Source organism: Actinokineospora terrae (assembly GCF_900111175.1).
Taxonomy (GTDB): Bacteria; Actinomycetota; Actinomycetes; order Mycobacteriales; family Pseudonocardiaceae; genus Actinokineospora; species Actinokineospora terrae.
This window is the reverse complement of record NZ_FOGI01000003.1, coordinates 1-57,671: the sequence shown is the minus strand read 5'-3', so window position 1 is coordinate 57,671 and position 57,671 is coordinate 1. Positions and strand designations below refer to the sequence as shown.

The 57,671-nt window shown below is 71.7% G+C and carries 52 protein-coding genes; 35 read left to right on the top strand and 17 right to left on the bottom strand.

Features of this window, described 5'->3' with window-relative positions; all coding sequences use genetic code 11:
• Positions 1-412: 412 nt before the first annotated feature.
• From BMY07_RS06320 to BMY07_RS06285, 8 genes are all read left to right on the top strand, one after another.
• Positions 413-850, top strand: coding sequence for an SRPBCC family protein (locus BMY07_RS06320; protein ID WP_092775533.1), 438 nt, complete (start codon positions 413-415; stop codon positions 848-850).
• Entirely contained in the window at positions 851-1,984 is a 1,134-nt protein-coding gene (locus tag BMY07_RS06315; protein ID WP_092775532.1) for an ArsA family ATPase, read from the top strand.
• Positions 1,985-2,012: 28 nt separating this feature from the next.
• Positions 2,013-2,375: a hypothetical protein gene (locus tag BMY07_RS06310; RefSeq protein WP_092775531.1), complete on the top strand. Its 363-nt coding sequence runs from the start codon at positions 2,013-2,015 to the stop codon at positions 2,373-2,375.
• Positions 2,356-3,231, top strand: coding sequence for an ROK family protein (locus BMY07_RS06305; RefSeq protein WP_092775530.1), 876 nt, complete (start codon positions 2,356-2,358; stop codon positions 3,229-3,231). The genes BMY07_RS06310 and BMY07_RS06305 overlap by 20 nt, the downstream gene beginning before the upstream one ends.
• Positions 3,232-3,536: 305 nt before the next feature.
• Entirely contained in the window at positions 3,537-4,022 is a 486-nt protein-coding gene (locus BMY07_RS06300) for a TspO/MBR family protein (RefSeq protein WP_092775529.1), read from the top strand.
• Between the two features lie 39 nt (positions 4,023-4,061).
• Positions 4,062-5,429, top strand: coding sequence for an amidase family protein (locus BMY07_RS06295; protein ID WP_092775528.1), 1,368 nt, complete (start codon positions 4,062-4,064; stop codon positions 5,427-5,429).
• Positions 5,426-6,256, top strand: a complete 831-nt coding sequence (locus tag BMY07_RS06290; RefSeq protein WP_143073383.1) for an aminoglycoside phosphotransferase family protein — start codon at positions 5,426-5,428, stop codon at positions 6,254-6,256. The genes BMY07_RS06295 and BMY07_RS06290 overlap by 4 nt, the downstream gene beginning before the upstream one ends.
• 214 nt (positions 6,257-6,470) lie before the next feature.
• Entirely contained in the window at positions 6,471-7,859 is a 1,389-nt protein-coding gene (locus BMY07_RS06285) for a class II 3-deoxy-7-phosphoheptulonate synthase (protein WP_092775526.1), read from the top strand.
• Positions 7,860-8,893: 1,034 nt separating this feature from the next.
• Here the strand turns inward: BMY07_RS06285 and BMY07_RS06280 are convergent.
• Positions 8,894-9,343, bottom strand: a complete 450-nt coding sequence (locus BMY07_RS06280; RefSeq protein ID WP_092775525.1) for a hypothetical protein — start codon at positions 9,341-9,343, stop codon at positions 8,894-8,896.
• A complete protein-coding gene (locus BMY07_RS06275; protein ID WP_245782237.1) occupies positions 9,340-10,110 on the bottom strand; it encodes an alpha/beta hydrolase in 771 nt (256 codons plus the stop codon). The genes BMY07_RS06280 and BMY07_RS06275 overlap by 4 nt, the downstream gene beginning before the upstream one ends.
• Before the next feature lie 178 nt (positions 10,111-10,288).
• Between BMY07_RS06275 and BMY07_RS06270 the strand changes: the two genes are divergently transcribed.
• Complete coding sequence (locus BMY07_RS06270; RefSeq protein WP_092775524.1) at positions 10,289-11,017, top strand: lysophospholipid acyltransferase family protein; 729 nt, start codon at positions 10,289-10,291, stop codon at positions 11,015-11,017.
• Positions 11,018-11,149: 132 nt separating this feature from the next.
• On the top strand, positions 11,150-12,307 hold the full coding sequence (locus tag BMY07_RS06265) for a hypothetical protein (RefSeq protein ID WP_092775523.1): 1,158 nt from the start codon (positions 11,150-11,152) through the stop codon (positions 12,305-12,307).
• Positions 12,308-12,313: 6 nt separating this feature from the next.
• On the opposite strand, the gene BMY07_RS06260 is transcribed toward BMY07_RS06265, so the two are convergent.
• A complete protein-coding gene (locus BMY07_RS06260) occupies positions 12,314-13,405 on the bottom strand; it encodes a hypothetical protein (protein ID WP_092775522.1) in 1,092 nt (363 codons plus the stop codon).
• A gap of 43 nt (positions 13,406-13,448) precedes the next feature.
• Between BMY07_RS06260 and BMY07_RS06255 the strand changes: the two genes are divergently transcribed.
• On the top strand, positions 13,449-13,952 hold the full coding sequence (locus BMY07_RS06255; protein WP_092775521.1) for a polyadenylate-specific 3'-exoribonuclease AS: 504 nt from the start codon (positions 13,449-13,451) through the stop codon (positions 13,950-13,952).
• Positions 13,953-14,052: 100 nt separating this feature from the next.
• Positions 14,053-15,078, top strand: a complete 1,026-nt coding sequence (locus tag BMY07_RS06250) for a 6-phosphofructokinase (protein WP_092775520.1) — start codon at positions 14,053-14,055, stop codon at positions 15,076-15,078.
• A 555-nt stretch (positions 15,079-15,633) separates the two neighbouring features.
• Here the strand turns inward: BMY07_RS06250 and BMY07_RS06245 are convergent.
• Positions 15,634-17,775 carry a Stk1 family PASTA domain-containing Ser/Thr kinase gene (locus BMY07_RS06245; protein WP_245782236.1) on the bottom strand — a complete coding sequence of 714 codons (2,142 nt, stop codon included), beginning with the start codon at positions 17,773-17,775 and terminating at the stop codon, positions 15,634-15,636.
• A 145-nt stretch (positions 17,776-17,920) separates the two neighbouring features.
• On the opposite strand from BMY07_RS06245, the gene BMY07_RS06240 reads away from it, so the two are divergent.
• Positions 17,921-18,289, top strand: a complete 369-nt coding sequence (locus BMY07_RS06240; protein ID WP_218150614.1) for an Rv2175c family DNA-binding protein — start codon at positions 17,921-17,923, stop codon at positions 18,287-18,289.
• Here the strand turns inward: BMY07_RS06240 and BMY07_RS06235 are convergent.
• The 4 genes from BMY07_RS06235 to BMY07_RS06220 all read right to left on the bottom strand — a co-directional run bounded on the left by BMY07_RS06235 (position 18,283) and on the right by BMY07_RS06220 (position 23,270).
• Positions 18,283-19,179 (bottom strand): phytoene/squalene synthase family protein, encoded by an 897-nt coding sequence (locus BMY07_RS06235; RefSeq protein ID WP_092775517.1) that lies wholly within the window; start codon positions 19,177-19,179, stop codon positions 18,283-18,285. The genes BMY07_RS06240 and BMY07_RS06235 overlap by 7 nt on opposite strands.
• Positions 19,158-20,576 carry a hypothetical protein gene (locus BMY07_RS06230; protein ID WP_143073381.1) on the bottom strand — a complete coding sequence of 473 codons (1,419 nt, stop codon included), beginning with the start codon at positions 20,574-20,576 and terminating at the stop codon, positions 19,158-19,160. The genes BMY07_RS06235 and BMY07_RS06230 overlap by 22 nt, the downstream gene beginning before the upstream one ends.
• A gap of 76 nt (positions 20,577-20,652) precedes the next feature.
• A complete protein-coding gene (gene crtI / locus BMY07_RS06225; RefSeq protein WP_092775515.1) occupies positions 20,653-22,191 on the bottom strand; it encodes a phytoene desaturase family protein in 1,539 nt (512 codons plus the stop codon).
• A 2-nt stretch (positions 22,192-22,193) separates the two neighbouring features.
• Positions 22,194-23,270, bottom strand: a complete 1,077-nt coding sequence (locus BMY07_RS06220; protein ID WP_092776030.1) for a polyprenyl synthetase family protein — start codon at positions 23,268-23,270, stop codon at positions 22,194-22,196.
• 156 nt (positions 23,271-23,426) lie between these two features.
• On the opposite strand from BMY07_RS06220, the gene metF reads away from it, so the two are divergent.
• Positions 23,427-24,308, top strand: coding sequence for a methylenetetrahydrofolate reductase [NAD(P)H] (gene metF / locus BMY07_RS06215; RefSeq protein WP_092775514.1), 882 nt, complete (start codon positions 23,427-23,429; stop codon positions 24,306-24,308).
• Between the two features lie 11 nt (positions 24,309-24,319).
• On the opposite strand, the gene BMY07_RS06210 is transcribed toward metF, so the two are convergent.
• A complete protein-coding gene (locus tag BMY07_RS06210; RefSeq protein ID WP_092775513.1) occupies positions 24,320-25,021 on the bottom strand; it encodes an LppM family (lipo)protein in 702 nt (233 codons plus the stop codon).
• Positions 25,022-25,084: 63 nt separating this feature from the next.
• Here BMY07_RS06210 and BMY07_RS06205 point away from each other — a divergent pair, with 63 nt between their 5' ends.
• Positions 25,085-26,752 (top strand): DUF885 domain-containing protein, encoded by a 1,668-nt coding sequence (locus BMY07_RS06205; protein WP_092776027.1) that lies wholly within the window; start codon positions 25,085-25,087, stop codon positions 26,750-26,752.
• Here the strand turns inward: BMY07_RS06205 and BMY07_RS06200 are convergent.
• Together BMY07_RS06200 and BMY07_RS06195 are read right to left on the bottom strand one after the other, a co-directional pair.
• On the bottom strand, positions 26,749-27,318 hold the full coding sequence (locus BMY07_RS06200) for a GNAT family N-acetyltransferase (RefSeq protein ID WP_092775512.1): 570 nt from the start codon (positions 27,316-27,318) through the stop codon (positions 26,749-26,751). The genes BMY07_RS06205 and BMY07_RS06200 overlap by 4 nt on opposite strands.
• Entirely contained in the window at positions 27,315-27,824 is a 510-nt protein-coding gene (locus BMY07_RS06195; RefSeq protein ID WP_092775511.1) for a YbaK/EbsC family protein, read from the bottom strand. Before BMY07_RS06195 ends, BMY07_RS06200 begins: the two co-directional genes overlap by 4 nt.
• 231 nt (positions 27,825-28,055) lie before the next feature.
• On the opposite strand from BMY07_RS06195, the gene BMY07_RS06190 reads away from it, so the two are divergent.
• The 7 genes from BMY07_RS06190 to BMY07_RS34165 all read left to right on the top strand — a co-directional run bounded on the left by BMY07_RS06190 (position 28,056) and on the right by BMY07_RS34165 (position 32,223).
• On the top strand, positions 28,056-28,466 hold the full coding sequence (locus tag BMY07_RS06190; RefSeq protein WP_092775510.1) for an SAV_6107 family HEPN domain-containing protein: 411 nt from the start codon (positions 28,056-28,058) through the stop codon (positions 28,464-28,466).
• Positions 28,463-29,221, top strand: a complete 759-nt coding sequence (locus tag BMY07_RS06185) for a maleylpyruvate isomerase family mycothiol-dependent enzyme (protein ID WP_092775509.1) — start codon at positions 28,463-28,465, stop codon at positions 29,219-29,221. The genes BMY07_RS06190 and BMY07_RS06185 overlap by 4 nt, the downstream gene beginning before the upstream one ends.
• 118 nt (positions 29,222-29,339) lie before the next feature.
• Positions 29,340-30,044: a VOC family protein gene (locus BMY07_RS06180; protein ID WP_143073380.1), complete on the top strand. Its 705-nt coding sequence runs from the start codon at positions 29,340-29,342 to the stop codon at positions 30,042-30,044.
• A 66-nt stretch (positions 30,045-30,110) separates the two neighbouring features.
• Positions 30,111-30,611, top strand: coding sequence for a SigE family RNA polymerase sigma factor (locus tag BMY07_RS06175; protein WP_092775507.1), 501 nt, complete (start codon positions 30,111-30,113; stop codon positions 30,609-30,611).
• Positions 30,612-30,623: 12 nt separating this feature from the next.
• Positions 30,624-31,193, top strand: coding sequence for an META domain-containing protein (locus tag BMY07_RS06170; RefSeq protein WP_092775506.1), 570 nt, complete (start codon positions 30,624-30,626; stop codon positions 31,191-31,193).
• A 43-nt stretch (positions 31,194-31,236) separates the two neighbouring features.
• Positions 31,237-31,965: a VOC family protein gene (locus tag BMY07_RS06165; RefSeq protein ID WP_092775505.1), complete on the top strand. Its 729-nt coding sequence runs from the start codon at positions 31,237-31,239 to the stop codon at positions 31,963-31,965.
• A gap of 114 nt (positions 31,966-32,079) precedes the next feature.
• On the top strand, positions 32,080-32,223 hold the full coding sequence (locus tag BMY07_RS34165; RefSeq protein ID WP_177215471.1) for a hypothetical protein: 144 nt from the start codon (positions 32,080-32,082) through the stop codon (positions 32,221-32,223).
• 318 nt (positions 32,224-32,541) lie between these two features.
• On the opposite strand, the gene BMY07_RS06160 is transcribed toward BMY07_RS34165, so the two are convergent.
• Positions 32,542-37,185 (bottom strand): ATP-dependent helicase, encoded by a 4,644-nt coding sequence (locus tag BMY07_RS06160; protein ID WP_092776024.1) that lies wholly within the window; start codon positions 37,183-37,185, stop codon positions 32,542-32,544.
• A 281-nt stretch (positions 37,186-37,466) separates the two neighbouring features.
• Here BMY07_RS06160 and BMY07_RS06155 point away from each other — a divergent pair, with 281 nt between their 5' ends.
• The 9 genes from BMY07_RS06155 (at position 37,467) to BMY07_RS06115 (ending at position 47,947) form a co-directional block, all read left to right on the top strand.
• Complete coding sequence (locus BMY07_RS06155) at positions 37,467-39,389, top strand: Hsp70 family protein (RefSeq protein ID WP_092775504.1); 1,923 nt, start codon at positions 37,467-37,469, stop codon at positions 39,387-39,389.
• Positions 39,390-39,394: 5 nt separating this feature from the next.
• Positions 39,395-41,122: an Hsp70 family protein gene (locus BMY07_RS06150; RefSeq protein WP_092775503.1), complete on the top strand. Its 1,728-nt coding sequence runs from the start codon at positions 39,395-39,397 to the stop codon at positions 41,120-41,122.
• A gap of 149 nt (positions 41,123-41,271) precedes the next feature.
• Positions 41,272-41,466, top strand: a complete 195-nt coding sequence (locus BMY07_RS06145; RefSeq protein ID WP_092775502.1) for a DUF3046 domain-containing protein — start codon at positions 41,272-41,274, stop codon at positions 41,464-41,466.
• A gap of 185 nt (positions 41,467-41,651) precedes the next feature.
• Complete coding sequence (recA, locus tag BMY07_RS06140) at positions 41,652-42,692, top strand: recombinase RecA (RefSeq protein ID WP_092775501.1); 1,041 nt, start codon at positions 41,652-41,654, stop codon at positions 42,690-42,692.
• A gap of 611 nt (positions 42,693-43,303) precedes the next feature.
• The gene (locus BMY07_RS35210; RefSeq protein WP_245782271.1) at positions 43,304-43,774 is read left to right on the top strand and encodes a regulatory protein RecX; all 471 of its coding nucleotides are present in this window, start codon (positions 43,304-43,306) and stop codon (positions 43,772-43,774) included.
• 382 nt (positions 43,775-44,156) lie between these two features.
• Positions 44,157-44,438: a hypothetical protein gene (locus tag BMY07_RS06130; RefSeq protein WP_092776021.1), complete on the top strand. Its 282-nt coding sequence runs from the start codon at positions 44,157-44,159 to the stop codon at positions 44,436-44,438.
• A gap of 33 nt (positions 44,439-44,471) precedes the next feature.
• The gene (locus BMY07_RS06125) at positions 44,472-45,254 is read left to right on the top strand and encodes a hypothetical protein (RefSeq protein WP_092775499.1); all 783 of its coding nucleotides are present in this window, start codon (positions 44,472-44,474) and stop codon (positions 45,252-45,254) included.
• A gap of 22 nt (positions 45,255-45,276) precedes the next feature.
• Entirely contained in the window at positions 45,277-47,190 is a 1,914-nt protein-coding gene (locus BMY07_RS06120; RefSeq protein WP_092775498.1) for a fumarate reductase/succinate dehydrogenase flavoprotein subunit, read from the top strand.
• Between the two features lies 1 nt (position 47,191).
• Positions 47,192-47,947 (top strand): succinate dehydrogenase/fumarate reductase iron-sulfur subunit, encoded by a 756-nt coding sequence (locus BMY07_RS06115; protein WP_092775497.1) that lies wholly within the window; start codon positions 47,192-47,194, stop codon positions 47,945-47,947.
• 81 nt (positions 47,948-48,028) lie between these two features.
• Here the strand turns inward: BMY07_RS06115 and BMY07_RS06110 are convergent, their stop codons facing one another.
• The 4 genes from BMY07_RS06110 to BMY07_RS06095 form a co-directional block, all read right to left on the bottom strand.
• Entirely contained in the window at positions 48,029-48,910 is an 882-nt protein-coding gene (locus BMY07_RS06110; RefSeq protein WP_092775496.1) for an amino acid ABC transporter permease, read from the bottom strand.
• The gene (locus BMY07_RS06105) at positions 48,907-49,557 is read right to left on the bottom strand and encodes an amino acid ABC transporter permease (protein ID WP_092775495.1); all 651 of its coding nucleotides are present in this window, start codon (positions 49,555-49,557) and stop codon (positions 48,907-48,909) included. Before BMY07_RS06105 ends, BMY07_RS06110 begins: the two co-directional genes overlap by 4 nt.
• A gap of 72 nt (positions 49,558-49,629) precedes the next feature.
• A complete protein-coding gene (locus BMY07_RS06100; protein WP_092775494.1) occupies positions 49,630-50,514 on the bottom strand; it encodes a glutamate ABC transporter substrate-binding protein in 885 nt (294 codons plus the stop codon).
• Positions 50,515-50,577: 63 nt separating this feature from the next.
• Positions 50,578-51,306 carry an amino acid ABC transporter ATP-binding protein gene (locus BMY07_RS06095; protein ID WP_177215496.1) on the bottom strand — a complete coding sequence of 243 codons (729 nt, stop codon included), beginning with the start codon at positions 51,304-51,306 and terminating at the stop codon, positions 50,578-50,580.
• A 187-nt stretch (positions 51,307-51,493) separates the two neighbouring features.
• Here BMY07_RS06095 and BMY07_RS06090 point away from each other — a divergent pair, with 187 nt between their 5' ends.
• Together BMY07_RS06090 and BMY07_RS06085 are read left to right on the top strand one after the other, a co-directional pair.
• On the top strand, positions 51,494-52,171 hold the full coding sequence (locus BMY07_RS06090) for a response regulator transcription factor (RefSeq protein WP_092775492.1): 678 nt from the start codon (positions 51,494-51,496) through the stop codon (positions 52,169-52,171).
• Between the two features lie 22 nt (positions 52,172-52,193).
• Complete coding sequence (locus tag BMY07_RS06085; protein ID WP_092775491.1) at positions 52,194-53,600, top strand: sensor histidine kinase; 1,407 nt, start codon at positions 52,194-52,196, stop codon at positions 53,598-53,600.
• Here the strand turns inward: BMY07_RS06085 and BMY07_RS06080 are convergent.
• Complete coding sequence (locus BMY07_RS06080; RefSeq protein WP_092775490.1) at positions 53,597-54,538, bottom strand: TAXI family TRAP transporter solute-binding subunit; 942 nt, start codon at positions 54,536-54,538, stop codon at positions 53,597-53,599. The two genes, BMY07_RS06085 and BMY07_RS06080, sit on opposite strands and share 4 nt — an antisense overlap.
• 115 nt (positions 54,539-54,653) lie before the next feature.
• Between BMY07_RS06080 and miaB the strand changes: the two genes are divergently transcribed.
• Together miaB and BMY07_RS06070 are read left to right on the top strand one after the other, a co-directional pair.
• Entirely contained in the window at positions 54,654-56,117 is a 1,464-nt protein-coding gene (gene miaB / locus BMY07_RS06075; RefSeq protein ID WP_092775489.1) for a tRNA (N6-isopentenyl adenosine(37)-C2)-methylthiotransferase MiaB, read from the top strand.
• 160 nt (positions 56,118-56,277) lie between these two features.
• Positions 56,278-56,763, top strand: coding sequence for an Rv2732c family membrane protein (locus BMY07_RS06070; protein ID WP_092775488.1), 486 nt, complete (start codon positions 56,278-56,280; stop codon positions 56,761-56,763).
• Positions 56,764-57,671 lie beyond the last annotated feature (908 nt).

Sequence of the window (57,671 nt, the reverse complement as noted above, 5' to 3'; positions counted from 1 at the left end):
CGGCTTGGAACCGGTGGCTTCGAGTCGGCGATTGTTCGTGCTGGGTGGAGGCGGGCGCTGTCCTGTTTGAGTTCCATGGCTCCAGGGGGCGTCGGCCAGTGGATCCGTTGACCAGAGGGTCTACCTGGCTGGTGTTCGCCACGGGCACTTGTCCACATCCCCTTCAACCATTCACAGCCGCCTGTCGAGGGCTATTGACAAGTCGGCGGTGGCGATAGGTTCAGAGATGGGGCCCCGGGCCCGGGAGGGAGGGTCCCCGGGGCGGAGTTGATCTTGAGGGGCCGGTGGGGCTGAGCCTGGGGGAGTGGGGGGAGGGCGCCGGTGGTGGGGGTGTTCGTTGGGGTGAGGGGAAGGGTGGGGCTGCGGTGCGTTGGGGTAGGGCCGGGGTGGGGTACCGGGTAGCCTGCCGGGCATGGCCGATGAGTCCACGCAGTCGATTGTTGTCGAGGCGCCGCCGGAGAGGGTTATGGCGGTGATCGCGGACTTTCCGGCGTACCCGGAGTGGGCGAAGGCGTTCACCACGGCCGAGGTCGTGGCCGCGGGCGCTGATGGGCGGGCCGAGCAGGTCGCGTTCACGTTGGAGTCCGGGCCGTTCAAGGACACCTACACGTTGGCCTACCAGTGGTCCGCTGACGGGCTGGTGGTGGACTGGTCGCTGGTGAAGGGGCAGATGCAGCGGTCGCAGAAGGGGCGGTACGCGCTGACCCCGGACGGGGGGCGGACCACGGTCACCTACACCCTGTCCGTGCAGCTCGCGGTCCCGATGATCGGCCTGTTCCGGCGCAAGGCGGAGAAGATGATCATGGATACCGCGCTCAAGGAGCTCAAGCGCCGCGTCGAGCAGGGCTGAGTGCGGGTACTGCTGTTCACCGGGAAGGGCGGGGTCGGCAAGACCACCCTCGCCGCGGCCACCGCCGCCCTGCTCGCCGGGCGCGGGCAGCGGACGCTGGTGGTCTCCACCGACCCGGCGCATTCCCTCGCCGACGCGCTGGCCGTGCCGCTCGGGCCGCGACCCTCCCCAGTGGACACCGCGCTGCACGCCGCGCACATCGACGCCAGGACCCTGGTCGACCACTCGTGGCCCGCGTTGCGCGAGCACCTCGGCCGGTTCGCCGCCGGGCTGGGACTGGCCGCGTTGGACGCCGAGGAACTGACCGTCCTCCCCGGAGTCGACGAGATGCTCGCCCTCACCGAGGTGGCACGGCTCGCGCGCACCGGTGAGTGGGACGTGGTGGTCGTCGACTGCGGACCCACCGCGGAAACCCTGCGGCTGCTCGCCCTGCCCGAGGCCATCGCGGCCTACCTGGACCGCGCCCGCGTCCGCCTGGTCGCCGATCTGCGCGCTGTCGCCGCCATGGCCGCGGACCTCGCCGCGCACCTGGCCGACCTGCGGTCCCTGCTCACCGACCCCGCCACGACCGGCGTCCGGCTCGTGTTCACCCCGGAACGCCTGGTGGCCGCCGAGACCCGTCGCACCCTGGCCGCCCTCGCACTGCGCGACATCCACGTCGACGCCCTGATCGCGAACCGGCTCGTGCCGCGCGCCCGCCGGTGGCAGGGGCCCGCCGCGGCGTGGCTGCGGGCGCGCCGGTCCGAACAGGACGCTGTGCTGTCCGATCTGGACACGGGCTCGGTCCCGCTGCACCTGGTGGAACACCTGGCCCACGAACCCGTCGGCACCACCGCCCTGCTGGACCTCGCCACCCACCTCTACGGCGACAAAGACCCACTCACCATCCGCCCGCCCGGCCCACCGCTGCTGTCGATCACCCCCGATGGCCCGGACCACCTCCTCCGCCTCACCCTGCCCCTGCCGGAAACCGCCACCCTCGACCTGGCCCGCATCGGCGACGACCTGGCCATCACCATCGACGGCGTCCGCAGGCTGATAGCCCTCCCCGCCCTCCTCCACCCCCACACCATCACCGTCGCCGAATCCGACCCCACCGGCCTCCTCGTCCGCTTCGCCCCGGAGCACCCATGACCGCGTTGCACACTGGCTTGGTACTCCGATGAGCGAGCAGGAGCCCGGGACGCGGTTGGCGGAGGAGATTGCCTTGCTCCTTTCCCTTGCGGCGGAGCGGGTGGGGCCGTGGCTGGATCGGGTGGCGGGGGAGAGCAGCACTTCGCCGTGTGAGGCTTGTCCGGTATGCGCGGTGATCGCGTTGGTGCGGGGCGAGCCGAATGAGTTGGCGGCCAAGGGGGTTGAGCGGGTGGCCGATGTGGTGGCGTTGTTGCGGGCCGTGTTGGCGGATCGGTGGGAGCCGGGGGAGCCGCACATGCCGGGGTTCCGGCCGGAGCCGCCGACCAGCGGGCGGGTGCAGCGGATTCCGGTTCGTCGGGCGGGAGCAGACGGTGACGACGATCGGGGTTGATGTCGGCGGGACCAGCGTTCGCGCGGCAGCGGTGGACGAAGCGGGCACGGTGTTGGCCACGGCGCGCGGGTCCAGCCGGAAAGACGTGGACGACGAGATCTGCCGGGTGGTCGAGGAACTCCGGGCCGAGCACGCGGTGACCGCCGTGGGGCTCGCGGTCGCCGGGTTCGTCGCGTCCGACCGCAGGACCGTCATGTTCGCGCCGCACCTGCCGTGGCGGGGCATCGCGGTGGCCGATCGGCTGTCGGAGCGGATCGGGCTGCCGGTCGTCCTGGAGCACGACGCGAACGCCGCCGCGGTGGCCGAGCACCGGTTCGGCGGCCTGCGCGACGCCCGGGTCGGTCTCCTCATCGCGCTCGGGACCGGCATCGGCGCGGCCCTGCTGATCGACGGCGTGGTCTACCGGGGCGCGTTCGGCGTCGCCCCGGAACTCGGCCACCTGCGGCTGGTCCCCGATGGCCGGGAGTGTCCGTGCGGCAAGCGGGGGTGCTGGGAGCGGTACTGCTCGGGCACCGCCCTGGCCGCCACCGCGCGGGACATGGGCGCCGCCGAGTCGACCGGCCGCGAGGTCGCGCGGGCCGCCCGCGCCGGTGACCCGCTCGCCCTGGCCGCCGTGCACGAGATGGCCCACTGGCTCGGCGACGGACTCGCGCTGGTCGCCGACGTCTACGACCCGGAAGTGGTGGTCATCGGCGGCGGCGTCTCCGGGTCGGCCGACCTGTTCCTGGACAGGGCGGTCGACCGGTACCGCGAGGTGATGACCGGCGCCGGGCATCGGCCGGTGGCGCGAGTGGTGCGCGCGCAACGCGGGGACGAGGCGGGCATGGTCGGTGCGGCAGCACTGGCGGCAGGCTGACCGGGCGGGTTGGTCGGGCGGGTGGGCTGCGCGGATGGGCTGTGCAGGCGGGTTGGTCGGTGGGTTGGTCGGGCTGGCTGAGCAGTCGGGTCGGCCGACCTGTTCCTGGACAGGGCGGTCGACCGGTACCGCGAGGTGATGACCGGCGCCGGGCATCAGCCGGTGGCGCGAGTGGTGCGCGCGCAACGCGGGGACGAGGCGGGCATGGTCGGCGCGGCGGTACTGGCGGCCGGCTGACCAGCACAGATGTTCAGCAGGCTTAGTTTCGAGTTGTGAGGCCGCCCGAGCTGGGGTGGACTGGTGCCATGGTCACCCGTTCGAAGGACTGGCTCGCCCTCGTCGGCTTCCTCGTGCTGAGCTACGGGGTCGCCGCGCTCGGCTCGCTCGCCACGCTGGACAACGTCCGCGGCTGGTACGCGACCGCCGACAAACCCTGGTTCACCCCGCCGAACTGGCTGTTCGGTCCGGTGTGGACGGTCCTCTACGGCCTGATCGCCGTCGCGGGCTGGCTGGTCTGGCGCCGCCGCGACCGCGAACCGCGCCAGGTCAGGGCCGCCCTGGTCGTCTGGGGTGTGCAGCTCGCGCTCAACCTCGCCTGGACCCCGGCGTTCTTCGCGCTCCACTGGCTGTGGCCCGCGTTCGCGGTGATCCTGCTGCTCGACCTCGCCGTGGTCGCCACCATCGTGCGGTTTCGCCAGGTCCGACCGCTCGCCGCGTGGCTGCTGGTGCCCTACCTGGCCTGGATCCTGTTCGCCTCGGCGCTCAACGCCGGTGTCGCCGCGCTGAACTGAAGAGCTGAAACTCCGCTCGCGCCCGTCTAAGGTGCGGCCATGGACGAACTGCTCTGGGCCGGGGCCGACGCCCAGGTACGGGCGTTGCGCGACGGCTGGACCACCGCGCCCGAGCTGCTGGAGTCGGTGTTGCGGCGGGCGGACGACCTTGCCGGGACGCTCAACATCTTCCGCACCGTCTATGCCGAGTGCGCACGGGAGGAGGCCAAGGCCGCCCAGCGCCGCATCGATGCTGGTGAGCGGCTTCCATTGCTCGGCGTGCCGGTCGCGGTCAAGGACGACCTCGACGTCGCGGGCGACTTCACCGCGCAGGGCGGGCGACCCCAGTTCCCGGTGGCCGAAAAGGACAGTGCGGCCGTCGCACTGTTGCGCGCGGCGGGTGCCGTGATCGTCGGTCACACCCGCACGCCGGAACGGTGCCTGTGGCCGTTCACCGAGTCCAAGACCGCGGGCGCCACCCGCAACCCGTGGCACCCGGCGCACACCCCCGGCGGCTCCTCCGGCGGTTCGGCCGCCGCGATCGCCGCGGGCATCGTCGGCGCCGCCACCGGTTCGGACGGCGGCGGGTCCATCCGCATCCCGGCCGCCGCGTGCGGCGTGTTCGCCCTCAAGACCAGCCGCGGCCTCGTCTCCACCGAACCGCGCCCGGCCGAGGGCTGGCAGGGCCTGTCCACGATCGGGCCGATGGGCCGCAGGGTCGCCGACGTCGGCCTGGTGCTCGACGCGCTCGCCGACACCCGCGGCTACCGCGCCGCCGTCGACACCGTCCCCGAGCCCACCCGGGTCGCGCTGTCGTGGCGCACCCCGCTCGGCGTTCCCAGCCTCGCCCCCGCCTGGCGCCGCGCCGTGCTCGACGCGGCCGACACGCTGCGCTCCCTCGGCCACCGCGTCGTCGAGGCCGACCCGCCGCTGGGCGCGCGGCCGACGCCCCAGTTCGTCATCCGCTACCTGCGCGGCGTCGCCGAGGACGTCGCCCGGCTGCCGCACCCGCAGTGGCTGGAGGCGCGGACCAGGCACATCGCCGCGGTCGGCAGCCGCGTGCCGGACCGGGTGCTGCGCTGGGCGAGGGCCGCCGAGGCCGACCTGCACGCCAGGATGGCCGGGTTCCTCACCCACCACGACGTGATCTTGCAGCCGTCGTGGACCCGCACACCGCCGGAGGTCGGGCTCTTCCGGAGCAGCAGCCTGATCACCACCTGGCTCGGGGTCACCGCCCGCATCCCGTACTTCCCGACCTGGAACGTCCTCGGGTACCCGGTCGCCGCGCTGCCGGTCGGGCACGACGGCCGCGGCCTGCCGGTCGGCGTCCAGCTGATCGCGCCGCCCGGGTCGGAGAAGCTGCTGCTGTCGCTGTCCGCGCAGTTCGAGGGCGTCCGGCCGTGGGCGCACCGGCGACCCGCGTTGTGAGCACCGTCGAGCAGCGGATGCGCCGCCGCCACGGCGACTCCGTGCTGCCCTGGCTCGCCGGCCTGCCCGGCCTGCTCGACCGGCTGGCGGCCGACTGGGGTCTCACGCTGGGCGAGCGGTTCGCCGACGGCAACTCCGGGGTGGCGCTGCGCGTCAGCCGGGACGGGACGCCGCTGGTGCTGAAGGTCTCGCCGGACGCCGAGGTGCTGGGTACCCAGGTGCGGCTGATGCGGCTGTACGGCCGGACCGCGCCCACGATCCACGCCGAGGCCGAGGGCGCGGTCCTGATGGAGCACGTCGACGGCGTCGCCCGCTGGCCGGAGCCGGACCGCTTCGCCGCACTCTTGCGTAACCTGCACGCCGTGCCCGACCCGGCCAGGCACGCCCGCGCGGATCTAGCGACCGGCGTGGCCAACTTCTTCCCCCGCTTCACCCCGACCGGCCCGGTGACCGCAGACCTCTTGCACCGCGCCCGCGCTCTTACCGACGAACTCGTCGCCACCCAAGGTGTCCCGGTACTGCTGCACGGCGATCTGCACCGCGACAACCTGCTCGACGCCGGACCGCGGGGCGTGGTGGCGATCGACCCGGCGGGCACACTGGGCGAGGCCGAATTCGACGCGGTGGATTACGTTCTCGGTCAATCGGACGTCCGCGTGCGATTAGCGGACCTGGTTTCCGTGACCTCGCTCTCCTCCGCGCGCCTGGAACGCTGGTGCCTGGCGCTGGCCCCCTTGATCGCAATTGGCCTGCTGCGCCGGGGTGAGCCAATAGACCACCTGACCGGATTTCTGGATGATCTTGGGAACGCCAGAGGTGGTCACTGAGTGTCATGCCTCGCGGGCGTTCTGGCTGGTCGCGGTCGCGGGTCGTCACCACCGTGGGGTGACGGGCGCCAGGGGGCGGATGGGGTTGCGCCGCGCCGGACCGGGGTGCAATTCGGCCGGGCCGGGGTGTTACGCATTTCCGCCGGGGAGAAGGGCCGGTGAAATATTTCGTCCCGCCGCCCAACCCGGTCGACCGAACTCGTAGTCTGGTGAGGTGAACTGGACCGTCGACGTGCCGGTGGACACCCTCCCGGAACTGCCACCGCTGCCGCCCGCATTGCGCACCCGACTCGACGACGCCCTGTCCCTGCCCGCGGCGCAGCAGCCGGAGTGGCCAGACGGCGAGCAGGTGCGCCAGGTGCGCACGCTGCTCGAGAGCGTCCCGCCGATCACCGTGCCCGCCGAGATCGACCGGCTGCACCAGCGGCTGGCCGAGGTCGCCCACGGCCGGGCCTTCCTGCTGCAGGGCGGCGACTGCGCCGAGACCTTCGCCGACAACACCGAGCCGCACATCCGCGGCAACATCCGCACGCTGCTGCAGATGGCCGTCGTGCTCACCTACGGCGCCAGCCTGCCGGTGGTCAAGGTCGGCCGCATCGCCGGGCAGTACGCCAAGCCCCGCTCGGCCAAGAACGACGCCCTCGGCCTGCCGGTCTACCGCGGCGACATCGTCAACTCCCTGGTCGCCACCCCGGAGGCCAGGGTCCCCGACCCGTCCAGGATGATCCGCGCCTACGCCAACGCGGGCGCCGCGATGAACCTGCTGCGCGCGCTGACCGGCGCGGGCATGGCGGACCTGACCATGGTCCACGACTGGAACCGCGACTTCGTCCGCACCTCACCGGCCGGTGAGCGCTACGAGGCGCTGGCCACCGAGATCGACCGCGGCCTGCGCTTCATGCAGGCCTGCGGCGTCGAGGACTCGTCCCTGCACAGCGTCGAGGTGTACGCCAGCCACGAGGCGCTGCTGCTCGACTACGAGCGCGCCCTGCTGCGGATGGACAACGCGGGCCCCGAGGCCAAGCTCTACGACCTCTCCGCCCACTTCCTCTGGATCGGCGAGCGCACCCGCCAACTCGACGGCGCGCACATCGCCTTCGCCGAACTGCTCTCCAACCCGATCGGCCTCAAGATCGGCCCCACCACCACCCCGGAGATGGCGGTCGAGTACGTCCACCGCCTCGACCCGCGCAACGAACCCGGCCGACTGACCCTCATCAGCCGGATGGGCAACGGCAAGGTCCGCGAGGTCCTGCCCGCCATCGTGGAGAAGGTCGAGGCCTCCGGCCACCGCGTCATCTGGCAGTGCGACCCCATGCACGGCAACACCCACGAGTCGTCCACCGGCTACAAGACCCGCCACTTCGACCGCATCGTGGACGAGGTCCAGGGCTTCTTCGAGGTCCACCGGCGGCTGGGCACGCACCCGGGCGGGATCCACGTGGAGCTCACGGGGGAGGACGTCACCGAGTGCTTGGGCGGGGCCCAGGAGATCTCGGACGCCGACCTGTCGGGGCGCTACGAGACGGCTTGTGATCCTCGGTTGAACACGCAGCAGTCGCTGGAGTTGGCGTTCTTGGTCGCGGAGATGTTGCGGTCCTGATCGGGTGATGCTGAGGCGGTGCTCTCCTGGGTGGGGGGCACCGCTTTCGCGTTGGGGGCGGGCGGCTCTCGGTCTCGGCTGCGCCGTCGACGATTAGCGCTTGGCCTTCGGCATTGGCCTGGCGCGATTTTCTTGCCTGGCTCGATGCGGTGGACTTGTTTTGCGTGGGGCCCCGACACCAGTCGTGGCAGAACCGCAAAGCAGGGGCCGAAAAGCAGGCCCTGCCGCGTTGACGACGCTACGACTGGTGTTCCCCCACGCAAAACAAGTCCACCGCATCGAGCAGATGGCACCAGCGACTCCGAGGAGCGCTTGTCGGCCAACGACTCAGAGGGGTGCGGTTCGGCAAACGACCGTGGCGGGGGCGCGGGGGGACCAACGACTGTGAGGGCCGGGCGGAGACCAAAGCCTGCGAGGGGATTAGGTCGGGCAAACGACCGTGGCGGGCACGCCGGGGGCCAACGACTGTGGTGGCCATGCAGGGAGCCTGCGCCGCACAGTCACTACCAGTTGGGACAGGCGACTCCAAAGGGCACACCGGGGCCAAAGACCGTGAGGGCCGGGTAGAGACCAACACCTGCGAGGGGCCCGCTTGGGCAATCAACCGTGGCGGGCACGCCGGAGGCCAACGACTGCGAGGGCCCGCTAGCTAGGACGAACGGCCGTGGCGGGCATGCACGGGGGCCTGCGCCGCACAGTCAACTGCCAGTTGGGACCAGCGACTCCGAGAGGCATGCCGCGACCGAAGACCGTGAGGGCCGGGTGGAGGCCAACGCCTGCGAGGGACACGGTTGGGCAAACGACCGTGGCGGGCATGCGGGACCAACGCCTGTGAAGGGCCGGGGCGGGACCTATGCCTGCGAGGGGCACGCTAGGACCAGCGACAGTGACAGGCACGTAGGGGCCAACGCCTGTGAGGGGCGCGCAAGGACCAGTGACCGTGGCACGGGCGGCTATCGCTGGGGCGGTGCTAGTGGTCCGAGGGACGCTGGCGACCTAGCGCGCATGCCGAACAGCGCTATCGAGGCAGGTGCCTAGACCTGTGCGCCGTTGTCGTCGTCTAGGGCGGGTGGGGATTTGCGGGCTCGGAGGAGGAGTAGGGCTATGCCTGCGGCCAAGCCCACCAGTGCTGTGGGGGTGGTGATTCGGGCGTCCCAGTTGAGGATGCTGGAGAGGGTGAGGAGGGCTACGCCCGCGATCATCAGGGCGATGGCGATGACGGTCATGGGGCGCAGGCGGGGCAGTGGGGGTGGTTCGGGGGGTTCGTAGTGCTCGTCGTTGTTGTCGTTGGACCAGTCGATCTCGGTGTCGTGGGTGCGCCAGGTCGACGCGGGCAATGCGGCGGGGGTGTCGGGTGGGGGTTCCGGGGTGGTGCGGTCCAGGTCGGGGATGTCGCGGCCCACGCCTTCGCGTTCCAGGTCGGCGACGATCTGGGCGAAGGCGGCGTCGACGTCTTCCGGTCCGTCGCCGGGGCGGCCTTTCACTGGGGATCACCTGCCCGGTCGGCACGTACCCGCCGGACGAACTCGACGCTGCGGTCGAAGATGACCGGCGCGTCGTGGTCGAGGGTGGCGACGTGGTAGCTGTTGTCCAGGACGACCTCGGTGACGTCGCGGCTGGAGATGCCTGCCAGCACCGCGGCCGCGTTCTCCGGTTCCACGACGTGGTCGACCGCCGAGCGCAGCAGCAGCACCGGCTGGTCGACCCTGGGCAGGTCCCGGCGCACCGTCCCCCACAGCTTGGCCAGACTCGCCAGCGCGCGCAACGGTGTCCTGGCGTAGGCGTGCTCACTGACCCCGGGCTTGGCGATGTCGTCGCTGATCGGCGCGACCGACGGCACAACCCGCGACAGCACCGGCAGCAGCCGCGCCGCGGGCCGGGTGGTCAGCACCGACGGGTTCACCAGCACCAGCCCCGCCACCTCGGACCCGTGCTCCTGGGCCAACCGCAGGCACAGCGCCCCGCCCATCGACAGGCCGAAGACGAACACGCTCGCGCACCGCGCCGTCAACTCCGCCAGCGACGACTCCAGTTCGGCGTACCACTGCGGCCAGGTCGTGCGGTTCATCTCCCGCCAGTGCGTCCCGTGGCCGGGCAGCAGGGGCAGCCGCACGCTGAACCCCTCCGCGACCAGCCGGTCCGCCCAGGGGCGCATGCTCACCGGCGAGCCGGTGAAGCCGTGGCTGAGCAGCACGCCGACCTCGGACGAGCCGTCGTGTGCGAAGCGCAGGCCATGGTCGAGCGCAGGCACCTCGCGCCCCTCCTATGATCTTCACCGGCGAGCGTGGGACACGGCCATCGTCGCACGAACCGGGCCGCGCGCGCCCCTGTCGACCGGGGCGAATCTCCCCGAGCCCCGCCGTTGTGCTGGGTGCCACGGCGTTCGTAGGCTCGACGGTGCACAACGGGGAGACGGGAGCACTGGTCACGTGCTGTATTGGCTGATGAAGCGGGTGGTGATCGGCCCCATCCTGCACCTGTTCTTCCGACCCAGGGTGGAGGGGCTCGAACACGTACCGGCCACCGGGGGCGCGCTGCTGGCCAGCAACCACCTGGCGGTGTCCGACTCGTTCTTCCTGCCGCTGGTGGTGCCGCGCCGGATGACGTTCCCGGCGAAGCTGGAGTACTTCACCGCGCCCGGGCTCAAGGGCCGGTTCACGAAGTGGTTCCTCACCGGCATCGGCCAGATCCCGATCGACCGCTCCGGCGGCAACGCCGCGCAGGCCGCGCTGGACACGGTGATCCGGCTGCTGCGCGAGGGCCACCTGGTGGGGATCTACCCCGAGGGCACCCGGTCGCCGGACGGGCGGCTCTACAAGGGCAAGACCGGCGTCGCCAGGATCGCGCTGGAGGCCAAGGTGCCCGTGCTGCCGGTCATCATGATCGGCACCGACAAGGCCAACCCGATCGGGTCGACGGTGTGGAAGCCGTACCCGATCCGGATCAAGATCGGCCCGCCGCTGGACTTCAGCCGCTACGAGGGCCTGCAGGGCGACCGGTTCGTCGAGCGGTCCATCACCGACGAGATCATGTACGCCCTGATGGAGCTCTCCGACCAGGAGTACGTCGACATGTACGCCGCCAAGGCCAAGGAGCAGCAGGCGGTGGCCCTCCCGGAGCAGGCTCGCGACCGCGACCGGGTGCGCGAGGCGAGCTAGCCTGCCCGACCGCGAAAGGTGAGCTTTCTTCCTCCTGTTTGGGCTCATCGGGTGAAAGGTGCCGCCAAGGGGGAACGCTGCGGCCCCGGCGGCGAAACACCCCGGTCAACCAGCGAATCCGGGTGGGGTGCGGTGTCGACCGAAGACGCGGTGGAGTCGGGGCGGCTGGCCAGGTTCGCCGGGCTGGTCGGGGTGGTCCGGCAGACCGACCGGCTCATCGGGGTGGGTGCCCGCGCGCACACGGCCCCGGCCAGGCGCAGGGGCCGGTCCCGGCTCGCCGAGCTGACCAGGGCGGCGGTGTCGCTGGACTGGGTCGGCCCCGCGGTGCAGGTGGGCGGTGACCTGGTCGCCTCGACCGCGCCGCCGGTCGACTGGGACCGCGGCGCGGTCACCTCGGCCGTGCACACCCACATCGCCGCCGTGGACCGCCCCGGGCCCGACAGCGCGCTGGCCGGTTCGGCGTCCCGCGCCAGGGACCTGGTGGCCGAGCACACCGACGGCGGCAGGCGTCCTGCGCTGCTGATCGCGCCGTTCCACCCCGAGGACACGAACCCCGGCTCGACCGGGATCGCCGTGGCGCTGCGCCGCGCGTGGACCGCCAGCCCGTGGCACGACGACCTGGCGCTGGTGCCCCGGCTGGTGCAACGGCCGCTGCGCGACTTCGACACCGACGTGTGGACCATCCGCGGCACGCTGGCCGGACTCCCGGTCGTGCTGCTCTACGGCCGCCTCGTCGGCGACCGGGTGGTGCCCGCGCTGGCCGCGTGGAACCTGCTCCCGCAGTCGCCGAACACGGTCCTGGAAACCACGTTCCCCGCCTTCGACATCCCCAGTGGCGTCGACTGGGCCGGTCGCCTGCGCCTGGGCGATCACCTCGGCCGGATGTTCGCCCTCACCGCGGGCAACCTGGGCGACTGGTTCCACCTGCTCACCCACGACCGCGTCCCGCACCTGCACCGGCTCGTCCCACCCGACCACGTGCCGGAACGCCGCATCCTCGCCACCAGCGCCGCCGACGCCCACGACGTCCTGGTCACCCGCACCCGCCTCGGCGAACACCGCACCCACGTCCGCCAGGCCCGCCTGCTCGCCGAGGGCGGCCTCCCGGACATCGCGGGCTCGGCCGCCCAGGCCGTCCTCACCGAGATCACCCGCAGTGCCGACCTCTCGGTCACCGAACGCGTCGTCCTATTGCGCGAACTCGTCGGCGTCTTCGGCCTCATCGGCGCCGACGACCACCTCCTCACCACCGAACGCCTACTCCACACCGCCAGCATCACCCGCGTGTGAAGCCCTTCAGCGCACCGAGTCCAGTTCCGCCGTCCACAACCGGTCCCCCACGATCGCGTGCAGGGTCGGGCCGATGGCCACGGCGGCGGTGGGTTTGCCGGTGGGACCGGTGATGGTGTGGACGGTCCAGGTGGTGGTGTGGTGGAGGGCTTTGAGGGTGTCGCCTTCGCTGACCAGTTGGAGAACGCCGGTGGGGGTCGGGACCGGTGCGGGGAGGACGTCCTTGTCGGTCACCGGGTAGGTGGGGGTGTCGGGGAGCAGGGTCCAGGTGTCGCCGGTCAGGTGCCAGAGGGCCAGTGAGCCGTTGAGGCGGCCCGCGGCGTAGCAGTCGGACTGGCCGCAGTGGACGGACATGGCGGCGCCGGGGGACGGGGCGGGTAGCGGGGTCTTGGTCCAGCCGGTGACGCCGGTGGTGGAGCGCCAGGTGACGGGCTCCTCGCGGCCGTTGGCGAATTGCCAGCCGACGACCATGATCCCGGCGCCGAAACGGGTCGCGGCGATGGGAAACGGCAGCGCGTCGCGGCCGGCCTCCAGCGCGGTCCCGGCGGAGGGCTGCCTGATCCAGTCGTCGCCGACCGGCAGCCACGTGGCGATGTCGAAGCCGCCGGTGGGGTTCTCCCAGTTGCCGACGATCGCGGGCGTGCTCGGGGTGACGACCACGCCGACCAGGTCGCCCGCGCCGTACCCGCCGAAGGTGCTGAACGCCTGGCGCTTCTCGCCCACGCCGCTCGCGGTGCCGTCCCACGCGCTCCAGCGGACGTTGCCGTGCGCGCCGCCGCGTTCGCCGCCGACCGCGTACAGCCGGGTGCCGTCGGTGTCCACCTGGGTCCACCGGGCGAGGTTGCCGTACGGGGTGGCGGGCGTGGCGGGGACCTCGGTGACCGCCCCGCCGGGGTCGCGGCGAAGCAGGGCGGGCACGACCGGTTGCCCGTCGCGGCGGACGCCGACCAGCAACGACTCACCGAACGGCGTGAGCGTCACCGGGGCGCCCGCCAGGTCGATCTTGGTGAAGGCGACCGGTGTCGGCCCCTGTGGACCGGCGCAGCCCGCCGCGACCAGTGTGGCGACCAGCACGGCCGCCAGTGCCCGTGTGCGCATGTCGATCAGTATCCACCGGGGACCGGTGACCTAGGCTTGGTCGGTGCGTTACTTCTACGACACCGAGTTCATCGAGGACGGGCTGACCATCGACCTGGTGTCGATCGGTGTCGTCGACGAGGACGGCCGGGAGTTCTACGCGGTCTCGACCGAGTTCGACCCGGCCAAGGCCGGGCCGTGGGTGCGGGCCAACGTCCTGGACAAGCTGCCCCCGCCCGCCGACAAGTCCTGGTGCGACAAGGCCGAGATGCGCCGCAGGCTGCTCGAGTTCCTCACCCCGCCGCGGGCGAAGGACAAGATCGAGCTGTGGGCCTGGTTCGGCGCCTACGACCACGTGGTGCTCGGCCAGCTGTGGGGCGCCATGCCCGCGCTGCCCCGGCTGATCCCGCGGTTCACCCGGGAGCTGCGGCAGCGGTGGGAGGACGTCGGCAAGCCGCCGCTGCCCGCCCCGCCGGACGACGCGCACGACGCGCTCGCCGACGCCAGGTTCAACCTGGTCCGCTGGCGCGTGATCGACGGCCTGTGGCAGCTGCGCAACGGTCGGTAACCGGCCCACCCTCCTTGCTATACCGATTCAGTTGCTGGCAGTCTGGACTCGGCAGCCGGTGATGGCCATCACGGGCGCGAGCGTGGAAGGTCGGGTAGTCATGCGGGTCGGCGTACTCACCGGGGGTGGCGACTGCCCCGGGCTCAACGCGGTCATCCGGGCGGTCGCGCGCAAGGGGATCGAGACCCACGGCTGGGACGTCGTCGGGTTCCGCAACGGCTGGAAGGGCCCGCTCGAGGGCGACCTGAAGCCGATCGGGCTCGACGACGTCGAGGACATCCTCACCAGGGGCGGCACCATCCTGGGCTCCTCGCGCACCAACCCGTACAAGGTCGACGGCGGCGTCGAGCGGATCAAGTCGGTCCTGGCCGAGCACGGCGTCGACGCCCTGATCGCCATCGGCGGCGAGGACACCCTCGGCGTCGCCAAGCGCCTCACCGACGACGGCGTCGGCGTGGTCGGCGTCCCCAAGACCATCGACAACGACCTCGGCGCCACCGACTACACCTTCGGCTTCGACACCGCGGTGCACATCGCCACCGAGTCGATCGACCGCCTGCGCACGACCGCCGAGTCCCACCACCGCGCCCTGGTCGTCGAGGTCATGGGCAGGCACGCGGGCTGGATCGCCCTGCACTCCGGCCTGGCCGGTGGCGCCAACGTGATCCTGGTGCCCGAGCGCGCGTTCAGCGTCGACAAGGTCATCGAGTGGGTCCAGCGCCGCTTCGAGCGCCAGTACGCCCCGATCATCGTCGTCGCCGAGGGCGCCCTGCCCGAGGGCGGCAACGAGGTCCTGCTGACCGGCGAGAAAGACGCCTTCGGCCACGTCCGCCTCGGCGGCGTCGGCACCTGGCTGGCCGAGGAGATCGCCGCCAAGACCGGCAAGGAATCCCGCGCCGTAGTCCTCGGCCACACCCAACGCGGCGGCACCCCCACCGCCTACGACCGAGTCCTGGCCACCCGCTTCGGCCTCCACGCGGTGGACGCCGTAGCCGACGGCGACTTCGGCGTCATGGTCGCCCTCAAGGGCACCGACATCGTCCGGGTGAAGCTGTCCGAGGCCACCGCCGAACTCAAGACAGTGCCCCTGGAACGCTACGCCGAAGCCGAAGTCTTCTTCGGCTAAGACAAGAAGGCCAGGCCCAACGGCCTGGCCTTCTTCTATAGAACCCCAAACGCCACCCGAACACTCACCACGGCCCTGCCACCGGTTGTTGCCCCCCACGCACCCCTCTCAGGCATTGGTCCTAACGCGTCCCTCTACGACGTTGGCCAACCACCCGGCCCTCACAGACGTCGGCCAACCACGCGCTCCTCGGAGTCGCTGGTGCCAACCCTGCTCGATGGGGCGGACTTGTTTTGTGTGGGGGAACGGCACCCGTAGCGTCGCTCACCGTGGCAGGGCCTGCTTGTGGGCCCCTGCTTTGTGGTTCTGCCCGGGTGTCGTAGGGGCCCCACGCAAAACAAGTTCGCCCCATCGAGCACAGCTCGAAACTCGCGCCCCACCGCAATGCCGAAGGCGAGCCGTTGATCATCGACGCCGCAGGCGAGCACGAGAGCCGGAACACCCCCAGCTCAAGATCAAACCGCCCCAAGCACCCCCCGATATACAGCTTACCGAGCAGCACCGACCAACCCGACCGCACGAACCACAGGCCTGTGGATAAACCCGCCCCGTCCATCACCAGGCGAAGACGGAGACCTTGTCGCCCTTGCGGAGTTTGGTGCCCGCAGGAGGCCCCTGGGTGAAGACCCGGCCATTGGGGTTGGAGAAGGGTTGGAGTTCCAGGGATAGGCCCAGTTGTTGGAGCATGGCCTGGGCTTCGGCGATAGTGCGTTGGTTGAGGTCCGGGACGGTCACTGCGGAGGAGGTGATTACCGAGACTCGTTTGGGAGCACCAGCCTCGATCTTCGTGCCGGTGCCCGGGTCGGTGCGGATTACTCGGCCGCCGTCCACGTCGCCGGAGAATTCTTGGGGGCCGTCGAAGGGGTCGAAGCCCGCGGCGGTGAGGGCTTGGAAGGCCTCGTCGCGGGTTTTGCCCCGGACGTCGGGGACGGGGCGGGGGGCGGGGCCCTTGCTCAGGACGATGATGACGCGTTCGTTGAGCTGGACCTTGGTGCCGGACGGCGGTTCCAGGCGCAGGACGCGGCCGGTGGGGACCTGTTCGTCGTAGGCGTTCTTGGCGTCGTCGACGGCGGCCTGGAGCTCTTCCTTGGCCACGGCGCGCTCGGCCTCGTCGCGGGTGGCGCCGGGGCGGACGTCCGGGACGACCGGTTTGCCGGAGGACACCAGGAGCTTGATCTCGTCGCCGCGCAGTGCCTCGACACCGGCGACCGGGTCGGTGCTGATCACCAGCCCGGCCTCGATGTCGTTGTCGCGCACGGTCGTCACGCTGGGGCTCAGGTCGGCCGAGCGCACCAGCTGCTGCGCGGTCTCGGCGTCCTTGCCCGCCAGCGTCGGCACCTCGGTGTAGCGGCCGCTGGAGAACCACCAGATGCCGGTGCCGAGCAGTCCCAGCACCAACACCCCGATGACGCTCAGCAGCACCAGCCGCCGGGTCGGGTTGGGCGGCGGTGGCGGCGGCTGCGGGACCTGCTGGGGCATCCCCTGCGCGGGGAAGCCGTACGGCGCCGAGGGCGGAGCGCCCGCCTGCGCCGCCGAGTCGATCACCTTCTCCAGGTCCGACCGCAGCATCGCGCGCGTGCCCTGCGGCCCGGCCGCGGAGAACCCGGGCATCGGGCGGACGACGGTCGCCGACGGCGGGGGAACCTGCTGCGGCGGCGCCTGGACCGTGTTCTCGCCGGTGATCGCGGCGAGCGGGACCTTGACCGTCTCCTCCGGGTCGAGCGCCGCGATGTCCTCGACCGCCGCGTGCGTCGGCCCGGTCGGGGTGGGCGGCTGCGCCGAGAGCGCCCCGGACACCCGCACGGTCTCGTCGACGTTCGCGACCCGCGGGATCGGCACCCGCATCCTCGGCAGCGACAGCGCGGCGCGGACCTGCTGCAGCTCGGCCAGGAACGCGGCGCCGTCGGCCGGGCGCGCCGCCGGGTCGCGGCGGGTCGCGCGGACCACCAGCTCGTCGAGCATCGGTGGGATGCCCGGCACCGCCGCGCTCGGCGGCGGGACGTCGTCGTTGACGTGCCGGTAGGCCACCGACAGGGCGTTGTCGCCGTGGTAGGGCGGGGAGCCGGTCAGCGCCTCGTAGAGCACGATGCCCGCCGAGTACACGTCGCCGCGCGCGGTCGCCGCCCCGGTGGTCACCTGCTCCGGCGAGAGGTAAGCGACGGTGCCGAGGATGACGCTGCTCTTGGTGGTGCCGACGCTGGAGATCGCGCGGACCAGGCCGAAGTCGGCGACCTTGACGATGCCGCCGGTGCCGATCAGCACGTTCTCCGGCTTGACGTCGCGGTGGATCAGCCCGGCCCGGTGCGCGGCGGCCAGCGCGGAGAGCACCGGCTCCATGATCGCCACGACCAGCGGGACCGGCAGCGTGGTGCGCTCGGTGAGCAGGTCGCGCAGGGTGCCGCCGCTGACCAGCTCCATCACCAGGTACACGTGGTCGCCGTCGAGGCCCTGGTCGTGCACCGCCACCACGTTCGGGTGGTGGATGCGGGCCGCGGACCTGGCCTCGCGCTCGAACCGCTCGACGAAGGACTTGTCGTCGGCGAACCGGGAGTCCATCACCTTGATCGCGACCGGGCGGTCCAGCCGGGTGTCGACGCCGCGGTAGACCGCCGACATCCCGCCCCGCGCCACCGGCGCGTCGACCCGGTAGCGCTGCTCCAGCAGCGCCCCGACGAGACTCGGCCCCTTGTCCTCCACAAGGGTGGATCGTACGGAGCCGCGCGCCCGCGCGTACCGACCCCCGCACATCCGCCCGGCCGGGGCGGCGGGTGGTGATCGAGCACCGCGCGGGCCGGGCGGGTGGTCGACTGCCCACATCCGGTCGATGTGGCATCGTGGTCGCGTGAGTTCAATCCCCGCGGCCGCCGACGTGCTCGACCCCGACGTCCCGGTGCTGCCGCTGCCCGATGTCGCCATCCGCCTCGACCAGCCGATCACCCGCGTGCACCAGGCGCTGCGCGACCACCAGCTCATCGCCGTGCGCCGCCGCGGCGTGCTGATGGTGCCCGCCGAGTTCATCACCGACAGCGGGGACGTCGTCAAGGGCCTGCCCGGCACCATCACCGTGCTCAACGACTCCGGCTTCAGCCCGGACGAGGTGATCCGCTGGCTGTTCACCGCCGACGACACGCTGCCCGGCAGGCCCATCGACGCGCTGCGCGGCGACCGCGGCCGCGAGGTCAAGCGCCGCGCCCAGGCCCTGGCCTACTGAGTTCCCCTGAGCCTGGCCAGCACGCACCTGGCCACGCCAGGCACCACCACCGACGCCTTGCGCCCGGCGGGCACCACCGCCCGCCGGGTGAGCACGTCGTACCCGGCGGCCGCGATCTCGTCCAGGATCGCCCGGTAGAGCCGCGCCGCGGTCGCCACGCAGGGCCGTGACACCGGGTCCAGGAGCGCGATCCCCGGCTCGGCGGCCCGATACCCGGCGTGCGCCATCGCGGCGAAGTGCGCCACCGCGCGCCGGATAGCCCTATCAGGCCCGTTCATCCGAGCCCACGTCAGCCGCTCACGGTCCACTCCGAACGCGGCCAAGTGGTCCGCGGGCAGGTAAACCCGACCACGGTCTAGGTCCTCGCCCACGTCCCGAAGGAAGTTGGTCAGCTGGAACGCCTCACCCAGCGCGGCAGCGTAGGGGGCGGCGTCCGGTGACACGGTGCCCAGTACTGGCAACAACATCAGCCCGATCACGCCGGCAGATCCGTGCGTGTACTCGGCCAACTCGTCCAGGTTGGCGTAATCGGTGACCGTCAGGTCCATCCGCATCGAGTTCAGGAAGACGCTGAACAAGTCCCGGTCGATGTCCCAGTGCCGCACGGTGTCAGCGAGGGCGAGCAGCACCGGATGCCCGGTAGCGCCACCGTCGAAGGCGTCGTTAAGCGCCCGCTCCAACGCCAAGAGCTCACCGGCAGGGTCAACTCCCGGGTTGTCCACGATCTCGTCAGCCACCCGCGCGAACCCGTAGAGCGCGTGCACCGCGGGACGGCGCGAGGGCGGCAACAACCGAGTCGCCAGGTAGTACGTGCGGCCGTGGTGGGCGTTGATCGCACGGCTGCCCGCGTAGGCCGAGTCCAGCGTCGTCAGCGCGCGCACCCGGCCCATTGGCCCTCCGGGCACGCCCCGCCCGCGGTGCGGTACGCGTCGACCAGCTGCTTGAGCAGGCCGTACGCCGAACCCGCGTCCCCGGTCGCGGTCACCAGGTCCACCCGGCACACCGACCTCGTCTCGCCCATGCACACCGCGAGCTGCCGGTCGGCCCGGTCGGTCCAGTGCTTGCCGGTGACCCCGTACTTCCAGACCTTCTTGCCGCCGTAGCCGATGGAGAACACGAAGTGCGAGCCGTCGGTCTGCCGAGCCTTGGTGTCGGCGGGCGCCGCCTTCGCCAGCGCGGTGACCCTGGTCAGGTCCGGTGCCTCGGCCAGCACCACGGTCGACCACTCCACGCTGTACGGGTGGTTGCCCGGCACGGAGTTGGCCCTGGCGAAGAACTGCACCCACTCCTGGCTCGACAGCGTGCAGGTAGCGCTACCCGCCTGACCCGGCGCTACTGGACCCGCGAGTGCCTCACACGCCCCTAGCGGCGAGCTGTCGCCCTGCCAGTTCCCGCGTACCGACACCCGGACCGCGGCCTTGGTCCCGTTGGTGAAGCTCACGACGATCGAGCAGCTCGCCGCGCCGCAGCCCTCGAAGGTGTGGCCGCTCTCCTGGACGGTGTTCAGCACATCGACCGGCGCGGTCAGCTGCCCGGCCACCGCGGCCACGTCCTGGTAGAACTTCGCCAGCTCACCGGTCGCGTCGACGACCGTGGTGGACAGCTTCTTCACCGTCGTCGGCGCCGACTGGCCCGCCGAGTCCAGCTCGACCTTGAGCACGCCGTGCGGCTGCGCCTCCGCCAGGTACACCGCGCCGCTGACCAGCGGGATCCGGAACACCTTGGCCCCGGCGAGGTCGGTGCGCCGCCGGTCGGTCAGCGGCTGCTCGTTGTCCTGCGCCTTGTCGGTGTCGACCACCAGGTACTGGCTCATCGACTCCGGGCTGAACACGTCGGCCAGCTCCACGCCGATCAGCACCCCGGGCACCTTCACCCAGCGGTCGGCCACCGCGGTGCCCTTGTTCTCCGCGTTGCCCACCCCCGACAGCGTCGCCCAGAAGTCGGCGGCCGCCTTGAGGTAGGTGCCGCGCTCGACCACGAGCACCGACGCCGCCTTGCCGTTGACCGTCAGCGAGCCCGCGATCTCCCCGCCGCTGGCCGCCGCGAGGTCGAACTCGACCGGGTCGTTGGACGCCGAGGTCAGCGTGCCCTTGTAGCGCAGCAGCCCGGCCTCGCCGAGGTCGTCGAGCGACTGCACCGCGGACGCGGCGCCGCTGGGCGGGCCGATCTCCGCGGGCACCGGCGAGCCCGCCACCGCCGTGCTGCACGCGGCGGCCGTGACCAGTACCGCGCCGACCCCCAGTGCCCGGGTGACCACCCGTGCCACGCCCCGCCAAGCCCCGCGCATGTCGCCGCTCCCCGTCCGCCACCCGCCCACCGCGCGCATTATCGCGACACCGGGTGGCCAGGAGCCAAAGATAGCCTCACAGCCCGCTCGCGGACCGCCGCCGGGCCGCGCCCACCCCGGTACCGCCGGTGACCCGCAGCGCGGCCAGCCGACCGGAGATCACCACCGGGGGGATGCCCACCCCGGGGGTCGTCCCGCAGCCTGCCAGCACGATGTTGTCCACACCGGGCACCAGGTTGCGCGGCCGGAACGGGCCGGTCTGGCTGAACGTGTGCGACACCGAGAACGGCGTGCCTGCCGCCAGCCCCGATGCCGCCCAGTCCGCAGGCGTGACCAGCCGCTGGACCTCGACGGCGTCGGTGAACCCGGTCAGGCCGCGCTGCTCCAGGACCCGCAGCAGTTCGTCGCGGTAGATCGGCCCGATCCGCGCCCAGTCGACCGGGCCGGTGCGCAGGTTCGGCGCGGGGGCGAGCACCGACACCTGCTGCCTGCCCTCGGGCGCCAGGGCCGGGTCGGTCGCGGTGGGCCGGGTGACCAGCAGCGAGGGATCACCCATCAGCACCCCCTGGCGGGTGATCTCGTCGAAGGTGCGTTCCCACCGGGCGCCGAAGAAGATCGTGTGGTGGTCCAGCGCGTCCCAGGACCGGGTGACACCCGTGTGCAGGACGACCGCTGACGGTGAGTAGCGGATGGGGACCGGCCTGCGCGGGGTCACGCCGAGCAGCCGGTAGGCGACCGGCAGGTCGGCTGTGACGACCACCGCGTCGCAGGTGATCCGCTCGCCCGCCGTGGTCCGCACCGCCCGCACCCGCGACCCGACCCGCTCCAGCCAGGCCGCGCTCGTCGAGTACCGGAACCGCACCCCGGCCTTGCCCGCCGCCTCCGACATCACCTCGGCCACCGAGCCGACGCCGCCCGGCCGGGAACTGCTGCCGCGCGGGAAGTACACACCCGCGACGGTATCCATGTAGGCGATCACGGCATACGCGGCCAACGCACGGCTCGGGGCAACCCCCGCGTAGAGGGACTGGAAGGAGAAGAGGCGCTGTAACCGTTCATCCGACAGGTGCCGCGCTATGGCGGGGCCCAACCTGCCGAACCCGCCCAGACAGGCCAACCGAGCCAGGTCGACGCCAAGGAGGTCGAGGGGGGAGTCGAAGTTCGCGCCGATGAACCGGTCGCGCTGCACCCGGTACAGGTCGGTCAGCCACGCCCGCAGCCGCAGGTACCCCGCCGCCTCCCGTGGCCCGGCGACCCGGCGCACCTCGTCGGCCATCGCGGTCGCGTCGGTGTGCACGTGGATGGTGCTGCCATCGGCGAAGTGCGCGCGATAGGCCGGGTCGAGCTTGACCAGGTCCAGGTCCAAAGACGCGCCGACCGCCGCTAGAGCCTCCTCGACCAGCTCGGGCATGGTCAGCACAGTCGCGCCGGTGTCGACGCTGTACGGCCCCATCTCCTCCCGGCGCGCGCGTCCACCGGCAGTCGGCGCTGCCTCCAGGACAGTCACCTCACGGCCCGCGCCCGCCAGGTGCAGCGCTGCGGACAGCCCGGACAGACCGGCGCCGATGACCACGACGTGGTCGGTGGGGCCGGGCACCACCCGGGTGCCGCCCACCGCTAGCTGGCCCGCTTGGTCGCGCTTACCGCCAACCCGGCCAGGACGTCACCCGCGGGCTCGGCGAGATCGACCCCACCGAGCGCGCGCATCGCCGACTCGGTCAGCTCCCCGATCCGGCACTCCACCTCGGCCACCGCGCCCAGGTCGACCAACAGCTCCCTGGTGCGCTCCACAGTCGCGGAGTCCAGGTTGTCGTTACCGAGCGCAGACCGCATAAGCGCCGCGTCCGTAGCCCGCCCCGCCGCGTCTGCCTTACCGAGCCCGATCGACATCAACAGGGTCCGCTTGCCCTCACGCAGGTCGTCGCCCGCGGGCTTACCGGTCACGTCGGTGTCGCCGTACATGCCCAGCAGGTCGTCGCGCAGCTGGAAGGCCAGCCCGATGTCGGCGCCGAACGCCCGCAGCGCCGCGACCAGCCGCTCGTCGGCCCCGGCCAGCGCGGCGCCCATGTGCAGCGGCCGCTCCACGGTGTACGCGGCGGTCTTCATCCTGGCCACGCTCAGCGACGCCGCCGCCGACTCGTCGCCCTTGGCCTGGGTCAGCACGTCCAGGTACTGCCCGGCCAGCATCTCCGCGCGCATCGCCTGCCACGGCACCAGCGCCGCCGCACGCCGGTCGGCGGGCAGCTCCGCGCTCACGTACATGTCGTCGGCCCACGCCAGCGCCAGGTCGCCGAGCAGGATCGCGGCCGCGGCGCCGAAGCGCTCCGGCGTGCCGAGCCACCCCCGCTCCCGGTGCCGCGCGGCGAACTCCACGTGCACCGTCGGCTTGCCCCGGCGCACCGCCGAGTCGTCCATCAGGTCGTCGTGCACCAGCGCGCAGGCCTGGATCAGCTCCAGGGCGCTCACCGCGCGCAGCACCGCCTCCGCCTCCGGCCCCGACCCGGCGCCGCCCGCGCCGCGCCAGGCCCACCAGGCGAAGGTGGGCCGGATCCGCTTGCCCCCGCCGAGCACGAACGCCGCGAGCGACTCGACAGCCGAACCGAACGACGGCGCCATCTCCGCCATCCCGGCGCGCCGCTGCTCGAGGTAGTCGGACAGGTTGCGCTCGACGTGCACCGCGAGCGCCCCGTCCATGGAGTTGTCGATCACCTGGGTCCGCCGCACCCGCCTATCGTGCGCCGGGCGGCCTGGCCAGGGGCAACCGGGGGTCGGCCAGTGTGACCGGCACCCCGGGTTGTCCAGACCTCAGGACCGGGGTTCCACAGGGCGGTACTTCGCTAGGCTTGCCCCATGACGACCGTGGTGCAGCGCATCCGCGTGGGCAGGCCGGTGTTCTCGGTGGAGTTCATGCCACCCCGCGACAGCGCCGACGAGCAACGCCTGTGGAACGCCATCCGCGAGCTCGAGGGCCTCGACCCCGCCTTCGTCTCCGTCACCTACGGCGCGGGCGGCTCCAGCCGCGACCGCACCATCCGCACCACCGGGCGCGTGGCCAGGGAGACCACCCTGGTGTCGATGGCCCACCTGACCGCCGTCGACCACTCCATCGCCGAGCTGCGCAACGTCATCGGCTGGTACGCCGCGCTCGGCATCCGCAACATCCTGGCGCTGCGCGGCGACCCGCCCGGTGACCCCAACGGCGAGTGGTCCGCGCACCCCGACGGCCTGCACTACGCCGACGAGCTGGTCCGGCTGGTCCGCGAACTCGGCGACTTCTGCGTCGGCGTCGCCGCGTTCCCCTACGGCCACCCGCGCTCGGCCGACCTCGACGCCGACACCGACAACCTGGTGCGCAAGCTGCGCGCGGGCGCCGACTTCGCCATCGCCCAGCTGTTCTTCGAGCCCGAGGACTTCCTGCGGCTGCGCGACCGGGTCGCCGCCCGCGGCTGCGACGCGGACCTGCTGCCCGGCATCATGCCGATCACCACCCGCAAGACGCTGGCCAAGACCATCGAGCTCTCCGGCGCCCCGGTGCCCGCGCGCATCTCGGCGCTGCTGGAACCGCACACCGACGCCAAGTCCTTCCGCGCCGCGGGCATCGACCTGGCCACCGAGGTCAGCGAGCGGCTGCTGGCCGAGGGCGTGTCGGGGCTGCACTTCTACACGTTCAACCGGTCCAAGGCGACCAAGGAGGTCGTCAACCGGCTCGGCCTGGTGCCCGCCAGGACCTGAGCCGGTAGCGGCTAGTAGCGGCGGACGGTCGGTGGGCCCGCGGCGCGCACCGACCGCTTGTGGGTGAAGAACGCCAGCGCCAGCACCAGCAGCGCCACCCCGATGGCGGACGCGCCGACGATGGTGACCCACTTGGTCCAGGAGACGCCCGACTTGTCGGTGTACTGGACCGCGGCGTCGAACTCGGTCACCGCGCCCGGCTTGGGCTTCCAGTTGATCGTGCCGTTGTCGTTGATGCCGTTGGTCCTGGTGACCGTGCCGGGGAAGGTCACCGTCACCTGCACCTCGGCCCGGTCCGCGGGCAGCTCGGTCAGGTCGACCGACCCGGCCATCGTCACCAGGTCACCCGAACGGCGGAAGCTGAGCCGGTACTGCTTGCCCGCGGTGATCGACTCGGCCAGCACGGTCACCTCGGGGAACGACAGGCCCTGGAAGGTGACGGTCTGGCCCACGTAGCCGTCCGCGGTGTAGCCCTGCGCGCGGACCTTGCCCTTGAGCTCGGGCGGGATGGTCAGCGCGGGGCCGACATCGCCCTGCTTGACCGCGACGGAGGCCACCACCAGCTGGCCGGAGACCAGGTCGTCCTCGGACACCGCGAACGAGGCCTGCACCCGCACACACCCGGAGAGGGTGACCAGCGCCAGCAGGGTGAGCGGGATCAGGGCCGCCCACCTGCGCGAACGGGATCGGGGGCGTCGCGTGACCTGGTGCACGCGGTCATCCTGCCGTACCCGTCCACCGCGCCCGCCGCCGACTGTTGGGTAACGTGGCTGACCATGGCGTCCTCCCCGCACGACGGCGTGCACCAGATCTGCGACCGCTACGTCGACGACATCGCCGCCGCCGACCCGATCCTGGCGACCCTGGTCGGTGTCGCCGGGCACGACCGCGACCTGCCCGACCTGTCCCCGGACGGCATCACCGCCCGCGCCGACCTGGCCAAGGCCGCGCTGGCCGCCATCGGCGGCGTCGAGCCAGCCGACGCGGGCGAGGCCAACGCCAAGGCCGTGTTCACCGAGCGGGTCGGGCTGCAGGTCGAGCTGTTCGAGGCCGGTGAGCGGCTCGCCGACCTGAACGTGATCGCCTCGCCGCCGCAGGACGTGCGGCAGGTGTTCGACCTGATGCCCAACGACACCGCCGACGACTGGGCCGTCATCGCCGCCCGGCTCGGCCAGGTGCCGACCGCGCTCGCCGGGTACCAGCGGTCGCTGCGCGCCGCGGCCGCCAAGGGTGACGTCGCCGCGCTGCGCCAGGTCACCAAGGTCGCCGACCAGTGCCGCACCTGGTCCACCTCGTTCTTCACCGACCTCGTCTCCGGCGCCCAGGTCGAGGGCGCGCTGCGCTCAGACCTCGACGCGGCGGCCGCGGGCGCCTCTAGCGCCTACGCGGGTCTCGCCGACTTCCTTACCGGCGAGCTCGCCGGTAAGGCGCCCTCCGAGGACGCCGTGGGCGAGGACCGGTACCGCCTGTGGTCGCGCGAGTTCACCGGCGCCCGGCTCGACCTGCACGAGGCCTACGAGTGGGGCTGGGCCGAGTTCACCCGGCTGGAAGCGGAGATGAAGCAGGTCGCCGACCGGATCTCCGCCGGGGCGTCGATCGCCGAGGCCGCCGCCGTGCTCGACGCCGACCCGCGCTACCAGGTCCGGGGCCAGAAGGCGCTGGAGGAGTGGATGCAGCGGCTGTCGGACCAGGCGCTGGCCGACCTGCGCGGGGTGCACTTCGAGATCCCGGACCCGTTGATGCGCCTGGAGTGCCGCATCGCCCCGCCCGGCGGCAGCGTCGGCGCCTACTACACCGGCCCCACCGACGACTGGGTGCGCCCCGGCCGCATGTGGTGGTCCGTGCCAGCCGAGCGCGAGGACTTCTCGACCTGGCGCGAGGTCACCACCGTCTACCACGAGGGCGTCCCCGGTCACCACCTGCAGATCGCCACGGCGGTCTACCAGGCGGCCGACCTCAACCGGTTCCAGCGCCTGCTGACCTGGGTGCCCGCGCACGGCGAGGGCTGGGCGCTCTACGCCGAGCGGCTGATGCGCGAGTTCGGCTACCTGTCCGACGACGGCGACCTGCTCGGCATGCTCGACGCGCACCTGTTCCGCGCGGCGCGGGTGATCGTCGACATCGGCATGCACCTCAAGCTGCGGATCCCGTCGGGGCACGGCTTCCACCCCGGCGAGCGGTGGACCCCCGAGCTGGGCCTGGAGTTCATGCTCACCCGCACCATCACCGACCCGACCCACGTGCACGACGAGATCGACCGCTACCTGGGCTGGCCGGGGCAAGCGCCCACGTACAAGCTGGGTGAGCGGTTGTGGCTACAGGCCCGCGACGAGGCCAAGGCCCGTAGGGGCGACGCGTTCGACCTCAAGGCTTTCCACCAGGACGCGTTGGTGATGGGCGCTATGGGGCTCGACACGCTGCGCGAGCGGCTGGCGGCTATCTAGGCAAGCGGCAGGGTACGACCGAGGACGCCGAACGGGCGTGGATCCCCCGCGAACTGGTACTCGCGTAGTACGTCGACGAAGTCCAGCTTGCGGTAGAGGTTCCACGCCCGGGAAGGCCCCTCGGGCGTGGACAGCAGCACGTGCGCGTTACCCGTACCCGCCACCAGTTTGCGGATCAGCTCGCCGCCGATGCCCTGCCCCTGGCTGTCCGGGCGCACGTGCAGCTCGGTGAGCTCGAAGTAGTCCTCCATCCACCGCTCGGCGACCTCGTGGCCGTGCCGCTCGGTGACCCCGCGCTTGACCTGCTCGTGCCACCACTGCCCGGGGGCGCCCTGGTAGCCGTAGGCGATGCCCGCCATCCGGTCCTCGGCGTCGAACGCGGCCACGCAGCGCCACCCGACCCGCAGCATGTGCGCCAGCCACATCGGGGCCCGCTGCTCGGCGGTGCCCTTGGGGTAGCGCATGGCGTTCACGTACAGCACCAGCGCCTCGCGCAGGCGACTCCGCAGGTCGTCGCCGGTCAGCTCGGCGAAGCGGGCGACGCGGGGTGAGGGAGCGGCGGTCACGAGGACGGATCATCCTCCTCGACGCCGACCCGCGCAGCCGTGCCCCCGGTGAGGGTCACCAGATCGGCGTAGGTCGTGGGGAACACCGACTTGGGGTGACCGGCCGCCGCCCAGACCACCGGGTACCGCTCCAGGTGGCTGTCCACCAGGGTGCGCAACGGCGCCGGGTGCCCGATCGGGGCCACGCCGCCGATGGCCTGGCCGGTGTGCTCCCGGACGAACGCGGGGGTGGCCTTACCGACCTCGGTGACGCCTACGAGCGCGGCGAGCTTCGTAGTGTCGGCGCGGTGATCACCCGAGGTCAGGACCAGTAGCGGCGATCCGTCCGCGACGAACACGAGACTGTTGGCGATCGCGCCGACCGGCACGCCTATCGCCTCGGCGGCCGCGGCGGCGGTGCGCACGTCGTCGTCGAGGAAGCGGATCCCGGCCGCGGCCTCGGGCAGTCCGGCCGCGCGCAGGGCGTCGGCGATCGCGGTGACCCCGCGGTGCTCGGGTGTGCTCACCGCTCCATCACACCACCCGCCGCCCGGCCGCGCCCCACACCCCCGCCACGTCACACCGGAGTTCGCTTGAACCCGGTCCCACCACGGGTTACGCTGACTTTGTTCGAACATGAGTTCGAACGATGCCCGGTGGTGGGGCGGGGGAAGCGCCTCACCACCGGGCGCCGCCGGCTTCCCCTCGGCGGGTTCGTCGCTGTCGTTCGTGACGTCTCGATCGGGAGGAGGCCCTAGATGACCAGCACGCTGGACTTCCCCGTCACCCAGGCACCACCGGCCGCCGCGGTGACCCTGCTCGGCCAGGCCGAGCGCGGGTTCGCCGCGGTGTCGGAGCGGGCGACCCCCGCGCACCTGTTCACCGAGTCCTACCTGTGCGCCCTGCGCGCCGCCGCCGCGCTGCTCGCCGCCCGCGGCCGCCCGCACCGGGGTCGGGCCAAGCCGACCAGCGTGTGGACGCTGATGGCGTCGGTGGCCCCGGAGATGCGCGAGTGGGCGGCGTACTTCGCCTCCTGCTCGGCCACCCGCGCCGCGGTGCAGGCGGGCATCACCAGCCGGGTCGGCCCGCGCGCCGCCGAGGACCTGCACCGGCAGACCGCCGAGTTCCTCGCGCTGATCCACCGCGCCGTGCACGGCACCCGGCGGTGACCGGGCTGCTCGCCGCGGACCGACTGCTCGACGTGCTGGAGACCGAGACCACGCTGCTGGCAACCAGCGCCGCGGCGGCCGACCAGGACCGCCCGGTCCCCGGCTGCCCCGGCCTGACCGTCGGCGAGACCACCCGCCACCTGGGCAGCGTCTACCGCATGGCGCTGACCTGGATCCGCACCGGCACCCGCCCCACCACCTGGCAGCGCCAACCCCGCGACGGCGAACCCGTCGAGCACTACCTGCTCGACGGCCTGCGCGCCCTGCTGGGCGAACTGGAGGCCAACGCCGCCGACGCCCCGTGCCCCGGCTGGCACCCGACCGACCAGACGTACGGCTTCTGGCGCCGCCGGATGGCCCACGAGGCGACCGTGCACCGCGTGGACGTCCAAGCGGCTGCGGGCGGGGACATCACGCCGGTCCCGGAGGACGTGGCGGTCGACGGCGTGGACGAGGTCCTGACCCTGTGGTTCACCCATCGCCTAGCCGTCCTCGGCGTCTCCGGCACCCGGGCCACCACGGTCGCCGTCCACACCGCGGACCGGACGTGGCTGGCCGAAGTCACCACAGACCACACCACGGCTGCGCTGTCCGCCGCCCCGACGTCCGCCGCCGCAACGGTGTCCGGCCCACCCCAAGCCCTCTACCTCTGGCTCTGGGGCCGCACCGCCGTCTTCAACCCAGCCGTGACCCGCACCGGAGACCTCGACGCCCTGACCCAACTCTGGGCACTCCTGCGCCTGGCCACCCGCTGACGGCTCCACAAAGGACTCTTTCGGCGGCCCCCGGTGCGGATCGGTGCCGACCGCCCGACCGGTGGCGGGGAAAGGCGGGAAACGACCCCGGTGCGCCGAAAGGACTACGGTGTCGGACATGTCCACCCGGCTGGCGAGTCTCGTGATCGATGCGACCGACCCGGCGGCCGCCGCGCAGTTCTGGTACATCATGCTCGGCGGCACCGCCACCCCGGGGCGCGGCGGTTGTCACCGCCTGGTGGCGCCCGACCTGGGCGGGTGCGGGTTGGACCTGGCTTTCGTTCCCGCCAGGTGGGACAAGACGGCCAAGAACCGGATCCACCTGGACCTGGCGACGGAGAGCCCGCACGAGTACCAGGTGCTGACCTCGCTGGCCGCCGACGTGGGGGCGGTCGAGGTCAACGTGGGGCAGGGGCCGGGGGTGCCGTGGACGGTGTTCCGCGACCCGGCGGGCAACGAGTTCTGCATCCTCGAACCCGGGGACCTCTACCACCACACCGGGCCGCTCGCCGCGCTCGTCGTCGACGCGGTCGATCCCACCCGGCTGGCCACCTTCTGGTCGGCGGCGACCGGGTGGCCGCTGGTGCACACCGAGGAGAACTCCGCGGCGCTGCGGGCCAGCGAGCGGGCCGGGCCGTGGATCGAGTTCCTCCGCGTCCCCGACCAGCGCCGCGGCCCCAACCGCATCCGGCTGACGCTGGCCACCGACGACGAGTCCGACGCCTCCGACCTGCTGACCCGGGGCGCGACCGAGTACGACGGCGCCTTCCACGACCCGGAGGGCAACGAGTTCCGGCTCGTGCCCAGCCGGGTGCCGACCTGATCCGACGCCGCGTGCAGCGGATCCCGCCCCCCGCTCCGTCTGGAGGTCAGGGCGGAAAGGGTGGGGATGACCTTCGACGAGTACGTGCGGGACCGCGGCCAGGCGCTGCTGCGGTTCGCGTACCTGCTTACCGGTGACCGCCACCTGGCCGAGGACTTGGTGCAGACGGCGTTGCTCAAGGCGCACGGCCGTTGGCGTCGTGTAGCGGCCGCCGACCACCCTGACGCCTACCTGCGCCGCATCATGGTTAACGCCAACATCGACTGGCAGCGCAAACGGTCCAACTCCGAGTTGCCGGTCCAACCGGGCGACGCGTGGTTCGAGGTGGCCGGCGCCGGTGATCACGCCGACAACGTGGCCGCCCGGGCGCAGACGTGGGGTGCGCTCGCGGCGTTGCCGCCGAGGCAACGGGCCGTGCTGGTGCTGCGCTTCTACGAGGACCGGGACGACCGGGCGATCGCGGAACTGCTGGGCTGCGCGGAGAGCACCGTGCGGTCCCAGGCGTCGCGGGCGCTGAACAGCCTGCGCACCGCGTGGGGCGAGACGATGGAGCCCGCGGGCGAGTAGGGAGGAGGACCGATGAACGAGGCGGAGCGACGACTGCGGGACGCCTTCACCGAGGGCGCCGCGTACGCCCCGACCGGCGACGGCATGCTGGCCGCCGTCCACCACCGCGTCCGGCGGCGGCGGACCGCCCGGCTGGCGGTGGCGGCCGGGGTCGCGGTGATCGCGCTGGTCGGCGGGCTGGTCTTCGCGGCGGCGCGGGGCCGGCAGGAGATGGCGACGTCCACCGCCGGAGCCGCGCAAATGCCTGCCTTCCCCGGGGTGGTCGGCGAGTGGGAACCTGTGTCGCTCGTCGGGTTCACCGGCTCCATCGACACCCCGCGGCGCGAGCCGCCACTGGTCCGCTTCACCGACGACGGCCACTGGGAGGCGTCCGACGGGTGCAACGGGTCCGCGGGTCGCTACCACGCGGACAACGGGGTTTTCAGCGCCACCACCGACGGCCCGTCGACGCTCATCGGGTGCGCCAACGTGCCCAACACCTCCGTGCTGACCAAGGCGACCTCGTACGCGCTGCGCGGGGACGAGCTGGTGTTCACCATGGACGGACCCATCGTGCTGGGGACGTACCGCAGGGTGGGCTGATCGGCCTTCGGCGGGTGGCGGCCTCGTGCACTAGCGTCCAGGCATGCCGACCCGCTTGGTCAACTTCGTGGTGGACGCCGCCGACCCGCCCGCCCTGGCGCGCTTCTGGGCCGACCTGCTGGGGTGGCCGATCACCTTCGCCGAGGACGGCGAGATCGACGTCACCGCCCCGGAAGAGGACGGCTGGGACATGGACCTGGTGTTCGTGCCCGCCCCGAACCCCCAGGGCGGCAAGAACCGCGTCCACCTCGACCTGTCCAGCGTGTCGCCGACCGACCAGGACGCGACCGTCCGCCGCGCGCTGGGCCTGGGTGCCCGCCCGGTCGACGTCGGCCAGGGCGACGTGCCGTGGGTCGTCCTCGCCGACCCGGAGGGCAACGAGTTCTGCGTCCTCGAACCCCGCCCCGAGTACGCCGACACCGGCGCCATCGCCGCCATCGTGATCGACGCCCTCGACCCCAGCGCCCAAGCCACCTTCTGGGCCGCCGCCACCGGCCACCGCATAGTCCGCGACGAACCCGCCTTCGCGTCCCTGCACGCCCCCGACCGCCACGGCCCCTGGCTCGAGTTCCTCCGCACCACCGACCCCAAACTCACCAAAAACCCCCTCCACCTCGACGTCGCCCCACATCCGGACGAGGACCAACACGCTGAGGCCGCCCGCCTCCAAGCCCTCGGCGCCACCCTCGCGGATGTTGGTCAGGGTGATGTGCCTTGGGTGGTGCTCACGGATCCGGAGGGCAATGAGTTCTGCATCCTTACTCCTCGCTGATCGCCAGCCCGTCTTCCTTCTTGCAGGGGGCCTCCCCTTGGCGCGCAGATGATCTGCCTCCGCACCTGGTTGCCGCTGGGGCTGGGCCGAACTTGCGCGCAGAGGCGTACGCCCTTGGGGTGGCTCGGAAGCTGCGGCGCGGAGGGTGGCGGCCAGGTCGAGATCAGGGCGATCCCGCCGTTGACCTCGGACTCGGGCCGGAACCTCGTCCACTTGACCACGGCCAGCACGCCGAAGCCGCTGCCCTTCAACGCCTAGGCACAGCCTGCCGGACGCACTCTTGTTGCATGGTTACCTCTCGGCCCCTGTCGCACACCCCGCCTCTGCACGTGGCCGGTCTCTCCGCCTTCGTCAGGTCTCCTCCTCACTGGCCCCTTGTCCGTCCTGTGATCAGTCCTTGACACCACTCTCGCGGATGTCAGGCAACGTGGTGTGCCTTGGGTGGTGCTCACGGATCCGGAGGGCAATGAGTTCTGCATCCTCACTCCCCGCTGAACCTTCTCCCTTCCTTGGCCCGGCTTGGGTTGTTGCTCCAGGCCGATCTCTTGCGACTGATTGAGGTGATGGGGGCCGAACTCAGGCGCGGAGGCGGAGGCCCTTGGGGGTGGGGCGGAAGCCCGCGTCGCGCAGGATGGTGGATAGGGGGGAGGTCAGGGCTGTTTCGCCGTCGGTTTTTTGGAGGGAGAGGGGGCCTAGCCAGCCTTCTTTGACGGCGCGGGAGAGGGCTTGGGCGGCGGCTTGGAGGGTGGGGGTGTCCTCGGTGAAGGAGAGCAGGGTGCGGCCGCCGCGTTCCACGTAGAGGGCGGGGGTGCCCTCGACGAGGATGGCGAGTGCGCCTGCTTTGCGGCCGGGGCGGTGTTTGCCCTCGCCGACAGGCTCTGGCCAGTCGAGGGCGGCGCCGTAGGGCTGGGCCGGGTCGGCGGCGGCGAGGACGACGGCGTCCACCTTCCGGTCCGGAGTGGACTGCGGGGGCCGCTGCATGCTGGCAGGCACCGGCCAGCCCTCACCGAGCCGCACGTCGGGCACCGGGGGAGCGGCGTCCGGGCGGGAGAGCGCGCGCAGCCGGTCCACCGCGCCGCGCGCCGCGAACTGGGACGCGCCCAGCCCCTCCACCACGTACCCGCGGATGATCTGCCCCGTGTCCTCCATCGCCCGCAGCACCTTGTAGACGCCGCTGAACCCGCCGACCACCCGCTCGGTGTCCAACGCGCCGCGGGTCAGGACACCGTGCCGTTCCAGGAACGCCTCCGCGCGGGCGTGCGCGCGCCGAGTCGGGTCTTCCTCGCGCGCCACCACCAGCGACCACCGCCCGCCGACCGTGGGCGGACCCGTGCGGCTCGGCATCACCGGTCGTGCCGCGCGCATGCGGGCGTACCGGCCGCGCGGTGCGGTCGGGCGCGGTTTGTGCGCGGCGCCCTTGCCCGCGACTAGAGCCCGCAACGGTGCGATCGTGTCGTTGGTGACAAGACCGCCCCACACCAGATCCCACAACGCGGTCACGACGTCCTGGTCGCCGGGGACCTCCGCACCACCATCGACCAGGATCGCCCCCGCCCGATCGGCGACCTGGCGGAAGAACAGCGCCCCAGTGTCCAAAGAAGACAGTACGGCCCCGTGCAGTGGCGTGTCCGGCACCGCTTCCTCGACGTCCGGTAGCAACAGATCCGCCACGTCCGAGGGAGCCAACGCCACCCACCCGTCGCCACCCGCCAAGGCACCGCTACCGCACCAGGTGACCTCACCTGCCGCCGTTAGCTCATCCAGCAAGGCTGGCGTATACCCGGGCAGCCGCGCAGGCAGGATCAACGACTCCACAGCACTGGCGGGCAATGGCGCCCCCGCCAACTGCTCCACCACCGACAGCACGTCGTCCGCCGTTGGCGCTGACCGCAACCGGCGCCCGACCCCGTGCCAGCTCGGCAAGAACCGCCCCAGCGCGGCAGGCTCGACCGGCTCCACCTCCGCCCGCAGCCGCGCCAGCGACCCGCGCCGCAACCGCCGCAACACATCCGCGTCGCAGTACTCGGTGTGCTTGCCACCCGGCCGCAGTTCACCGCGCACCAACCGGCCCGCGCCCGCCAACCGCTCCAACACCCCGGTCACCACCGAGACCCCCAACCCGAACCGGGCCGCCGCCTCCGCGGCGGGGAACGGGCCGTGCGTGCGGGCGTACCGCGCCAACAGGTCGCCCACCGGATCCGCGACCGGTTCGGTGAATGCCTCCGGTACGCCTACCGGCAACGCGGTGCCCAACGCGTCGCGGACCCGACCCGCGTCCTCGATCGAGATGTAGCGCTCCTCGCCCGCGATCCGCACCAGCAGCGCCCGCCGCGCCGTCGCCAACTCGGCCAACCACTCCGGCTGGACGCCCCGCGCCGCCGCCTCCGCCTCGGACAGGTCGCCGAGGAACCGCAGCAGGTCGGCGGCGTCCTCGGCGTGCCTGGCGTGCCGCTTCGGGTCCAGCCGCTGCAGCGACTGCTCCACCTCGGCCAGCACCTCGGGGTCGAGCAGTTCGCGGATCGCCTCCGAGCCGAGCAACTCCGCCAGCAGCGCGCTGTCGAGCGAGAGCGCCGCCGCCCGCCGCTCCGCCAACGGCACGTCGGACCCGTAGAGGAACATCCCCACGTACCCGAACAGCAGGCTCCGCGCGAACGGCGACGCCGACGGTGTCTCCACTTCGACCACCCGCACCCGCCGCGCCCGCACGTCCGACATCAGCTCGCGCAGCCCGGACACGTCGTACACGTCCTGCAGGCACTCCCGCATGGCCTCCAGCACCACCGGGAACTGCTCGTACTTCGCCGCGACCGACAGCAGTTGCGCCGACCGCTGCCGTTGCTGCCACAGCGGGGTCCGCCGCCGGGGATCGCGCCGCGGCAGCAGCAACGACCTGGCCGCGCACTCGCGGAACCGGGACGCGAACAGCGCCGACCCGCCCACCTCCGCGACCACGACCTGCTCCACCTCCTCCGGGTCGAGCAGCACGTCCTCGACCCCGGCCACCACCTCCTGGCCCGCGTCGTCGACCGCGTCCGGCAGCCGCAGCACGATCCCGTCGTCGGAGTGCGCGATCTGCGCCTCCACCCCGCGCCGCTCCCGCAGCCTGGCGCCGATCGCCAGCGCCCACGGCGCGTTCACCTGCGCGCCGAACGGCGAGTGCACCACCAGCCGCCAGTCGCCGAGCTCGTCGCGGAACCGCTCCACCAGCACGGTCCGGTCGTCCGGCACGTGCCTGGTCGCCTCGCGCTGCTCCCGCAGGTACGCCAGCAGGTTGTCGGTGGCCCACTCGTCCAACCCGGCCGCCGCCGCCCGCTGCCGGGCCGCCGGGTCGTCCACAGCGGACAGTTCGCGGACGAACGCGCCCAGTGCCCGCCCCAGCTCCAGCGGCCGACCCGGCGCGTCGCCCTTCCAGAACGGCATCCGGGCGGGCTCGCCGGGCGCGGGCGTGACGATCACCCGGTCGTGGGTGATGTCCTGCACCCGCCAGGCCGAGGTGCCCAGCAGGAACGTGTCGCCGACCCGCGACTCGTACACCATCTCCTCGTCCAGCTCGCCGACCCGCGACCCGGCGCCGCGCTCGTTCGGCGGGGTCATCACGGTGAACAGCCCCCGGTCGGGGATGGTGCCGCCGGAGGTGACCGCGAGCCGCTGCGCCCCCGGCCGCCCGCGCAGCTCCCCGCTGACCCGGTCCCAGGTGATCCGGGGCCGCAGCTCGCCGAACTCCTCGCTCGGGTACCGGCCCGCCAGCATGTCGAGCACCGAGTACAGCGCCGAGTCCGGCAGCGACGCGTACGGCGCGGCGCGGCGGATCAGCGCGGCCAGGTCGGTCACCGTCCACGGTTCGAGCGCCGTCATCGCCACCACGTGCTGGGCCAGCACGTCCAGCGGGTTGCGCGGGTAGCGGACCGCCTCGATCGCGCCGCCCGCCATCCGCTCGGCCACCACCGCGCAGGAGACCAGGTCGCCGCGGAACTTCGGGAACATCACCCCGCGCGAGACCGCCCCCACCTGGTGCCCGGCCCGGCCCACCCGCTGCATCCCGGCCGCCACCGTCGGCGGCGCCTCGATCTGCACCACCAGGTCCACCGCGCCCATGTCGATGCCCAGCTCCAGCGAGGACGTCGCCACCACGCACGGCAGCCGCCCCGACTTGAGGTCCTCCTCGACCAGGGTCCGCTGCTCCCGCGACATCGACCCGTGGTGCGCCCTGGCCACCACCGGCTCGACCATCGTGGTCAGCCCGGACTGCCCGATGGCCTCGGCCGGGAACCGGGCCAGTGCCTCGGACTCCGCGCTCGCCAGCTCGTTGAGCCGCGCGGTCATCCGCTCGGCCAGCCGCCGCGAGTTCGAGAACACGATCGTCGAGCGGTGCGCGCGCACCAGTTCCAGCACCCGCTGCTCCACCAGCGGCCAGATCGAGGGCCGCTCCGGGGCGTCGGGGGAATCGGGGTCGACCGGGGTGGCCGGGCCCTCGCCCAGGCTCGCCATGTCGGCGACCGGGACCTCCACGCTGACCTCGATGGTCTTCGCGATCGTCGGCCGGACCACGGTGACCGGGCGGCCACCGCAGAGGAACCCGCTGACCTCCTCCACCGGCCGCACCGTCGCCGACAGCCCGATCCGCTGCGCGGGCCGCTCCAGCAGCGCGTCCAGCCGCTCCAGCGACACCGCCATGTGCGAGCCGCGCTTGGTGCCCGCCACCGCGTGCACCTCGTCGACGATCACCGTGCGCACCCCGCGCAGCGACTCCCGCGCCGCCGAGGTGAGCAGCAGGAACAGCGACTCCGGGGTGGTCACCAGCACGTCCGGCGGTGTCCTGGCGAACGAGCGGCGCTCGTCGGCTGGCGTGTCGCCGGTGCGCATGCCGACCGTGATGTCCGGTTCCGGCAGGTCCAGCCGGTGCGCGGCCTGCCGGATGCCCGCCAGCGGGGCGCGCAGGTTGCGCTGCACGTCGACCGCCAGCGCCTTGAGCGGGGACACGTACAGCACCCGGCACCGCTGCCTGGCCTCGCTCGGCACGCCCTCGGCGGCCAGCCGGTCGAGCGCCCACAGGAACGCCGCGAGCGTCTTGCCCGACCCGGTCGGCGCGACCACGAGCGCGTGCTCACCCGCGGCGGCCGCCCGCCAGGCCCCGGCCTGGGCCTCGGTCGGCGCGGCGAACGCGCCCGTGAACCACTGGCGGGTCGGGGCGGTGAACAGGTCGAGCGCTGCTGCGGTCACCCGTCCATGGTTACCCCAGGTGTCCGACACCGCCAGCACGGCGGCCGCACCTGTGGATGGCCGGGGTGATTGTGGACAACTGCGCTCAGTGTCCACCCGGGACCTCGCCGTGTTGGCCGTGGGAGCCGGGCGCGGACCTGGGTACGGTAAGGCCCCACCCCGGGTGACCTCGGGCACGTGCGGATCTGGGAGACCAGGCCCGCACGGCGTGTCACGCATGGGAACATCTGCGACGACAACCTGGGGGAGAGCACGGTCGGGGTTGCGTTGAGGGGAGAGCAGTGAACGTCCTGTCGGTCGATCTCGGCACGTCGAACACCGTCGCCGTGCTGTCCGCGCACGGCCGCCCGCCTCGGGTGGTCGACGTCGACGGGGCGTCGATGATGCCCTCGGCGGTGTTCGCGGGCGAGGACGGCGGGTTGGTCGTCGGCCGCGACGCCGAGCGGCGCGCCCGGCTCGACCCCTCCCGCTTCGAGCCCAACCCCAAGCGCCGCGTCGACGAGGGCACGCTGCTGCTCGGCGACACGGTCGTCCCGGTCACCGACGCGCTGGCCGGTGTCCTGCGCCGCGTGGCCGAGGAGACCTCCCGCCAGCTGGGCAACAAGAAGCCGGACGAGGTCCGGCTGACCCACCCCGCGCAGTGGGGTCCCGTGCGCCGCAACGTGCTGCTGTCCGCGGCCAGGCAGGCGGGCATGGGATCGAACCTGGTGCTGGTTCCCGAACCGGTCGCCGCCGCCGCGCACTTCGCCTCTTTTCCCGGGCAGACACTCGGTTCCGGACAGGCATTGGCCGTCTACGACCTGGGTGCGGGAACTTTCGACGTCGCGATCGTTGGTGCTACGCAAAAGGGCTTCGTGGTCCTGGCCGAGGCGGGCCTGCCGGACCTCGGTGGGCTTGACGTGGACCAGGCGCTGTTGGAGCACGTGGGCCGTCAGGTCTCCCACCGCGACCCGGCCGGTTGGCAGCGACTGCTGCGGCCTGAGTCCACCGGGGACAGGCGGGCGCAACGCGCGCTGCGCGAGGACGTCAAGGCCTCCAAGGAAGCGCTCTCGCGGCACCCGCAGACCGAGGTCCCGCTGCCGGAGCCGTTCGACGACGTCCTGGTGACCCGGGTCGAGCTGGAGGCCCTGATCCGCCCCGGCATGCTCCGCAGCGTCGAGCTGCTGGCGGCGACGATCCGCTCCACCGGCATGACCCCCGACCGGCTGGTCGGCATCTACCTGGTCGGCGGGTCCAGCCGGATCCCGCTGGTGGCGACGCTGATCGCCGAGCAGCTGCGGGTCGTGCCGACCAGCCTCGACCAGCCGGAGACCGCCGTCGCCCTCGGTGCGCACCACGTGCCCCAGGAGGGCATCACGATGCGCACCGGCGACATGTCCGGCACCATCGACGCCGTCCGCCGCTCCCGCGCGACCGTCCCGCCCCGAACCAGCGGCTTCAACGCGCAGGCCCCGCAGCCGCAATCCCAGACCCCCCAGACCCCGTCGACCGGGCCGACCCCGGTGCAGCAGTACCCCGCCTCCGGCCCCCAGCGCGTGCAAGGCCCCCCGTCGCGGCCGATCCCGGTTCAGGCACCGCCGTCTGTGCCGACGCAGGTGCAGAGCCCGCCGTCGATCCCGACCCCGGTGCAGCACCACCCTTTACCGATGCAGCGCCAGAACTCGAACAAGGTCTGGTACATCGCCACTGCCATCGTTGCCGTTGTGGTGATCGGCATCGTCAGCATCATCGTCGCCACGTCCGGTGGTTCCACGGTCAACGCCAACTGCGACGACACGACCACCGACGAGCAGGGGTTCACCGCCTGCATCCGGGAGATCGCTGGTCCGGTCGCCGACCACAACTGCGACACCGGCACGAACATCCCGGGGGCAGGCGACCTGGACACCGCGGGCGCGGTCGCGGTGACCTGCAAGCCGGGCAACGGCTACTACGTCCTCTACTACCAGTTCCCCTCCGAGGGCCTGGTCGACACCAACATCGACGCGGCCTTCTCCGCGCTCGGCCAGCAGGGGCACACCGGCGACTGGGACGGCGGCGGCAAGAGCGGCAAGTACCAGTACGCGGAGATCTCGGGCGGCGCGAGCCTGCTCATGTTCTCCGTCGCGGACACACCGGTCATGGGCACCGTGATGGCCCTGCCGGGATCCGACGACGTGCTCTCGTTCTTCAACGAGCACGTCAAGCCCGGTAGCGGCGCCTGATCCCGATGCGCGTCCTGTCCGTCGACCTCGGCACCTCCAACACCGTGGCGGTGCTGTCCGCGCACGGTCGCCCACCGCGGGTGGTCGAGGTCGACGGCGCCAACACCATGCCGTCCGCTGTTTACGCGGGCGAGGACGGCGTGCTTGTCGTCGGCAGGGACGCGGAGCGGCGGGCGCGGCTCGATCCGGCGCGGTTCGAGCCCAACCCGAAGCGGCGCGTGGACGACGGGACGCTGCTGCTCGGCGACGTCGTCGTCCCGGTGTCCGAGGCGCTCGCGGCGGTCTTGCGCCACATCATCGAAGAGGTCACCCGACAGCTCGGCGGCGCACACCCTGACGAGGTCCGGCTGACCCACCCCGCGCAGTGGGGACCGGCCAGGCGCCACGTGCTGTTGTCCGCTGCCAAGCAGGCGGGCATGGGGTCCAACATCGTGCTGGTTCCCGAGCCGGTCGCTGCTGCCGCGCACTTCACCTCGCTGGGGCACCCGTTGCCGCCAGGTCAGGCGTTGGCCGTCTACGACCTCGGTGCGGGAACCTTCGACGTGGCCGTGGTTGCCGCTACACAGCAGGGTTTCGCCGTCTTGGCCGAGGCCGGTCTTCAGGACCTCGGTGGCGTCGATGTCGACCAGGCCCTCTTGGACCACCTGGGTCGGCAGGGCTCTCACCGCGATCCGGCCGGTTGGCAGAGACTGCTGCGGCCTGAGTCCACGGCGGACCGTCGAGCCCGCCGTGCGCTGCAAGAGGACGTCAAGGCGGCCAAGGAAGCCCTGTCGCGGCACCCGCAGACCGAGGTCCCGATGCCCGCGCCGTTCAACGACGTGCTGCTCACCCGCACCGAGTTGGAAGCCCTCATCCGGCCGAGCCTGCTGCGCAGCGTCGAGGTCCTCGCGGACACCACCCGCTCCACCGGCACCACGCCGGACCGCCTGGCCGGGATCTACCTGGTCGGCGGGTCCAGCCGGATCCCGCTGGTCGCGACCCTGATCGCCGAGCAGTTGCGGATCGTGCCGACCAGCCTCGACCAGCCCGAGACCGCCGTCGCCCTCGGCGCGCACCTGGTCAGCCGCGAGGGCATCAGCATGCGCACCACGACGGTCGAACCGGGCAGGCAGCCCACCTACACCGGTCCGGTCACCGGTCCGCTCACGGGCCCGTTGCAGGTCAACTTCCCGACGCCGGTGCGCCCGGTAGCGCCACCGAGGCGATCGAGGCTACCGCTGGTGATCTCCGCTGCCGTGGTCGCTGTCCTCGCGGTGGTCGCCGGGATCTTCCTGCTCATCCCCAGCGACGACCTCCCGAGCGCCGCGTCCTGCCAGAGCAAGGGCGCCAAGGACTCCGCGGGCTTCACCGAGTGCCTACGGCAGCTCGCCGGTCAGGTCCCCGGTAGCGCCCAGTGCCAAGTAGGCAAGGCACCCGCGGACGTCACGTGTGCTCTACCCGAGTCCTACACCGTCAACTACGCCCACCTCGGTTCGCGCGAAGACGTGCGGGAGCTGTTCGACTCCGAGCTCACCGCGATGACCGACGGCGACCACGTGCTCGCCGAGTGGCGCGGCAACGGGCTCTCGGGCGACTTCCGGGCGGGCGTCAAGGGCGGCACCGGCGTCCTGGTCTTCACCGTGGCCGACCGCCCCCTGGTCGGGTGGATCTCTCGGAGCGGGACCCGCGGGTCCGGGACGACACCGGACGCGCTGGCCGACTTCTTCGTCGCCAAGGTCCAGCCCGGCCCCTAGCGCCGCCGGTTGCGCAGCGCGATGATCCCCAGCACGATCGCGGCGACCAACCCGCCGAGCACGGCGATGTCGATCAGGGTGCTCTCCAGGGCGGACGGCGGTTCGACGGGCACGGTCGCGATTGTGCCCTGCGCCTAGACTGCTCGTCGATGCGCATCACGACCTTCCGGGCCATGCTCGCCGACGAGTTCGGCGCGGGCCACGCCGAGACCATCGCCCACGACCACGTCTTCGCCGCCCTCGGTGGCCGCACCGTCGACCAGGCGCTGGAGGCGGGCGTGCCCACCAAGGAGATCTGGCAGGCCGTCTGCGAGGCCTTCGAGGTACCACCCGACCGGCGCTGACCGCGGCGGGTGTCGGCGTGTCGGTGCCGGAGGTCGAACAGGTGTTCGCTACTGTGGCGTCCGCGACCGGTGCCATCCACAACGGCCCCGTTTGTCCACAGACCGGCGGTGCCCGCCGAGAATCGTCGGTCCTTGCCCGTAGCGTGCTCGGCGTGAGCACGAAACAGACCCGAGGTGGATCGAAGATGCCAGCAGCACCCGACCGGGACAAGGCGCTCGAACTCGCCCTTGCCCAGATCGACAAGAACTTCGGCAAGGGCTCGGTGATGCGCCTCGGTGACGAGGGCCGGGCCCCGATCGCCGTCATCCCGACCGGCGCCATCGCCCTCGACGTCGCCCTGGGCATCGGCGGGCTGCCGCGCGGCCGGGTCGTCGAGATCTACGGCCCGGAGTCCTCCGGAAAGACGACCGTCGCGCTGCACGCGGTGGCCAACGCCCAGCGCGCGGGCGGCATCGCGGCGTTCATCGACGCCGAGCACGCGCTCGACCCCGAGTACGCCAAGTCGCTCGGCGTCGACACCGACGCGCTGCTGGTCTCCCAGCCGGACACCGGTGAGCAGGCGCTGGAGATCGCCGACATGCTGATCCGCTCCGGCGCGCTCGACCTCATCGTCATCGACTCGGTGGCCGCCCTGGTGCCGCGCGCCGAGATCGAGGGCGAGATGGGCGACAACCACGTCGGCCTGCAGGCCAGGCTGATGAGCCAGGCGCTGCGCAAGATGACCGGCGCGATGAACAACTCCGGCACCACCGCGATCTTCATCAACCAGCTGCGCGAGAAGATCGGCGTGATGTTCGGGTCCCCGGAGACCACGACCGGTGGCAAGGCGCTCAAGTTCTACGCCTCGGTCCGGCTCGACGTCCGGCGCATCGAGACCCTCAAGGACGGCGGCGAGCCGGTCGGCAACCGCACGAGGGTCAAGGTCGTCAAGAACAAGGTCGCCCCGCCGTTCAAGCAGGCCGAGTTCGACATCCTCTACGGCAAGGGCATCAGCCGCGAGGGCTCGCTCATCGACATGGGCGTCGACCAGGCCATCCTGCGCAAGTCCGGTGCCTGGTACACCTACGAGGGCGACCAGCTCGGCCAGGGCAAGGAGAACGCCCGCAAGTTCCTGCTGGACAACCCGGACGTGGCCGACGAGATCGAGAAGCGGATCAAGGAGAAGCTCGGCATCGGTGCCAAGCTCGACGCCGACGAGACCGCCCCGGCCCCCGTCGAGTTCTGATGCCGGAGGACGCCGCCCGGTCCGAGGGGGCCGGGTGGTGGCACGAGCCCGACCCCGGGGCGGAAGCAGAACCCGCCCCGGGGGCTTGGTGGACCGCCGCTGATCCGCCGCGGCCCGCTGAACCGGCGCGGCGGGTCGAGTCGTCGCCGTTCGTCGAGCCGGAGCTCACCGAGTCGCCGCCCGTCGAGTCGGCCCGGCCCGCTGGGTCGCCGCCCGACGAGCCGGGGCCGCCTGCCGAGTCCGGCGACGCGTGGTGGGGCGACTCGCGCGCTGATCCCGCCCAGCCGGACCCCTCGGTCGCCGAGGGGATCACGCCCGATCGCGGCGCCGAGCCGGGGGACTGGTGGGCCGAGGGCGACTCCAGCCCGGCCGAACCCCGCGGTGGGCCGGGGTGGTGGTCGGGTGGCTCCGCCGCGCCCACGCGCCGCAAACCGGGCGGGCGCAGGAAGTCCCCCGAGAAGTCCACTGTGGACAGTTCGACCGCGACAGTGGGAGCAGGCAGGCCCGTCGAGCAGCAGGCCCCGCCCGACCTCGCCGAGCTGCGTCGCCAGGTCGACGCCGTCGCGCGCGCGGGGGGCGAGCGGCAGGCTGACAAGCCCGACCGCGACGACCTGGCGGCCAAGGCCCGCGACATCTGCTACCGCCAGCTCACCGCCCGGGACCGGACCAGGGTCGAGTTGGCCCAGGCGCTGCGGCGCAAGGAGATCCCGGACGACATCGCCGAGGCGGTGCTCGACAAGTTCGATGCCGCCGGTTTGATCAACGACGCCGCGTTCGCCGAGAGCTGGGTGCGGTCCCGGCACACCCACCGCGGCCTCGGCCGCCGCGCGCTGGCCACCGAGCTGCGCCGCAAGGGGGTCGACGACGAGATCGTCGCCGAGGCGGTCGCCGCCGTGGACACCGACGCCGAGCAGGAGCGGGCCGCGGAGCTGGTGGCCAAGAAGCTCGGCACCATGCGGGCCCTCGACGAGCAGACCAAGATCCGCCGCCTCGTCGCCATGCTGGCCCGCCGCGGCTACGGCGAGGGCCTGGCCTACCGGGTCGTGCGCGCGGCGCTCGACGCCGCCGAACCGCTCGACTAGCCGCAACCGACCCGTCACGCTCGGTGATGATCCACCCGGCCGGACGGGGATTTCTCCGGCGTCGAGAAGCCGGGTCCCGACCGCCCGGGACGACCTTGAGGGTGGGCCACAGTGGGCAGTGTCACAACGGACACTTCGCCGGGTTTTCCCTTGTCGCATAACGGTTTCACCTGCCGAAACAGTGTACGGTCGGCATGATCGTGTGCCCGAGATCACAGGTGTTGACCACCGTTGGCGAAGGGTCGATCACCCACCGACCCGCCGTCTGTGGTACTTGTCACATCTGCCGTTGCAAGGCACAGTCGGCGACGAGCGGTCATCACGGGTCCCCCCTGACGGCATGGACCCCGACCGCGACCAGACCGAGGTACGGAGGTGCGACATGTCGAGTACGGAGATCAGTGAGCTGCAGCGGACCATCGGCCAGCTGCGGCAGTGCGTCGGTGCCCTGCGGGCTCGGTATGGCGACGTGCCCGCCGTGCGCAGGCTGGCCAACGACCTCGAGCGCATCGATATCGACGTCGCCGACTTCACCACCGCGCCATCGACCCCGGTGCCGAGGCGGGCGGAGGCGGCCGAGGTCGTCGTCGTGCCCGACACCCCGTACGACCCAGCGCTGTGGCACGGCGCCGACGACGAGGGAGTCGGCGGCTACCAGCGCTAGACCACCACACCACCGCTCAACGACGAGGACACCATGACGTCAGGTGTTGGCGCCCCCACCCGGGCGAGTATCTCCGCGCGCACCCTGCGGACCGACCGGTGGTGGCTCCCGCCCCTGCTCACGAACCTGGGCCTGTTCGCCTTCGTGGCCTACGCGACCGTCCGCTCGTTCATGGGCAAGTGGTACTGGGTCGAGGACTACGGCTACCTCACGCCGTTCTACTCGCCGTGCCTGAGTGAGTCGTGCCTGCCGGGATCCAGCCACTTCGGCACCCCGCTGCCGGAGCTGCCCGGCTGGATCCCGCTCGGCTTCGTCGCACTGCCGTTCCTGCTCGGCTTCCGGCTGACCTGCTACTACTACCGCAAGGCCTACTACCGGTCGGTGTGGCAGTCGCCGCCTGCCTGCGCGGTGGCCGAGCCGCACGCGTCGTACTCGGGGGAGACGCGCCTGCCGCTGATCGTGCAGAACGCCCACCGGTACTTCTTCTACGTGGCGCTGCTCGTCTCGGTGGTCAACACATACGACGCCGTCGTGGCCCTCACCCACGGCCTCGGCGTGGGGAACCTGGTCCTGCTCACCAACGTGGTCCTGCTCTGGGCCTACACGCTGTCGTGCCACTCGTGCAGGCACATCGCGGGCGGCAGGCTCAAGCACTTCTCCAAGCACCCCGTGCGCTACCGCGCGTGGACCCTCGTCTCCAAGCTCAACGTCCACCACATGCGGCTGGCTTGGACGACGCTGGGCACCCTCGTGCTGACGGACCTCTACGTGATGCTCGTCGCCAGCGGTGCCATCTCCGATCTGCGCATCTTCTAAGCACTTTTCTCGAGAGGAACACATGACCGAGGTCGAGCGCCACTCCTACGACGTGGTGGTCATCGGTGCCGGTGGCGCGGGACTGCGCGCGGTGATCGAGGCGCGGCAGCGGGGGCTGCGCGTGGCCGTGGTGTGCAAGTCGCTGTTCGGCAAGGCGCACACGGTGATGGCCGAGGGCGGTTGCGCCGCGTCGATGGGCAACGCGAACTCCAACGACAACTGGCAGGTGCACTTCCGCGACACCATGCGCGGCGGGAAGTTCCTGAACAACTGGCGGATGGCCGAGCTGCACGCCAGGGAGGCGCCGGACCGGGTCTGGGAGCTGGAGACCTACGGCGCGCTGTTCGACCGGACCGCGGACGGTCGCATCAGCCAGCGCAACTTCGGCGGTCACACCTACCCGCGCCTGGCGCACGTCGGTGACCGCACGGGGCTAGAGCTGATCCGCACCATGCAGCAGAAGATCGTGTCGTTGCAGCAAGAGGACTTCCAGGAGACCGGCGACTACGAGGCCCGGATCAAGGTCTTCGCCGAGTGCACGATCACCGAACTGCTCAAGGACGGCGATAAGATCGCCGGTGCGTTCGGGTATTGGCGTGAGTCCGGCCGGTTCATCTTGTTCGAGACCCCTGCGGTAGTGCTGGCGACCGGCGGTATCGGCAAGTCGTTCAAGGTGACGTCGAACTCCTGGGAGTACACCGGCGACGGGCACGCGTTGGCCCTGCGCGCGGGCGCGACGCTCATCAACATGGAGTTCGTCCAGTTCCACCCGACCGGCATGGTGTGGCCGCCGAGCGTGAAGGGCATCCTGGTCACCGAGGGCGTGCGCGGCGACGGCGGGGTGCTCAAGGACTCCGACGGCAAGCGGTTCATGTTCAACTACATCCCGGACGTGTTCAAGGGCCAGTACGCCGACGGCGAGCAGGAAGCCGACCGCTGGTACACCGACCAGGAGAACAACCGCCGCACCCCGGACCTGCTGCCCCGCGACGAGGTGGCCCGCGCGATCAACTCCGAGGTCAAGGCCGGTCGCGGGTCACCGCACGGCGGGGTGTTCCTCGACATCGCCAGCAGGCTGCCCGCCGAGGAGATCAAGCGCAGGCTGCCCTCGATGTACCACCAGTTCAAGGAACTGGCCGACGTCGACATCACCGCGGAGCCGATGGAGGTCGGGCCGACCTGCCACTACGTGATGGGTGGCGTCGAGGTCGACCCGGACACCGCCGCGGCCAGCGTGCCCGGCCTGTTCGCCGCGGGCGAGTGCTCCGGCGGCATGCACGGCTCCAACCGGCTCGGCGGCAACTCGCTGTCGGACCTGCTGGTCTTCGGCCGCCGCGCCGGTCTGGGAGCCGCGACCTACGTCGAGTCGCTGACCGAGCGGCCCGCCGTCGTCCAGTCCGATGTGGACGAAGCGGCCCGGTTCGCGCTGGCCCCGTTCGACCCGCCTGCCGACGGCGTCGAGGAGAACCCGTACACGCTGCAGAACGAGCTGCAGCAGTCGATGAACGACCTGGTCGGCATCATCCGCAAGTCCGACGAGGTCGAGCAGGCGCTGGCCAAGCTCGCCGAGATCAAGGCCAGGATCGGCAAGGTCACCGTCGAGGGCCACCGGCAGTACAACCCCGGCTGGCACCTGGCCATCGACCTGCGCAACATGCTGCTGGTCAGCGAGTGCGTGGCCAAGGCGGCGCTCACCCGCACCGAGAGCAGGGGCGGCCACACCCGCGACGACTACCCGATGATGGACGCCCAGTGGCGCAACACGCTGCTGGTCTGCTCGGCGGAGAACGACGACCCGCTCGTCCCGAGCGTGGCGATCACCCGCAAGGAGCAGGAACCGATGCGGGGCGACCTGCTGGAGCTCTTCGAGCTCACCGAGCTGGAGAAGTACTACACCGGCGGTGAGCTGGGCTCCCACCCGGGACGAGAGGACTGAGGTGCCCTACAAGGCGAAGTTCAAGGTGTGGCGCGGCGACGCCGATTCCGGTGAGCTGCGGGACTTCCTGGTGGAGGTGAACGAGGGCGAGGTCGTCCTCGACATCATCCACCGGCTGCAGGCCACCCAGGCGCCCGACCTGGCGGTGCGCTGGAACTGCAAGGCGGGCAAGTGCGGCTCGTGCTCGGCGGAGATCAACGGCAGGCCGCGGCTGCTGTGCATGACTCGGATGTCGACCTTCACCGAGCAGGAGACGGTGACGGTCACCCCGATGCGTGCCTTCCCGGTGATCCGCGACCTGGTCACCGACGTGTCCTTCAACTACCAGAAGGCCCGCGAGATCCCCTCGTTCACGCCACCGGCCGACCTCGCCCCCGGCGACTACCGCATGCAGCAGGTCGACGTGCAGCGGTCGCAGGAGTTCCGCAAGTGCATCGAGTGCTTCCTGTGCCAGAACACCTGCCACGTGGTCCGCGACCACGAGGACAACAAGGAAGCCTTCTCCGGCCCCCGCTTCCTGATGCGCGCCGCGGAACTGGAGTTCCACCCGCTCGACACCGCCGACCGAGTGCCCTCGGCGCAGGAGGACCACGGCCTCGGCCTGTGCAACATCACCAAGTGCTGCACCGAGGTCTGCCCCGAGCACATCGCGATCACCGACAACGCCCTCATCCCGATGAAGGAACGCGTCGCCGACCGCAAGTACGACCCCGTCGTCTGGCTGGGCTCCAAGATCTTCCGCCGCGGCAAGTCCTGACGCGGCGGTTCCCGGCCCGATGACACAGCGGCCGCGAGCGGGGAAGTCCACCCCGCTCGCGGCCGCTGCGCCGTTGTCGGATCAGCCCCCGCCGCCGGTGCCCGCGCCCGCGGGGTCGGTGGCGGAGAGGGTGGCCGTGGCGGTCTTCTTGCCCTGGCTGAGGCGGCGTTCGACGTAGATGGCCAGGCGGCTGACGGCGTAGTTCACGGCGATGAAGATGACGGCGATGACGAAGTAGACCTGGATGGGGTTGCCCAGGTTCTGGATGATGATGCCCGCGGTGCGGACGGTCTCCTCGTAGCTGATGATGAAGCCGAGCGAGGTGTCCTTGAGGACCACCACCAGCTGGCTGATCAGCGCGGGCAGCATCGCCCGGAACGCCTGGGGCAGCAGGATCACCGACAGGACCTGGCCGCGGCGCAGGCCGAGCGACTCGGCGGCCTCGCGCTGGCCCTTGGGCAGCGAGTTCACCCCGGCGCGGACGATCTCGGCGATGATGACCGAGTTGTACGCGGTCAGGCCGATGACCAGGAACCACAGGTTGGGCAGGTCGACGCCGAGGCCGGGCAGCACCCGGGCGGCGAAGAAGATCAGGATGACCACCGGGATGCCCCGGAACAGCTCGATCACCCCGACGACCAGCCAGCGCCACGAGCGGCCCGCGGTGATCCGCAGCACCGCCAGCCCGGTGCCGATGACCAGGGAGAACGCCATCGCCAGGGCGGCGGCGACCAGGGTGTTGACCAGGGCGTCGCCGAGCAGATTCCACACGTCGACGAAGTCGTCGGACGACGGGTCGGTCAGCGGGGCCCACTTGTCCTGGTCGAACTGGCCCTTCTCGGCGAGCCGGTTGCCCACCAGGGCCAGCACGCCCGCCAGCAGGACGCCCGCCACGGCGCTGCCCAGCAGGACGCGGCGGCGGGTGCGGGGACCCGGCGCGTCGTAGAGCACGGACGTGGTCATCGGGCGATCGCCACCTTTCGCTCCAGCCAGGCCAGGCCGAGGCCGCTGGGGATGGTGATGACCAGGTAGCCGACCACCACGCCGATGAGCACCGGCAGGGCGGCCTCGCCCCTGGCCGAGGTCAGCGTGTCGCCGACGGCGAACAGGTCGCCGCCGATGCCGAACGCGCCAGCGATGGCCGAGTTCTTGATCATCGCGATGATGACGCTTCCCAGTGGCGGCACGACGGTGCGCAGCGCCTGCGGCAGCACCACCGAGGACAGCGACTGGCTGAAGGTCAACCCGACCGCGCGCGCTGCCTCGGCCTGGCCCGCGGGCACCGAGTTGATGCCGCTGCGCACCGCCTCGCAGACGAACGCCGAGGTGTAGAGGACCAGGCCGGTCACCCCGAACCAGAAGTACGCGCCGTTGACGCCGATCTCCGGTAGGCCGAACGCGCAGAAGAACAGCACCACGGTCAGCGGGCAGTTGCGGAACACGGTGACCCACGCGGTGCCCACCCAGCGCAGCGGCGGCACCGGGGACACCCGGAACCCGGCGATGACCGTGCCGATGAGCAGCGCGCCGATGGCGGCGAACGCGCAGATCCGCAGCGTCTGCAGGAAACCGCTGACGTAGAGCGGGAAGTTGTCGATGATGACGTTCACGGGTGACTCCGAGCCCGGTAAGGCCCCGGGGCGCCCGCCGTCGGCGGGCGCCCCGGAGGACGGGTCAGCAGATCAGCTGCAGGTGGCGGTCTCGGGCAGCTTCGGGGTGTTGGGCGCGACCTTGCCCGCGGTGTCCTTCCACGCCTTCTCGTAGCTGCCGTCGGCCGCGGCTGCCTTGAGGGTGTCGTTGATGAACTGGCAGAACTTGGTGTCGCCCTTCTTGATGCCGATGCCGTAGGGCTCCTTGGTGAACGGCTTGCCCACCAGCTTGTAGGCGCCCTCGGACTTGTCGACCAGGCCGAGCAGGATCACGTTGTCGGTGGTGACGGCGTCGACCTGGTTGTTCTTCAGCGCGTCGGCGCACTTGGAGTACACGTCGAAGAGCACCAGGTTCTTCTCGTCGATGTACTTCTTGATCGTCTCGGCCGGGGTGGAGCCGGTGACCGAGCAGACCTTGGCGCCCGCGTCCTTGAGCGAGTTCTGGTCGGTGATCTTGTCGTTGTCCTTCTTCACCATCAGGTCCTGACCGGCCTCGTAGTACGGGCCTGCGAAGGAGATCCGCTCCTTGCGCTTGTCGTTGATGGTGTAGGTGGCCACGACCAGGTCGACCTTGCCCTGCTCGATGACCTCCTCGCGGACCTTCGACGGGGTCTCCACCCACTCGATCTTGTCGGCGGAGAGGCCGAGCTTCGCGGCGAGGAGCTTGGCGACCTCGACGTCGAAGCCGGTCGGCTTGCCGTCGAGGCCCTTGAGGCCGAACAGCGGCTGGTCGAACTTGGTGCCGATGCGGATCTTGCCCGCCTGGTTGAGCGCGGCCATCGTGGTGCCCGCCTCGAACGAGGCCTTGGCGTCCACCGACGGGTTGCCCGATCCGGAGTCGCTTGACTTCCCGCACGCGGTCAGCGAGAGGGCGAGTGCGGCGGTCACGGTGCCGACCATGAGGCTCCGGAGTCGCATGTGTGCTCCTTCGTTGTCGTCGGCTGCGGTCCAGCCGGGTGTGCTGCCTTCCCCGGGGGGAGGTCAGTGGGTGAGGATCTTGCCAAGGAAGTCCTTGGCCCGCCCGGACTTCGGCGCGGTGAAGAACTCCTCCGGCGTGCTGTCCTCGACGACCTCGCCGTCGGACATGAAGATCACCCGATGGGCGGCCTTGCGCGCGAAGCCCATCTCGTGCGTGACCACCAGCATCGTCATCCCCTCGGCGGCCAGCCCGGTCATCACGTCCAGCACCTCCTGGACCATCTCCGGGTCCAGCGCCGAGGTGGGCTCGTCGAACAGCATCACCTTGGGGCGCATGGCCAGCGCCCTGGCGATCGCGGCGCGCTGCTGCTGCCCCCCGGACAGCTGCGCCGGGTACTTGTCGGCCTGGCTGGTGATCCCGACCCGCTCCAGCAGTTCCAGCGCCGTCGTGCGCGCCTCGGCCGCGGGCTGCTTGCGCACCCGGATCGGGGCCAGCGTGACGTTCTCCAGGATCGTCTTGTGCGCGAACAGGTTGAACGACTGGAACACCATGCCGACCTCGGCGCGCAGCCTGGCCAGCTCCTTGCCCTCCGCGGGCAGCGGGCGGCCGTCCACCTCGATCAGGCCGGAGTCGATCGGCTCCAACCGGTTGATCGCCCGGCACAGCGTCGACTTGCCGGACCCGGAGGGGCCGAGCACCACGACCACCTGCCCCTGCGGCACGTCGAGGGTGATCTCCTTGAGCACGTGCAGCGGACCGAAGAACTTGTCCACCGCGGCCATCCGGACCATCGGCCGGGCGGTGTTCGGTTCGGTCATGGCGTCCTCCGAGCGCTGGCGTACCGGGTGTGCGTCAGGGGTCTGGGGATGGGTGTCTGCGGAAACCTACTCCGGCTCGCCCACCTCTCCCATGGGCCTTGAGCAACACTTAGGGTCTCAACTCTGTCACACAACCGCCTGGGGATCGTGGAGGTGCGCGGTGCGCGTGCTGCTCGTGGAGGACGACGACCGGGTCGCCGACGCCCTGACCCCGGCCCTGGTCCGCCGCGGCCTCGCCGTGCGCAGGCTCGCGTCGGGTGCCGGTGTGCTCGACCTGGTCGGCGAGGTCGACGTGGTGCTGCTCGACCTCGGCCTGCCCGACGTGGACGGGATCGTCCTGTGTCGACAGATCCGCGCGGCCAGCGACGTGGCCGTCATCGTGGTCTCGGCGCGCGGCGAGGTCGACGACCGGATCCTCGGTCTGCGCGCCGGTGCGGACGACTACCTGGTCAAGCCCTACGACGTCGACGAACTCGTCGCGCGGGTGCACGCCGTGCGCAGGCGCCGCACCGACCGCGGCGGCGGCCCGAGCGGGGTGTTCGAGCTCGACGGCGTGCGGGTCGACTTCGACCGCCACGAGGTCACTGTGGACGGTGCGCCGATCTCGTTGTCGCGCAAGGAGTTCCAGGTGTTCGCGCTCGTCGTCGACGCCAAGGGCGCGGTGTGCGGGCGCGAGCAGGTGCTGGCCGAGGTGTGGGGCAGGGCGGGCGCGGCGGAGAACCGGTCATTGGACGTGCACGTGGCGACGCTGCGCACCAAGCTCGGTCGGCCCACCCTCATCGAGACCGTTCGGGGGGTCGGGTACCGCTTGTCGGGTCAACCGGGCAGACTCGCCTGAGACGTACCCGGGGGGAGGCGCGATGCGGACGCGGTTGCTCGGCATGGTCTGGTTCCTCGTCGCGCTGCTGGTCTTCGGCCTCGGCGTGCCGCTCGCGCTGTCGGTCGCGGGGTCCGAGCAGCAGAAGCTGTTCCTGGACCGGCTCACCGACACCAACCGGTTCGCCTCGATGGCCCAGCGGCCGCTGACCGACGACACCGCCGACTCGATGAGCGAGGAGTTGCGGCGCTACTTCGAGCTCTACGGCGTCGCGGTGCTCATCGTCGACCAGGACAGCAGCCCCCAGGTCAGTTCCGGTTCCTCGAGTGGCCTCGACCCGGTGGACCTCGCCTCCGACGACGTGCGCCAGCAGGTGCAACGCGCGTTGGCCGGGCGTCGTCCCGAGTCGGGCGCGCTGTTGCTGCCGTGGAACGACCGGCCGCTGGTGTTGGCCGGTCCGGTGCTCGTGGACGGCGAGGTGCGCGGCGCGGTCATCACCGTGTCGCCGACCGACAGCAGCCGCACCAGGGTGCTGTGGTGGTGGCTGCTGATCGCGGCGGGCGGGATCCTGTCGTTCGGGCTGGCGCTGATGCTGGCGGTGCCGGTCATCCAGTGGATCCTGCGGCCGGTGCGGCGGTTGGACGAGGCGACCGGGTCGCTGGTGGCCGCGGTGGTGAGCGGCCGCGAGGCGGAGAAGGTCGCCGACGAGCACGGCCCGCCCGAACTGCGCAAGCTGGTGCGCTCCTTCGACCAGATGGCCGCCAGCGTCGGTGACGCCCTCGCCGCGCAGCGCGCGTTCGTCGCCGACGCCTCGCACCAGCTGCGCAACCCGTTGACCGCGCTCAAGCTGCGCCTGGTCAACCTGGAGGGCCACGTCGACCTCGACGCCGACGACCACCGGGTCGCCGCCGCGGCCGAGGCCGACCGGCTCAACCGCATCCTCGACGAACTGCTGGCCATGGCGCGCGCCGAGAACACCGGCGGCGACCTGGTGCCGGTGGACGTCGACGCCGTCGTCGCCGAGCGGGTCGCGGACTGGCGCGTGGTGGCCGACTCGCGCGACATCACCCTGGACGTCGCCGGGTCCGCCGGTCCCGCGCGGGCGATGGTGCCCGCGCGCGGCCTCGACGGGATCTTGGACGCGCTGCTGGACAACGCGTTGAAGTTCACCGGCTCGGGTAGCTCGGTGCGCGTGTCGGTCGCGGTAGACGGAACGGCGGGGGTGGTCGCGGTCAGCGTGCGTGACCACGGACCTGGTTTGCGCGCGGACGAACTAGAGCGCGCCACAGACCGGTTCTGGCGTAGTGGCGCACACCAGAACGTGCCCGGTTCTGGTCTGGGGCTCGCGATTGTCAGCCGCATCGTGGCTAGGGCAGCGGGAGATCTGCGGTTGGACCTACCCGAAGGCGGCGGTCTCCGCGTCACGGTAGATCTACCGGTGCATCGCTAGATCTTCTCGCCGCGGTAGAACCTCTCGGCGCCCGGATGCAGCTTGATGGGGTCCGTCTCGATCGCCGACTGGAGGTCGATCGATAGCGCTGCCGGGGTCTGTTGGGCCAGTTCGGGCAAGGCCGCGAAGAACTCCCGGATCAGACCTTCCGCGAGGTCGTCGGACATCTGGTCGGTGACGAGCAGGAAGTTCGGCACCGCCAGCGTGTTCACCGGCCTGCCCGCCAGGTGGTAGGTCGAGGCGGGGATCGACGCCGAGTCGTACACCGGGTACTGCCTGCGCAGCGCCGGGATGTCGTCGGCCAGGTCGAGCAGCCGGATCGCCATCGCGTCGCCCAACCCCGAGATGGCCTGGGTGGGCAGCCCGCCGGACCAGAAGAACGCGTCGATCCGGTTCATCCGCAGCGCCTCCACCGACGACGCCAGGTCCAGCGACTGCTGGGTCAGCATCCCGGGGGAGTCCAGGCCGGTCAGCGCCAGGATCCGCTTGGCGATGAACTCCACCCCGGAGTCCTTCGCGCCGGTCGCCACCCGCATCCCGCGCAGGTCCGACAGCTGCTGGATGGGTCCGTCGTCGCGCACCACCACGTGCAGGTAGTCGTCGTGGATGCGGGCCAGCGCGCGGGGCGACCGGGGGCCCGACGTCGGCTTCGAGGCCACGTCCGCGGCGCTGAAGGCGATGTCGACCTCGCCGGAGAGCAGCTTGTTGACGTTGTCCGGCGACCCGCCGGTGGCCAGCACCTCCGGCCGCTGCGTGCCCAGCCGCGCCTGCCACACCCCGGCCATGAACTGCGAGATCGTGTTGTAGACCCCGGACTTGTTGCCCGCGGCGACCCGCAGCCGCACGGCGGGGAACTGCGTCTCGCACCCGGCCAGCAGCGTGAGCACGACCACGGCGAGGACCGCCGTCGTCCTGCGTGCCCCACCGCCGCGTGCCATTGCACGATCGTGCCAGAGGGTCAACCGCGTGACGTGCGCTTCGCCGGGAAACGACAGCGCGGGTCGCCCGGGGTGCTCGGGCCGCTGACGGCGCGGCGTACCCTCGGACACCGAGATGAGCGCGCGAACCTACCAAGTCCGCACCTACGGGTGCCAGATGAACGTCCACGACTCCGAGCGGCTGTCCGGCCTGCTCGAGGACGCGGGCTACGTCGCCGCGCCCGAGGGCGCCCAGGCCGACGTCGTCGTGTTCAACACCTGTGCCGTGCGGGAGAACGCCGACAACAAGCTCTACGGCAACCTCGGCCACCTAGCACCGGCCAAGACGGCTAACCCTGACATGCAGATCGCGGTCGGTGGCTGTCTCGCGCAGAAGGACCGCGGCGAGATCGTCCGCCGCGCGCCCTGGGTGGACGTGGTGTTCGGCACGCACAACATCGGGTCGCTGCCGACCCTGCTCGACCGGGCCAGGCACAACCGCCAGGCCGAGGTCGAGATCCTGGAGTCGCTGGAGGTCTTCCCCTCCACGCTGCCCGCCCGCCGCGACTCCGCGCACTCCGGCTGGGTGTCGATCTCGGTGGGCTGCAACAACACCTGCACCTTCTGCATCGTGCCCGCGCTGCGCGGCCGCGAACGCGACCGGCGCCCCGGCGACGTGCTCGCCGAGGTGTCCGCCCTGGTCGCCGAGGGTGTCCTGGAGGTGACGCTGCTCGGGCAGAACGTCAACTCCTACGGCGTGGAGTTCGGCGACCGCTACGCCTTCGGCAAGCTGCTGCGCGCCTGCGGCGAGATCGACGGCCTGGAGCGGGTCCGGTTCACCTCCCCGCACCCGAAGGACTTCACCGACGACGTCATCGCCGCCATGGCCGAGACCCCGGTCGTCTGCCACCAGCTGCACATGCCGCTGCAATCGGGCTCCGACCGGCTGCTGCGCGAGATGCGCCGCTCGTACCGGTCCGCGCGCTACCTGTCGATCATCGACAAGGTCCGCGCCGCGATGCCGGACGCCGCGATCACCACCGACATCATCGTCGGCTTCCCCGGCGAGACCGAGGCGGACTTCCAGGCCACCCTCGACGTCGTCGCCCAGTCCCGCTTCGCCAGCGCGTTCACCTTCCAGTACTCCAAGCGCCCCGGCACCCCGGCCGCGTCGATGCCCGACCAGCTGCCCAAGCAGGTCGTCCAGGAGCGCTACGACCGGCTGGTGGCGCTGCAGAACGACATCGCCTGGCAGCTGAACAAGGAGCAGGTCGGCCGCACCGTCGAGGTCGTGGTCGCCACCGGCGAGGGCCGCAAGGACGCCGACACCCACCGCATGAGCGGCCGCGCCCGCGACAACCGCCTGGTCCACTTCACCCCCGGCGACGCCCCGATCCGCCCGGGCGACGTGGTCGAGACCGTGATCACCTACGCCGCCCCGCACCACTTGGTCGCCGACGGCCCTCTTCTCTCCCACCGCCGCACTCGCGCGGGCGACAACCACGAAGCCGGTCTGCGCCCCAAGACCCCGGGCGTCACCCTGGGGCTGCCCGGCTTCGGCACCCCGGCCCCGCTGCAACCCACCGGCGGCTGCGGATGACCACCGGCCCAGGTGCTGGATGCGTCGGGCTTCTTGCTTGGCGTGTCCGGCTCGTGGTGGCCACGGCTGGACGTGGGTGGAGCGTGATGACGGCCGTGAGGTGCGGGGTGGGTGTGCCGGTCTCGGGGCATGCCCGGCCTGCTGTGAGTGGAGGGTGCGGATGACCACCGACGACCAGGACCTCGCGGCGCTGCGGGCCGAGATCGACTCCGTCGAGCGTTCGGCCGCGGTGGACCTCGGCTTCCGGGCGATCGTGCTGTCCATCGCGGTGTTCGTGCTGATCGTCGGCTACGTGCTGCCGTGGATGGGCTCCGCTGCGGGCTGGCAGGTCCTCCTGGCCGCGGGCGACGCCACCGGCAAGGTAGGAGCCGTCCCCCGCCTCTTCGCCGCCACCGCCCTGGCGTTCGGCATCCTCGCCTCAGCCCTGGCCCTCGCCCTCCGCCGCTGGACCCTGACCTGGATCGCCGCCCTCGGCGGCTGGTTCGCCGCGGTGGACGGTCTCCTGGCCATCTGGACCCGCCAGTCCAGCGCGGGCCTCAACTCCCCAGGCCCAGGCCCCGGCTTGATCATCAGCGAGATAGCCATGGTCACCCTAGCCGCCCTCTGGCTCAAAACCGCCTGGTCCCGCTCGCCCGAGCCCCGCTAGCAGGACCCGACCCCCGGCTGTGTCCCTGGCAGCCGGGTCTTGGGAAGCCCACTCCAGCCCCTCTCGACGTTCACCTCACCACTCACGGTCTGCAGCCCACCTGCCGTCGGCGTGCACGCCCTCTAGCCACCAACGCCCCTCAAGCCCGATCGCCCAACCCTGGCCCCGATCGCCATCCCCAGTCCCGGTCCGCCCGCCTTTGGCCCCGACCTTTGGCCTCGGTCGCCCGACTCTGTTCCCGATCCGACCACCGTGGCCCTGCCAGCCCCTCTGGCCCCGGTCGCCCGGCACTGTTTCCGGTCGGCCTGACTTTGGCGCCGATAGCCGACCTGTGGTCGCGGTAGCCCAACTCCGGCCCCGACAGCCCACCTTGCGTCCCCGGTCCCGACTCCGTCCCCACGCGGTCTCCGGCGATCTGCACGGCGTCGACGGCCCGACTCTGCTCCCCGCCAGCCCAACCCTGTCCCCGGCCCGTCCGCCCCTGTCTCCCACAGCCTGACTCTGCCCCGCCCCCGAGCCGTCACCCTCGCCGCGCCCAGGCACCTCTACCGCCCGCCGTTACCCCCACCTCAACGGCCTCGCGCGCGCACGCCAGTCCGGCCCCAGCCCCCACCCTCTCCGGGGGGCGTCCCAGGTCCCAGCCTACCGGCACCCCCCGACAGACGATCGTGAAACAGGCCGTCGAAGATCCACATGTGGATAACTTCTGTCGCTGGGATGGGTGAAGTTCAGAGAGGCGCGAATAGGGGGCAAGCAGGCCGAAGTAAGTGTGGCCGCCAGCTGAGGGTCACTCGGGTGGGTTACGAGAGAAGGGGCCCGAGGGAAGTCGTTCAAGGAGGACACGGAAACGGCCCCCGGCGAGAATGCCGGGGGCCGTTTCCGAAGCGGAACTAGCGGGAGGCGACAGC

Excerpts from the sequence above, each read along its gene's own strand:
- BMY07_RS06320 (WP_092775533.1), top strand. The coding sequence starts at position 413 with ATGGCCGATGAGTCCACGCAGTCGATTGTTGTCGAGGCGCCGCCGGAG.
- BMY07_RS06310 (WP_092775531.1), top strand. The coding sequence starts at position 2,013 with ATGAGCGAGCAGGAGCCCGGGACGCGGTTGGCGGAGGAGATTGCCTTG.
- BMY07_RS06300 (WP_092775529.1), top strand. The coding sequence starts at position 3,537 with ATGGTCACCCGTTCGAAGGACTGGCTCGCCCTCGTCGGCTTCCTCGTG.
- BMY07_RS06295 (WP_092775528.1), top strand. The coding sequence starts at position 4,062 with ATGGACGAACTGCTCTGGGCCGGGGCCGACGCCCAGGTACGGGCGTTG.
- BMY07_RS06260 (WP_092775522.1), bottom strand. The coding sequence starts at position 13,405 with ATGCGCACACGGGCACTGGCGGCCGTGCTGGTCGCCACACTGGTCGCG.
- BMY07_RS06250 (WP_092775520.1), top strand. The coding sequence starts at position 14,053 with ATGCGGGTCGGCGTACTCACCGGGGGTGGCGACTGCCCCGGGCTCAAC.
- BMY07_RS06235 (WP_092775517.1), bottom strand. The coding sequence starts at position 19,179 with ATGGGCCGGGTGCGCGCGCTGACGACGCTGGACTCGGCCTACGCGGGC.
- BMY07_RS06230 (WP_143073381.1), bottom strand. The coding sequence starts at position 20,576 with ATGCGCGGGGCTTGGCGGGGCGTGGCACGGGTGGTCACCCGGGCACTG.
- BMY07_RS06220 (WP_092776030.1), bottom strand. The coding sequence starts at position 23,270 with ATGGACGGGGCGCTCGCGGTGCACGTCGAGCGCAACCTGTCCGACTAC.
- metF (WP_092775514.1), top strand. The coding sequence starts at position 23,427 with ATGACGACCGTGGTGCAGCGCATCCGCGTGGGCAGGCCGGTGTTCTCG.
- BMY07_RS06205 (WP_092776027.1), top strand. The coding sequence starts at position 25,085 with ATGGCGTCCTCCCCGCACGACGGCGTGCACCAGATCTGCGACCGCTAC.
- BMY07_RS06190 (WP_092775510.1), top strand. The coding sequence starts at position 28,056 with ATGACCAGCACGCTGGACTTCCCCGTCACCCAGGCACCACCGGCCGCC.
- BMY07_RS06180 (WP_143073380.1), top strand. The coding sequence starts at position 29,340 with ATGTCCACCCGGCTGGCGAGTCTCGTGATCGATGCGACCGACCCGGCG.
- BMY07_RS06175 (WP_092775507.1), top strand. The coding sequence starts at position 30,111 with ATGACCTTCGACGAGTACGTGCGGGACCGCGGCCAGGCGCTGCTGCGG.
- BMY07_RS06170 (WP_092775506.1), top strand. The coding sequence starts at position 30,624 with ATGAACGAGGCGGAGCGACGACTGCGGGACGCCTTCACCGAGGGCGCC.
- BMY07_RS06165 (WP_092775505.1), top strand. The coding sequence starts at position 31,237 with ATGCCGACCCGCTTGGTCAACTTCGTGGTGGACGCCGCCGACCCGCCC.
- BMY07_RS06150 (WP_092775503.1), top strand. The coding sequence starts at position 39,395 with ATGCGCGTCCTGTCCGTCGACCTCGGCACCTCCAACACCGTGGCGGTG.
- BMY07_RS06145 (WP_092775502.1), top strand. The coding sequence starts at position 41,272 with ATGCGCATCACGACCTTCCGGGCCATGCTCGCCGACGAGTTCGGCGCG.
- recA (WP_092775501.1), top strand. The coding sequence starts at position 41,652 with ATGCCAGCAGCACCCGACCGGGACAAGGCGCTCGAACTCGCCCTTGCC.
- BMY07_RS06130 (WP_092776021.1), top strand. The coding sequence starts at position 44,157 with ATGTCGAGTACGGAGATCAGTGAGCTGCAGCGGACCATCGGCCAGCTG.
- BMY07_RS06125 (WP_092775499.1), top strand. The coding sequence starts at position 44,472 with ATGACGTCAGGTGTTGGCGCCCCCACCCGGGCGAGTATCTCCGCGCGC.
- BMY07_RS06120 (WP_092775498.1), top strand. The coding sequence starts at position 45,277 with ATGACCGAGGTCGAGCGCCACTCCTACGACGTGGTGGTCATCGGTGCC.
- BMY07_RS06110 (WP_092775496.1), bottom strand. The coding sequence starts at position 48,910 with ATGACCACGTCCGTGCTCTACGACGCGCCGGGTCCCCGCACCCGCCGC.
- BMY07_RS06100 (WP_092775494.1), bottom strand. The coding sequence starts at position 50,514 with ATGCGACTCCGGAGCCTCATGGTCGGCACCGTGACCGCCGCACTCGCC.
- BMY07_RS06095 (WP_177215496.1), bottom strand. The coding sequence starts at position 51,306 with ATGGTCCGGATGGCCGCGGTGGACAAGTTCTTCGGTCCGCTGCACGTG.
- BMY07_RS06085 (WP_092775491.1), top strand. The coding sequence starts at position 52,194 with ATGCGGACGCGGTTGCTCGGCATGGTCTGGTTCCTCGTCGCGCTGCTG.
- BMY07_RS06080 (WP_092775490.1), bottom strand. The coding sequence starts at position 54,538 with ATGGCACGCGGCGGTGGGGCACGCAGGACGACGGCGGTCCTCGCCGTG.
- miaB (WP_092775489.1), top strand. The coding sequence starts at position 54,654 with ATGAGCGCGCGAACCTACCAAGTCCGCACCTACGGGTGCCAGATGAAC.
- BMY07_RS06070 (WP_092775488.1), top strand. The coding sequence starts at position 56,278 with ATGACCACCGACGACCAGGACCTCGCGGCGCTGCGGGCCGAGATCGAC.